The organism is Agrobacterium sp. 22-209-1 (genome assembly GCF_053522485.1).
Genome location: NZ_JBNWCH010000010.1, coordinates 1 through 57,160, shown reverse-complemented (window position 1 = coordinate 57,160; position 57,160 = coordinate 1). Strand labels below are relative to the sequence as shown.

Sequence of the window (57,160 nt, the reverse complement as noted above, 5' to 3'; positions counted from 1 at the left end):
CCGGAACGGTGCGGCAAGGGTGACGCGTGGAGAAGAGCATGGGCGAATATGACTATATCGTCATCGGAGCGGGGAGTGCCGGATGCGTTCTCGCCAACCGCCTTTCGAAAGATCCGAACAACCGCGTTTTGCTTCTGGAAGCGGGCGGCAACGATAATTACCACTGGATCCACATTCCGGTCGGTTATCTCTATTGCATCAACAATCCGCGCACCGACTGGTGTTTCAAAACGGTGGAAGAGCCGGGGCTTAACGGCCGCTCGCTGATCTATCCGCGCGGCAAGGTGCTTGGCGGCTGCTCCTCCATCAATGGCATGATCTATATGCGCGGCCAGGCGCGCGACTACGATATGTGGCGGCAGCTCGGCTGCGAGGGCTGGGGGTGGAACGATATCCTTCCCTATTTCCTGAAGTCGGAAGACTTCTATCGCGGCAAGAGCGATCTGCATGCCGCCGGCGGCGAATGGCGCGTGGAAAAGGCGCGGGTGCGCTGGGATGTGCTGGACGCGTTCCAGAAGGCAGCGGGCGAAGCGGGCATTCCAGCGACCGATGATTTCAACCGGGGCGACAATGAAGGCGCCGGTTATTTCGATGTCAACCAGCGGGCCGGCTGGCGCTGGAACACGGCGAAAGCCTTTCTGAAGCCGGTGCTTGGTCGCAAGAACCTGACGGTGCTGACCAAGGCGCATGTTAAGCGTCTCATCATCGAAGAGGGCCGGGTGACCGGCGTCGAGTTTCACCATGACGGCGTCTTGAAAACGATGCGGGCGCGGCGCGAGACGGTGCTGTCCGCCGGCGCGATCGGTTCGCCGCATGTTCTGGAGCTTTCCGGCGTCGGCCGCGGCGATGTGCTGCAGGCGGCCGGTATCGACACCGTGGCCGAGGTTCAGGGTGTGGGCGAGAACCTGCAGGACCATCTGCAATTGCGCATGGTCTACAAGGTCTCCGGCGTCCTGACGCTGAATGAAAGGGCCTCCACCCTGTTCGGCAAGGCGAGGATCGGGCTGGAATATGCGCTGACGCGCTCCGGGCCGATGTCGATGGCACCCAGCCAGCTCGGCGTCTTCACCCGCTCCTCGCCAGAAAAGGAAACCGCCGATCTGGAATATCATGTCCAGCCGGTTTCACTCGACAAGTTCGGCGATCCGGTTCACAATTTTCCGGCCATTACCGCAAGTGTCTGCAATCTGCGGCCGGAAAGCCGGGGTTCAGTGCATGTGAAAGGACCGGATTTCGCCATGCAGCCGGAAATCCGCCCGAACTATCTTTCCACCGAAGGCGACCGCCAGGTGGCCATCGACGCCATGCGGCTGACGCGCCGCATCGTGGCCCAGCCGTCCTTCGCGCGCTTCAAGCCGGAAGAATACAAGCCGGGTCCCTCCTTTGAAAACGACAATGATCTTGCCAAAGCGGCGGGCGATATCGGCACCACCATCTTCCACCCTGTCGGCACGCTGCGCATGGGGTCGGATATGGAAAGCGTTGTCGATGCGCGGCTGAAATTCCGCCGGCTCGCCGGGCTGCGCGTCGCCGACGCATCGGTGATGCCGCGCATTACATCCGGAAACACCAATTCGCCGACGATCATGATTGCCGAAAAGGCTGCCGACATGATCCTTGCGGATAATCGCTGAAAGGAGCGCACCTATGAAGACCGTCGCTTTTCTCGGGCTGGGACATATGGGCCTGCCGATGGCCGCCAATCTCGTCAAGGCAGGTTATGCCGTCAGGGGATATGATCTTGCCGACGCCTGCCGCGCGGCGGCGAAAGAGGCGGGCGTTCCCGTCGCCTCGGATTCGGCCGAGGCCATCGAAGCCGCTGAAGTAATCATCACCATGCTGCCGAAGGGCGAACACGTCGTGTCGGTCTATGGCGATCTGGTTCGGAAAATCCCTGCTGGAACGCTTCTCATCGATTGCTCGACGGTGGATATGGAAAGCGCCCTGAAGGCGCATGAACTCGCCGCTTCCGCCGCTTGCTCCTCGGTTGACGCGCCCGTATCGGGCGGAACAGGCGGAGCTGCCGCCGGCACGCTCACCTTCATGTGCGGCGGTGAGGCTGCGGCCTTCTCTGCGGCAAAGCCGGTGCTTGAGGCAATGGGCAAGAAGATCGTGCACTGCGGCAAGGGCGGTAACGGCCAGGCGGCGAAGATTTGCAACAACATGATCCTCGGCATCTCCATGATCGCAGTCTCGGAAGCCTTCGTGCTGGGTGAAAAACTCGGACTTTCGCATCAGGCGCTGTTCGATGTCGCCGCCACTTCTTCCGGGCAATGCTGGTCGCTCACCACCTATTGCCCGGTACCGGGACCAGTGCCGACATCGCCCGCCAACAAGGATTACCAGCCCGGTTTTGCGGCGGCCCTGATGTTGAAGGATCTGAAGCTTTCGCAGGAGGCAGCGAATGGAGCCGGGGCTTCCACCCCGCTCGGCGCGGCGGCGGCGGCGCTTTATGAAAACTTCGTCGATGCGGGAAGCGGCGGGCGCGATTTTTCCGCCATCGTTGAGATGCTGCGTGGGGGCGATGCATGATGGACGCCACGCCTTCCGATATTCTGTGGGTGCCGCCGCGTGAAAGGCTGGAGCATTCGTCGCTTTTTTCCTTCGCGACGAAAACGGCAAAGCTGCACGGGCAGGCCGCCGATGACTATGCCGGCCTGCTGCGCTGGTCCATCGACGCGCCGGATGAATTTTACGATGCTCTGTGGGACGAACTCGGCATTATCGGCACGCGAGGCGACGTGGCGTTCAAACCGGGCGCGACGATCCGGGAGGCCGAGTTCTATCCGGGCACGAGGCTCAATTATGCCGAAAACCTGCTGCGCGATGCGGATGAGCGGCTGGCCATCATCGCCTATCGCGACGATGGAACAAGGCGCGAGATTACTCGCAAAGAGCTTTACGCCGAAGTGTCCCGCATGGTGCAGGCGCTTGCCCAAGCCGGTGTGAGGGAAGGCGATCGTGTCGGCGCCATCGTCACCCACGATATCGAGACGATCGTCAGCTATCTGGCTGTCAGCGCCATCGGGGCGATCTGGTCGTCCTGCTCCCCCGATTTCGGCCCCGCCGGGGCCTCGGACCGCCTTTCCCAGATCGACCCGAAAGTCCTCATCGCCGTGCCGGAATATGGTTATGCTGGTAAGCGCATCGATGTAGCCCCGACCATCCGTGCGGTGGCGGAAAGTGCAAGTCCCGAAAAGATCGTGCTGATCGGCGATGCCGTTCCCAAAAGCCTTGCCGATCTCGGCGGCGTGACGCTTACGGATTTCGTCGCGCCTTATGCGGGGGGTGAGATTGCCTTCAACCGTCTGCCCGTCAAGGCGCCGCTGGCGATCCTTTATTCTTCGGGCACGACCGGCAAACCGAAATGCATCACCCATTCCGGCGGCGGTTTGCTTCTTCAGCACATGAAGGAGCAGAAGCTGCAATGCGACATTCAGGAAGGCGAGCGTTTCTTCTATTTCACCACCTGCGGCTGGATGATGTGGAATTGGCAAGTATCCGGTTTGGCGCTCGGCGCAACGCTTGTCACCTATGACGGCAATCCCGGTTATCCAACCTCCGCGCGGCTGATCGATCTCATCGACGCCGAACGGATCGCCACTTTCGGCACATCGGCGAAGTTCATCGACGCTTGCCTGAAGGCTGGGCTGAAGCCGCGTGAAAGCCATGACCTTTCATCGCTCAGGACGATCCTTTCGACAGGCTCGCCGCTCATCCCGCAATCCTTCGATTATATCTATTGCGACTGGAAGGCCGACGTGCACCTCGCCTCCATTTCCGGCGGTACGGATATCTGCGCCTGTTTCCTCGGCGGCAACCCTTTGCAGCCGGTGCATCGCGGCGAATTGCAGGGCGCGATGCTCGGCATGGATATCGATACGCTTGACGACGAGGGCCGTTCCGTTCGCGGCGTCGCCGGTGAACTTGTCTGCCGCAACGCTCATCTGTCCATGCCGGTCAAATTCTGGGGCGATGAGGACGGCTCGCGCTATCAGGCCGCCTATTTCAATCGTTTTCCCGGCATATGGGCGCATGGCGATTTTGCCGAACTGCGCCCCTCCGGCGGATACGTCATCCATGGCCGCTCGGACACCACGCTCAATCCCGGCGGGGTACGGATCGGTACGGCGGAAATCTACCGGCAGGTGGAAACCGTGCCCGAAGTCGAGGAGGCCATTGCCGTCGGACAGGATATCGATGGCGACCAGCGGGTCATCCTTTTCATACGCATGAAAGAAGGCGCGGCGCTGACGGAAGAGCTGGAAAAGACCATCCGCAACCGCATCCGTTCAGGCGCCACACCGCGGCATGTGCCGGCACGGATCATCGCCGTCAGCGCCATTCCCCGCACCCGTTCGGGCAAGATTTCCGAAATCGCGGTGCGCGACACCATTCATGGCCGGCCGGTTAAAAATACCGATGCGCTCGCCAATCCGGAATCGCTCGACCTTTTCCGCAACCTGCCGCAGCTGAAGGACTAGGCCTATGGAGGATCAACCGAAAACCGCGCTTGTCACGGGCTCCACCAGCGGCATTGGGCTTGCCATCGCCAAGCGTTTCGCCGAAGCGGGATTTCGGGTCGCGTTGCATGGCATAGAGACGGCTGAGGAGGCGACGCCGGCGCTGGAGACCGTGGCGAAGGCGGCGCGGCACAGGCCGGTCTATTTTGCCGCCAACCTCGCCCATTATGACGAGAGCGCGCATCTGCCGGAAACCGTCATCGCCGAGTTCGGCCATATCGACGTCCTGGTCAACAATGCCGGCATTCAGAAGGTCGCGCCGATCGACGAGTTCGATTTCGCCGATTTCTCCCGCATCGTCGCCATCTCGCTCGACAGCGCGTTTCACACCATCCATGCGGCCTTGCCCGGCATGAAGGAAAGGGGCTGGGGCCGCATCGTCAATATCGCCTCCGCCCATGGTTTGCGTGCCTCGCCCTTCAAGGGGCCTTATGTGGCGACCAAACACGCGGTGGTTGGCCTGACGAAAAGCGTGGCGCTGGAGGTGGCCGAACTTGGCATTACCTGCAACGCCATCTGCCCCGGTTATGTCTGGACACCGCTTGTCGCCGCCCAGGTCGCCGATCAGGCGCGCGTGCATGGCATGAGCGAGGAGGACGTGGTGAAAAAGGTAATGCTTGCGCCGCAGCCGACCAGACGGTTTGTACAACCGGAAGAAGTGGCGGAAATGGCGCTCTATCTCGCGGGCGATATGGCCCGCTCCATCACCGGTGCCACCATCTCCATCGATGGCGGCTGGACCGCGAAATAATTTTCGCATACCCGCTTTAAGCGAACCGTCTCGTCGACTTCCGTCATTGTTGAACGGTTTCAATCCTGTATAATTTTCGTGGACGGCGGGGTTCAGCGCCGTATTCACGGAAAAGCGGGATGACGAACACAGGGTCTTTTGAGGCGCCGCTGGCGCGCTCACGCTTTGATACGCGCCAAGTACTGAAACGCGACGCCATGGCGCTGTGGCGGGATTCGATCAATGTGTTGTTCGATGCCCGCCTGCGGCGATCGCAGGATGACGGTTTCTTCGCCAGCGTCGATGCCGCTTTCATCGGCAATGTCGCGCTTGGCCGCACCCAGTCGTTCGCGCAGGATTTCGACCGTTCGCGCCATAAGATCGCCCGCGACGGCATGGATGGTTTTCTCCTGCAGTTCTACGTCAGCGGACAAAGCATGTCGCGGCGCGGATCGGGCGAGACAGCAGGCCCCGGCGACCTCTATCTCATCGATATGGCGCAGCCGCTGGCCACTACCACGTCGGATCACGATCATCTCAGCCTCGTCGTGCCGCGCCGGCTGCTGGAAGGCAGGCTTTGCGGTTCCGGCAATCATCATGAACGCGTGCTGCCGGCCGGTCTGCCGCTGGTATCGCTGCTGCGCGAAACGATGACGAGCATCTATCGCCATTTCGACGTCATGAACGCCAGTGAAGGCGCAGCCACGGTCTCTCCGCTTCTGGAACTTGCTGCGGCCGCCATCAACAATCATGTCGGGCACGGCAATGCGCAGGGCGTGCAGCGGGCGCTCAGGGCATCCATCCGGCGTTATATCGACAATCATCTGCTCGATCCGGCGCTGTCAGTGGAAAAGGTCGTGGGCGAATTCGGCGTGTCGCGACGCACCGTCTACCGGCTCTTCGAGCCGCTGGGTGGGTTTTCGGCCTTCATCACCCACCGGCGTCTCGAGCGCGCGATGGATTTCCTGCGGGCGCCGCAATCGGCGCATATGACGATTGCCGAGGTGGCTGCGTCCTATGGTTTCACCAATCCGGAAAATTTCAGCCGCGTCTTCAAGAAGACCTTCGGCCTTTCGCCGCGCCAGATGCGGCATTTCGCGTTGGAAAGCCATGATATTGCACCGGATATTCTGAAGCCGGATAGCGCCGAGTGGACACGCTGGATCGTACGGCTCGGCCGCTGATCACGCCTGGTCGGGCGTTAATCTGGCACTCAATGGCGGCTTGTTGGCACAATTCGACCATTCGCCGCAGTTGCGGCGCAACGGGGATGCGCATGGCCGCCAGACGTGCCAAAAAGGCGAGGTTATTTTTTTAGATATATTGCCTGACAATCATGATGCTGAAAATTCTTGCTTTTCTGGACCTGTGGCGCGGATGGCGCCCTGCGGTGAAAAAATACTTTTCTTTTTCGGACGCCGAATTTCTCAAGGCGCCATCGCCCTCGCTATTGGCGGATTTGGACGGCCTGCCAGACGAGTTATGGGAAATGGATGATGACGGAGCGCACTTGCCGGTCTCCTGGCTTGGGCTCGGGCAAAGCTTCAGCGCGGTGGATGTGACAGGCTGCGACGGCTCAGAGAGGTCTCGTATACCGGTCGAGTGCGGTTAGGCGCTCCGGTGATCTGGAACAAAACCCTGACCCCGGGGATTAGATCAGCAGGGTTACAGGGAGTGAAAGACATGGCCAGAGATAATGCCAGCTATCTTCGCGGTCGGGATGCGCCGAAAAGCGAAACGGCAACACGTGCGCGGCAGGGATCGCGCGGGCGTCCCGTCCTTGTCATTCTGATCGTCAGCGTGTTTCTTGCACTGGTGGTGTGGGCCGTTGTCGAATATTCGGTTTTCGAACCAGACGAAAACCGGCCGCAGAATTCGCAGACAGAAACAGCGCCCGTGCCGCAGCAGCCGTCCGGGTCCGGAACCTTCGACAACAATCCGGCAAATGGCCGTGCCCAGCCGCCATCGTCGACAGAGACAAATCCCGTACCGCAGGATTCGACCGGAGCCCCACAAAACCCGTGACCACCATGGCGTGAAGTTTTTTCGCGACGACGATGATTTTCATGGAACCATATCGCGCCCGATTTCATTTCACGCAAAGTGACAGGAATCGGGGGTTTCATTCATGGCAGTCACCGTCACTGCAGTTTTTCTCACGCTGATCGGCCTCGCGCTGTTCGGTTTCGGCTCTCAGCTCGTCATGCTGGGCGGGAGCTTTTATTACGTTCTTTCCGGGCTTGCCTTTCTGCTGACGGCCTTTCTGCTGTTCAAGCGCAATCGCGCAGCCCTCCATGTCTACGCCGTCTTCATTGTCGCGACGCTTGCCTGGGCCATCTGGGAAGTCGGCTTCGACTGGTGGCAACTTGGCCCGCGCGGCGGCGTCATCATTCTCATCGGTCTCTGGCTTCTGGTTCCATGGGTCAGAAAGCCGCTCGGTTTTGCAAGCCCGACCGGACATAGCTATGGGCCGAATGCCTGGCCGCTTGCCCTTTCCGTCCTCGCCTCCATCGTCGTGGCCGGATATTCCATGGCGCAGGATCCGCACGATACGGCAGGTTCCCTGCCGCAGGAAACGGCCTCGGCCACGCCCGTTTATGGTGGCGATGTCCCTGACGGTGACTGGCATCAATATGGCCGCACGCCCTATGGCCAGCGTTATTCACCGCTCACCCAGGTCAATGTCGACAACGTCTCGCAGCTCAAGGAAGCCTGGCGTTACCAGACGGGCGATGTGAAGCTGCCAGATGACGTGGGTGAAACCACCTATCAGGTGACGCCGCTCAAGATAGGCAATATGCTTTATATCTGCACGCCGCATAATTGGGCGATCGCCATCGACGCCGCCACCGGTAAGGAAAAGTGGAAATACGACCCCAATGTCGGTCTCAATCCGGACCGCCAGCACCAGACCTGCCGCGGCGTTTCCTATTATGCCGAGCCGAATGCCGCTGAAAGCACGGCCTGCGCACAACGCGTCTACCTGCCGACCTCGGACGCGCGGCTGATTGCTCTTGACGCTGCCACCGGTCAGGTCTGCACGTCCTTTGCCGATCAGGGTGTGCTGCATCTTGAGCAGGGCATGAAATACAATCCTGCCGGTTATTATTATTCAACCTCGCCACCCGTCATCGCCGCGGGCAAGATCATTATTGGCGGTGCGGTGAACGACAACTATTCCACACAGGAACAGTCCGGCGTCATCCGCGCTTTCGATGTGAACAGCGGCGCGCTCGTCTGGAACTGGGATTCCGGCAATCCGGCGAAAACCGAACCGATTGCGGCGGGTGAGACCTACACCACCAATTCGCCCAACAGCTGGTCGGTCTTCAGTTACGATGAAGGCCTCGGTCTCGTTTATATCCCGCTCGGCAATCAGGTGCCGGATCAGCTCGGCATGGGTCGCAGCGAGAATGTGGAGAAATATTCCTCCTCCATCGTCGCGCTGGATATCAATACCGGTAAGGATCGCTGGGTGCGCCAGACGGTTCATCACGATCTCTGGGACATGGACGTGCCGGCTCAGCCGGTGCTGCTCGACATCACCAAGGACGGCCAGACCGTGCCGGCCCTCGTCGGCCCGACCAAGCAGGGGGATATCTACGTTCTCGACCGGCGCACCGGCGAGCCGCTGCTGCCGATCACCGAAGAGCCTGCACCGGGCGGGGCAATCCCCGAGGATTTCACCTCTCCGACGCAGCCGACGACGGCGCTGTCCTTCAAGCCGGAGCCGTTGCAGGAAAAGGACATGTGGGGCGTTTCCATGTTCGACCAGCTCGCCTGCCGCATCCGCTTCCATCAGTTGAACTACAAGGGCCGCTATACGCCGCCCTCGCTGAACGGCTCGATCATCTATCCCGGCAATTTCGGCACCTTCAACTGGGGCAGCGTGGCGGTCGATCCCGAACGCCAGGTGATGTTCGGCATGCCGACCTATCTGGCCTTCACCTCGCAACTCGTGCCGCGCGCCGACATTCCGCCGAAGGGTCAGGACGAAAAAGGCAGCGAACAGGGCCTGAACCGCAACGACGGTGCGCCCTATGGCGTGTTCATGGGCCCGTTCCTCGGTCCGCTGCAGATTCCCTGCCAGGCCCCGCCATGGGGTTATGTCGCGGGCGCTGACCTGCGCACCGGCGATATCGCCTACAAGCACAAGAACGGCACGGTCCATGACATGACGCCGCTGCCGCTGCCCTTCAAATTGGGCGTGCCGGGCATTGGCGGGCCGATGATCACCAAGGGCGGCGTCGCCTTCCTCGGTGCTGCCGTCGACAACTATCTGCGCGCCTATGACCTGACGACCGGCAAGCAGCTCTGGGAAGCGCGTCTGCCGGCCGGCGGTCAGGCAACGCCCATGACCTATTCGCTGGAAAACGGAAAGCAATATGTTGTGATGGTAGCGGGCGGCCACGGTTCGGTTGGAACCAAGCCCGGCGATTACGTCATCGCCTATACGCTGCCATAGGGTCTACGGGTCTTCAGGCACAAAAAAACCGGAATGGGTGACCATTCCGGTTTTTGTTTTGGATGAGAGCGCCTTACGCCGCCTTTTTCTCTGCGGCGGCATTAACAGAGGTCTTGGCAAGCGCTGTCAGGGCCTCGTCGGTCTTGGACTCTTCCTTGAGCGTGGCATCCAGCAGTGCGACGGCCTTTGTGTGGCCAAGCTTTTCCGCCCATGCCTTCAGAGTGCCATAGCGGGCGATCTCGTAGTGCTCGACCGCCTGTGCCGAGGAGACAAGGCCGGCATCAAGAGCGGGCGTTCCCTTGAAATCCTCAATGATCTCTTCGCCTTCGGCGATGATGCCCTGAATGGCTTCGCAGGTCTTGCCCTGAGCCCGCTTGCCAATGATTTCGAACACTTCCTGCAGGCGTTCGATTTGGCCCTGGGTTTCTTCTTTGTGCTTTTCAAAAGCCTGTTTCAGCTTCGGGTCGGTGGCCGCCCGGGCCATTTTCGGCAGGGCTTTCAGTATCTGCCTCTCGGCGTAATAAATATCCTTCAGCGTGTCATAAAACAGGTCGTCGAGTTTCTTCTCGGCCATTGGTCCTTCTCCCATGTGTGAAAATATGTGACGTGCGCCCATGCGCACGGGAGGCAAACCCTTTGCCTCGGCCATAGTTCCGGCTCTGTTGCGCGCAACGTTTATATTGCCGAGTGGAACCAACACGGCCTCCTTAAACTTAGTGTGAAGAAATTGCCGGAGGAGATGCGACCTTGCCCCAAAGCCTAGCAGAAGAATTTTCGATGAATATTTCCATCCCCTTCGAGGTGCTGCTGGTGCGTGTGTTCGGCGCGGTCATCCTGTGCGGCCTGATCGGTCTGGAACGGGAGTTTCACAAGAACACCGCTGGACTGCGCACCAACATGCTGATCGGCCTCGCCGCCGTCACCTTTTGCGTCATCACCGTTCATATGATGGAGACAATGGCGGAAGGTCATGAAGCCGCACGGCTCGATCCCATCCGGTTGGTGGAGGCGGTGACGGCCGGCATCGCCTTTCTCGCGGCGGGTGTGGTCGTTTATACCAGAGGCGATGTCAAAGGCTTGACGACGGGCGCCAGCATGTGGCTTTCGGCGGCAATCGGCCTTTCGGCCGGCCTTGGCATGTGGCCGCTTGCCCTTCTTGCTTCGGGGATGGGTATTGTCGTCCTGTGGACGCTGCGCCGCATGCAGGTGGCGGCGGGCATCAAGGAGGACTAAACGACATCAGCCGAAGCGGAAAAGATCGGCATCTGGGTCCTTGCCGCCATTGACGGCGGCGGCCACGATTTCAGCGGCGATCTGGCTGAAGGTAATGCCGTTGCCGCCAAAACCCATCACTGCATAAACGTTGTTCATTCCGGGCACCGGGCCAATCAGCGGCAGACCGGTGGTGGTCGTGCCGAAGGCCGCCGCCCAGCGATATTCCGGTTCTCCCACATCGATGTCGAGAAGCTTTTCGATCTTGCGACGGATCGTTTCCGCCTTGGCGGCGAGCTGGCGCTCCGACTGGTAGGCGGTGGGGTTTTCCTCGTCCTCGCCTCCGGCGATCATCCGCCCCTCCCGGTCGGTGCGCAGGTAGAGATAGGGATCGGAGGCCTCCCAGACGATGTGGTTCTCCAGCCAGTCGGGCAGGTCAAGCCCCTTTCTGCTAGCCAGCGCCCAGGTGGAAATGATCTGGTGCTTCGGGCTTTCGAGCATTTTCAGAAATTCATAGCCGGTGCAGAAAACGACATTGCGTGCGGAAAGGATTTTGCCACCGGCGGTGGCGAGGACAACCGCGTCGCCGAGGTTTCTGAGATCGGTGATCTCAAGCTGCGAGACGATTTCGGCACCGGCACCCGCCGTGTGGCGCAAAAGGCCGGCCGTCAGCTGTGCGGGATTGGCGGAGGCCGAGATATCGCTGAGGATGGCGGCGGTCCGATCCAGCCCATATTGCTCTCTCAGTTCCGCAGCGGTGAGGAAACGGGCCTCGATGCCCGCTTCTTTGCGGGCATCCGCTTCGGCTTTCAACGCGCGCGATCCCATGTCGTCTCCGGCGAGATAAAGCGCCTGTTTGCGCTTCATGCTGCAGGAAATGCCGAGCGAGGAGACGATTTCCTCCAGCCGCAGGACGGCGCGGGCGGAACGCTGCCATGCCCTGTCAGCCGCGTGCCTGCCGATCATCTTTCGAAGCTGCGTCAGCGGCGTATCGATCTCGTGCTGGATCATCGCGGTGCTGGCGACGCTGCTGCCCATGACCGGCTCACGCCGGTCAACGATCAACATGGATTGACCTGGCCGTTGCAAGGCGTGGGATACGAGTGCGCCGCTGATGCCGGCGCCGACGACAATCGTATCGTAATGGTCGGCCTCCGGCATGCGCCTGCTGCGGACTCCGATACGCGGGCTATCCGCCCACACGGGTTTTGAGTCCCTGAGGTCACGTTCTCTTGTCAGTTCCGATGTCGGCATGAAATCATCCTGAAAGGTGTCACGGCTCGGTATAGCCGGCGACATTGATGGTGAGCGTTACGCTGCGGGGATCGTTGCGGAAGAAAAGCGTGCCGGTGTCGCGAGACTCCGAGGCGACGTAATCGAATGTCACATCGGCGCTCTCCAGCGTCGCGTCGTTTTGCTGCAGGTCGCCGCGCACCTGCACCTGCGCCGCCGTCGTCATGGAAAGGTTGCGGATGTCGAATTTCACCCGGTATTGCCCGGCTTGCCCCTCTACGCCGGTAACGGCGATGTCGAAGCGGGCATCCTCCGGCCTGTAGCGATATATGTCATAACCGATCGAGCCCAGCATGGCGGCGACCAGAAGCGTGCAGATGGTTCCCGTCACCCATTCGATCCAATGCGGATCGGCGCTTTCCATCTGTTTTCCGTTTTTGGATATCGTCATCTTGTCCTCACAGGATCAGCCGGGCCGACGCCGCGCCGATCGAGGCGGGCACGCCGAGAATGACGGCGGCATTCATGATCTGCGATAGCGAGGTGTGGTCGAGGCGCTCGAAGGTCCAAAGCGTATAGATGCTGATGGCGATGGCGACGACATAGCCGGGCAGGGTGAAGCGGATGAAGGATTGCCACCACTTCTGCCCTTCGTGCAGCTGGTGCGAGCCCTTGAAGTGAAGCGCGTAGACAAAGCCATGCATGATGGCGATCGACAGCAGGCAAAGCGCCAGAATGTGATAGGGCGTCACCTTATAGGCGATCAGGATCATTTCTTCCGTCGGGGCGACATTGAGGCCGAGGAAAAGCGCGCCGACCATCATCATGAACAGTTCGTGCAGATAACCCGTCTCGCCCGAATATTCGCCCTCCTCCTCATCCTTCGTATCAGAATGCTGACCGAGCTGGCTGCGCCCAAGAAGCGCGCCGATGCTGGCTGGAACGGATTGCAACGCAATCTTGGCGATGAAGTTGGAGGCGGTGATCTGGTCGTTCAGAATGCCGAACAGCAGGAGTACGGCGGCGCTGACGGCGATGCCCAGCCCATAGGCCGTTATCGCGTCGCGCAGCGCCTGACTCCAGGAGTTAACATTCTCGAAACCGATGCGGCGGGCGAGAAGCAGCAGCAGCGGCAGGTTGAGGATGCAAAGCAGGAAAAGCCGCCATGAATTGATGTAAAGGCCGAGAAACCACATTTCCATGGTCATCAGCATGGGCAGGGCAAACAGCAATGCACCCGCCGTGCCGCGTGCGAGACCGATCAGAAATTGCCCGACCTCGTCATCATCCGCATCTCTTTGATTGATCGCCGCCACCATGCTGCCCCCTGTCCAGAGCGATAACGCAATGGTGTTTTTCCGGTTCCGTGGGTTTATTTCGCGGGATCGATGAGAGCGATGCCGAATTCCCGGCGATAACTGCGCCGCAACTCCGCAGGTGTTTCGCGGATGACGACTTCCAGCGTTGGCCGCACCACTCCTTTGAGAAAATGGCCGCCCTTCGTGGAGCCGTCGGCAAAGCCCAGAACCACATGCAGGTGCGGATTGGGTGTGTCGTTCTCGTCAAGGGTGATATCTCCGAGCAGGCTCAGAACCTCGCCCTGGTCGGTGATCGGTATTTCATTGTAGTCACGCGTCGAAAGGTCGAAAAAGGCGAGGGTCGCCGTGGCGAAAGCCCCGATCGCGCTCACCGAGGCGGCGTTGATGTTCTCGGCCTTGGCAAAGCGCCTGATGGCCTCGAATGCTTCTTCTTCGGGATCAATGACGAGGATGAAGGTACGCTCCGCGCCGCTTGCCAGCAATCTGCTTTTCATGTCTTCCTCCCAAATAGAAGTGCCGCCGGAAAACCGGCGGCACGGGAATAAAGGTGCGTGTCTTAAGCGGCGCGGCGTTCGTGGCGGCCTTCCTCGACCTCTTCCACGATCTTGGCGACAAAGGCGTCGAGATCGTCAGGGCTGCGGGAGGTAACGATCCCCTTGTCCGTTACCACCTTTTCATCCTTCCAGTTGGCGCCGGCATTCTTGAGGTCGGTCTTGATCGACCAATAGGAGGTGGCGTCGCGGCCACGCAGGGCGTCGGCTTCGACAAGCAGCCACGGTGCATGGCAGATGGCGGCGACCACCTTGCCGGATTTGACGAAATCGCGGACCACCCGCATCGCATCCTCGTCGTGACGCAGAATATCTGGGTTGATCTGGCCGCCGGGAAGAACCAGCGCGTCAAAATCTTCCGCTTTGACGGCTTTCGCCAAGAGATCGACGGCGATGCTGTCGCCCCAGTTCTTCTTGTCCCAGCTCTTGATCTCGCCCTCTTCGATGGAGGCGATCTTCACGTCTGCACCTTTGGCCTTCAGCTGGTCATAGGGCACGCGCAATTCGGAACGCTCATAGCCGTCCGTTGCGAGAATGAGGATTTTTGCGGCGTTGATAGCAGTCATGTCTTTCTCCTTGTAGGTTTAGTCGTCCTTGTCGGAATTGATAGATGGCAGGAAAAACTCCACGTCCTTGCGGCGCTCCGCATCGAGATTTTCGATATGCGTTTGCCAGAACCGTTCGGCCTCCGCCGGTTCGTGCTCCCATTGGCGCACGAAGGTCTTGTTATCGTCGATCATCACCTGACGCGTGCCGCCGAGACGCAGATATTCTTCCGCAAGTTTGCGTGTTTCGGTCTTTTCCATGTCGCGGCTCCTTGTGCGTCGAAAGCGGGAACGGAGGGGCGCCGGATGGGTAAGAAGCTCGGCTGCCGTTTCGTTGGCCATCGGGAGAAAACGGAAAAATCCCGATGTTCTTCAGCACCATCGCGTCCGTTTGACACGGCGGCCCCTCCAGTTGGAACAACGTGATCTTTCCGGTAAGGTTCCGTAGTTTTCCGGCGGCGTCATTGCCGAGCGGAATGTATCGCGCGCAATTTTTCACCGGAACAAACGGGCATGTCCGGCTGTTTTATCCCCGATGCAGGGGAGGCGGCATGGCAGCCAGACAGAGCGACGGTGAATACCGGAATAACCACGAAAACAAAGGCTTCTGGTCGATCGATTTCGGCGGCTCGCCCGTTATCGGCACGGCCATCCATGACGGCCATCGCATTAGACCTGACGTGTCGCGGCTCATGGCCCTTTCCCCGGAACAGAGGCTGAGGGAGGAAGACCCTTTCACCGGTGAGATGATCGCCGGGCTGACGAACCGTATCGTCGTTCACCATTCACGTTTCGAAATCGATCTCAACCGAGCGGCCGATCAGGCGATCTATCTGAAGCCGGAACAATCCTGGGGGCTTGAGGTCTGGAAAGAAGAGCCGGCGCAGGAAGCCGTCCGGCAGTCGCTCGACTTTCACGCCGACTATTACACGATGCTGGAGACTATGCTCTCCGCAATCGAAAGGCGGCATGGGGCTTTCGTGGTGCTTGATATACACAGCTATAATCATCGCCGGCAGGGTGCGGCCGCGCCACCGACGGCGCAGGCGGAAGCGCCCGATATCAATATAGGCACCTTCTCCATGGATCGCAGCCGCTGGGGCGATATCGTGAGCGCGGTCGGGCGCCATTTCGCGTCAGCGACCATCGGCGAACGCCACCTCGATGTTCGCGAGAACGTGGCGTTTCAGGGCAAGGGAGAGCAGACCCGTTTCATCCACGAAAGGTTCGCAGAAAATGGCTGCGCCATCGCAATCGAGTTCAAGAAATTTTTCATGGACGAGTGGACGGGAAAGCCGGATGAGCGTGTGGTGGCGGATATTCGCCAAGCGATCGCGGCACTCCAGCCAGTAATCGAAGAATGTCTGAGGTCGCGGCGATGAACCCTTCATCCGCCCCCAGCGCGCCCTCTCCCATCGCCGATCTGGTCGATGACGTCGTGTCCTGCCTTGAGGCCGGCAAGGCCATCCGCCGCGATGTCGGCAAAGACGGTCGTCTGCATATCGACCGGCCGCTGCCGTTCCTGTGCCTGCATCTGACCGGCGGCACGAAAAATCTCGCCGCCCGCGATATCGCCGCCGCCCATGCCTCCTATCTGATCGTGCCGACCATTCAGGAGGCGGCGCCGCTGATCGAGGCTATTGGCACGGTCGTGCGGCAGCGTTTCGGCGCCTTCATCGTGCTCGATATCGGCGAACTGGAGCATGACATCCTGCTGGCCGACGATTCACCTTTCCTGCCGCATTTTGAGGTTTCGGTCTCCGCCACGTCAGAACCGGAAACCCAGAAAGCGCGTCGGGTCTTCATAAAGGCAGTCTGCGATGCCGAGGTACGCTTTCGTACGCCGCGCATCACCCGGCCGGAACCGGAAGCCGATCCGATCCTCCGGTTTCAGAATGCCGGGCTGGATTTTCCCTGCATCAGCGTGCGTTTTGCGCCGATCTATCGCCAGCCGGAATCCGGTGCCGATTATCCCGGTTTGCGGGAGACGATGATCGCCGATCTTTTCGATGCGGGTTTGCAGGCCTTTTCGTCTTTTTCCTCCGATATGGATGCGTTAAACGTCGCCAGTCACAGGGCGCTGGGTCGCAAGGCCTTTGTGGATGCGGTGAAACGCGCCGACCGATCTATCGACGACATCGTCTCGTCGTTCGATTTTCTACTCTCGGTCACGCCCATCAATGCGCGACGGGCCTTCGAGGAGTTTCGCGACGGCGGCTTCCAATACGCGCCGCGCCTGCTTTACCGACCGCTGGGCGTGGATGTGGAAGAGCAGAAGCGCAAGCTTTATTCCGTCGCCTTCGATCACCTCGAAGACCCTGTGCTCTATCATCTTTATCGGGAGAAACAGCGGGAGATCGATCTGCAGCTGACGATGCTGGCCAGCCTGCATCATCGTACCTTCACCGATTTCTCCCGCGCGCTCTACGGTGCCGTCGAACCCGCGCTTCTGACGCTGGCGCTTCATGTGCTCAAGGATTGCCCGCGCGGGCAGGAAAGTGGCGAAATCGCCATGGTCGATTGTTATGCTGTCGCGAACAAGTCGCGCGAGATGGTCGAGACCTATCTGGCGGAAGAACCGGAGTTCAAGGCGCGCGTCGAAATCCGCGACGACCTGCCGCCGGGCATGATGGTGACGGGCGAGAAGCTTTTGATCTCCCGCCATACCGTCATGGAACAGCGCCGTGTCGAGGCGCTGCTGTCGCATGAGATCGGGGTGCATCTTCTCACCTATTTCAATGGCTCGTTTCAGGGGTTGCGGCTCTTCCGCACCGGCCTTTCCGGTTACGAAGGCGTGCAGGAGGGGCTGGCAGTGCTGGCGGAATATCTGGCTGGCGGTATGACGCGTGAGCGCCTGCGGCTGATCGCTGGCCGCGTTGTCGGATGCGCCGCCATGCTGGATGGTGCAAGCTTCGTGGAGACCTTCCGTATCATGACCCGCGATCACGGGTTCGATGAGGCCGGCGCCTTCAACATGGTGCTGCGCATCTATCGCGGCGGCGGTCTCTCCAAGGATGCGATTTATCTGCGCGGGCTGGCCGAGGTGATGGACCATCTACGAAAGGGCGGGGCGCTCGATCCGTTCTGGATGGGTAAGATCGCCGCTCAGCATTTTCCTGTCATGCAGGAGCTGGCCTTGCGCGGCCTGTTACGTCCCCCTGGGATAAGGCCTGCATTTTTATTGCCCGCCAAGGCCAATGAGCGCCTGGAGAAAATCCGGGCGGGATTATCCATCGCCGAACTGGCGACTTTATAGGAGGGGCTTCATGCGTATCGCATTTTTCGTCAATTCCATCGAAACCGAGGGGCCGACCTTCGCCACGGGCCTGCTGGCCATGGCCGCGCTCAATCGCGGCCATGATGTGGTCTATCTGACACCGGGGGATTTTACCCTGCGCTCCGATGACACGCTGGCGGTTCATGCCACTGTTGTCCGTAAGGGAAAATACAAAAAGCCAGAGGCTTTCCATGTGGCACTCCAGGACAAGGCGCTTGAGCGCATGACCATGGACGTGGAGGAAATCGACGCGCTGATGCTGCGCAACGATCCGTCGCTCGACCAGACCACCCGGCCATGGGCCGTTCATGCCGGTATTCTGTTCGGCAGGCTTGCCGAGCAGCGCGGCGTGGTGGTGCTGAACGACCCCGAAGGTCTGGCGCTTGCGCAGAACAAGCTCTATTTTCAGAGCTTCCCGGAAATCGTTCGCCCAACGACGCTGATTTCCCGCAACGTCGAGGAAATCCGAGCCTTTGCCGATGCGCACCCGAAGGGCGTCATCGTCAAGCCGCTGCAGGGCTCCGGCGGCAAGAATGTTTTCAAGATCGGGTCGAGCAAGGAGACCAATCTCAATCAGATTTTCGAGGCGGTGAGCCTTGAGGGTTATCTGATTGCGCAGGCCTATCTGCCGGCCGCGAAAGAGGGCGATGTGCGGTTCTTCATGATGAATGGCAGGCCGTTGATGCGCGATGGCCAATATGCCGCGCTTCGCCGGGTGCCGGCCAAGGGAGACCTGCGCTCCAACATCCACGCCAACGGCACCGCCGAGGCGGTGAAGGTGACGGATGAGATTGTCGAACTGGCTGAAATGATGCGTCCGAAGCTCGTGGAGGATGGCATGTTCCTTGTCGGCCTCGATATCGTCGGCGACAAGATATTGGAGGTGAACGTGTTTTCGCCGGGCGGGCTGTCGAATATCCTTGAACTCACCAATGTGGACTTCAGCGATACAATCATCGAGGCGGTGGAAACCAAGGTGTCGATGCAGGCGGCATCCGGTGGTGCCCTGTCGAACAGGCTGCTGGCGACACTCTGATTATTATTATTCTTTCAGTTTGCCGTTCATGTCGCGATACCAGGCGACGAGGGCCTTGATGCCCTCCTCGACCGGGGTCTGCGGCACATAACCGGTCAATGCCCTCAGGAGATCGGGCGAGGCGAAGGTGCGGGGAACATCGCCCTGCTGCATCGGCAGCATGTTGCGGATCGCCGGCTTGCCAACGGCCTTTTCGATCGTTTCGACAAAATGCATCAGTTCCACCGGCTGGCCGCCACCGATATTGACGACGCGGAAAGGTGCGTGGTGCGAAAGCGTGTCGGTCACGCCTTCCTGCGTCACACGGTTTTCCTCGGAGGGGATGATCTGGCTCAACCGGACAATGCCCTCCACGAGATCGTCGATATAGGTGAAATCACGGCTCATATTGCCTTGCCCGTAAATATCGATGGGCCGGCCGTTGGAAACGGCATCGACGAATTTGATCGGTGCCATGTCCGGCCGTCCCCACGGGCCGTAGACCGTGAAGAAGCGGAAGGCGGTGGTGGGCAGCTTGTGCAGATGCGCATAGCTGTGCGCCATCAGTTCCATGGATTTTTTGGTGGCGGCGTAAAGCGTCATCGGCTCGTCGGCCTTGTCGCTTTCCGCAAACGGGATTTTCTCGTTGGCGCCGTAGATGGAAGAGGTAGACGCCAGCATCAGGTGCTTGACCTCAAGGCTTCTGGCAAGTTCCAGCATGTTGAACGAGCCGATGAGATTGGAATCGATATAGGCGCGCGGATTTTCAAGGCTGTAACGAACCCCGGCCTGTGCGGCGAGGTGGATGATGATTTCCGGTTCTGCTGCTTCTGCCGCCCGCTTCAGCGCATCGGTATCTTCCAACATGCCGATCTCGGCCCGGAAGCCGTTGGAGCGGGCAAGGATGGCGTGGCGTTTTTCCTTGAGGCTGACATCGTAATATTTCGTCATGCCATCGAAGCCGGTGACAAAATGGCCGGCATCCAGCAGCCGTTTCGCAACGTAAAAGCCGATGAATCCTGCCGTGCCGGTAACCAGATAACGCATGATGACTAAGTCCCGAATCCGTTGGTGCGTTTGCGGTTAGACCGAAGCGCGGAAAATCTTTTGATGAAATTGCGAAAGCGCAGCCTTCAGGTGCCGTTGCCCGGGCTGCCTTCATGCGGGCGGCCGACGGCGGCATAGATGAAGCCATGCGCGGCAACTTCATCCGTTCGGTAGATATTGCGCAGGTCCACGAGCACAGGGCTTTTCATGATGGCTTTGAGGCGCGGCAGGTCGAGCGCGCGGAACTGGTTCCATTCCGTCACGATCACGACGGCGTCGGCGTTTTCCGCGGCTTCGTAAGGGCCGGCCGCATAGTCGATGTCTTCCATCAGGTGCCGGGCATTCGCCATGCCTTCCGGATCGTAGCCCACCACTTTTGCGCCACCATCCTGCAAAGTCTGGATGATGGCGATTGCCGGGCTGTCGCGCATGTCGTCGGTATTCGGCTTGAAGGTGAGGCCAAGCACGGCGATCTTCTTGCCGCGCACATCGCCGCCCACAGCGTTGATGACCTTGCGGCCCATGGCGCGCTTGCGGTTGTCGTTGATGGCGATGGTGGTTTCGATCAGCCGCACCGGCGCATCATAATCCTGCGCGGTCTTGGCGAGCGCCAGCGTGTCCTTCGGGAAACAGGAGCCGCCATAACCGGGGCCGGCATGCAGGAATTTCGGGCCTATGCGGCCATCGAGACCGATGCCGCGCGAGACGTCCTGCACATTGGCGCCGACCTTTTCGCAGAGATCAGCCATTTCGTTGATAAAGGTGATCTTCATCGCCAGAAAGGCGTTGGCGGCATATTTGATGAGTTCGGAAGCGCGTCTTGTAGTGAAGAGCAGCGGTGACTGGTTGAGGTAAAGCGGGCGGTAAACCTCGGTCATGACGGGGCGGGCGCGCTCATCCGAAAGGCCGACGACGATGCGGTCCGGCCGCTTGAAATCCTCGATGGCGGCCCCTTCGCGCAGGAATTCCGGGTTGGAGACCACGGCGAAATCGGCCGAGGGGTTTTCTTCGCGAATGATGCGCTCCACCTCGTCGCCGGTGCCGACGGGAACAGTAGATTTGGTGACGATGACGGTGAACCCGTCAAGCGCATGGGCGATCTCCTTCGCCGCCGCATAGACATAACCGAGATCGGCATGGCCGTCGCCGCGCCGCGAGGGCGTGCCGACTGCGATGAAGACGACATCGGCATTGGCGACAGCTGCGGAAAGATCGGTCGTGAAACTCAGCCGGCCAGCCTTGGCGTTGTTGGCGACGATGGTTTCCAGACCAGGCTCGAAGATGGGGATATGGCCGCTTTTCAGGGCTTCGATCTTCTCCGGCATCTTGTCGACGCAGACCACGTCATGGCCGAAATCGGCAAAACACGCGCCGGACACGAGGCCGACATAACCCGAACCGATCATCACAATCCGCATTCTTTTTCCTTTCGGTTAGCGAGGCCATGTTAACGCAGCAGCACCGGCCGGGGAAATCGGCGGGTGAAAAATCGCATGATGATGTTTAGCCGCCTTCATGTCCGTCGCCAAGCGCCACGATCAACACCGGCTAACCTCTTTCCATGACGGTGATGTGATGGCCGTGGCGGGACAAATTTGCCGCACCTTGCAGCCGATTGCATCGATGCTGTGAGATCGCCCATTTTTGCCTGTTTTGCGGCTTGCACTCATAGGTAGCCGGGTCTAGCCATAGGGTCGAGGATCAAATCTGCCAGACCGTCTGTCCCTTGGTTGGGGCGTCCAGGTCGCGTCACGCGGCCGGGGGATGCTTTGCATTGCGGTCGATGTTGGGGAAGTCAAATGCAAAAGGGTTTTCTGCTCGGTCTGTTCGCTTATGCGACCTTTTCCATGGGCGATGCCACAATCAAGTCGCTGGGATCGCAGATCAGCGTCTTCGAAATAGGCTTCTTCAGCATTCTTTTCTCCGGCATCTTCATCTTCTTCAGCAAGCCGCGCGAAGAAAGGTGGCGCGAATTCTGGCGCATGAGCCGGCCCTTCGCCGTGCATGGCCGTGCCATCTCCGGGCTTTTCGCCGGTATTTTCGGAATCTATGCCTTCACCACCATTCCGCTGGCGGAAGCGTATGCGCTGATCTTCCTGTCGCCGCTCTTCGTGACCGTCCTTTCCGCCGCCGTGCTGAAGGAGAATATCGGCCCGTGGCGCTGGGCGGCGGTTCTGGCCGGCATCGTCGGTGTCATTCTCGTCGTGCGGCCTGGTTTCAAGACACTGGAGCTCGGGCATATTGCCGCCATCGGCGTGGCATTCCTTGCGGCCATGACCATCGTTCTTTTGCGCTCGCTGGCGGGCAAGGAAAAGCGCACCTCGATCATGGGCGTGCTGTTGATCTATGGTTTGACCTTTAATGGCATCGCGTCGATCCCCGATTTCGTCATGCCCAATCTGCACCAGTTGCTCGCCTTCGCTTTCATCGGGCTTTGCACGGCAACGGGCCAGATCACCCTTCTGGTCGCAACCCGCATCGCGCCGGCAAGCCAGATCGCGCCCTCGCATTATTCGCAAATCCTCTGGGCCGTGGCGATCGGCATTGCTTTCTTCCACGAATATCCTGACGCCACTGCTGTGCTTGGGCTCGCCGTCATCGCCGCATCGGGACTGCTGACGATGATCCGTGAGAAGGTAAGGCTCGGCACCGTGCGCTGGAACCCGTTTTTCCGCAATCGTCTTTGAACTCACCCTTGATCGGAAACAGTGCGTCAACCGAAGCGCGGCTTGTGAAGCGGCGGCGACCCGGCCCATAAGGCTTTCATCTTTAGATGAACGGGGAGCCGCAAATGCTCGTGGATGGAAAATGGACCGCCGACTGGCATCCGGTGCAGGCGACGGACAAGAAAGGCGGCTTTGTCCGCCAGACCTCCGGCTTCCGCAACTGGGTGACACCTGACGGTTCGGCGGGGCCGACGGGCGAGGGCGGTTTTGCGGCCGAAAGTGGCCGCTATCATCTTTATGTCGCGCTGATCTGCCCCTGGGCATCGCGCACGCTGATTGGCCGAAAGCTGAAGAAGCTGGAAGAGGTGATTTCCGTTTCCGTGGTCGAGCCGGCGCTTTCCGATGAGGGCTGGAAATTCGGCGACTATCCGGGTTCGGGCCGCGATACGCTCAACGGCTTTACCTATATGCACGAGGCCTACACCAGGGCGGATCCGCATTATACCGGTCGCGCCACCGTGCCCGTGCTTTGGGACAAAAAGACAAAAACCATCGTCAACAACGAATCCGCCGATATTCTGCGCATGTTGAATTCCGGTTTCGGCGCTCTGGCCGATGATGGCGTGGACCTGTATCCGGAAGGTCTGCGCGATGAAATCGATGCTCTCAATGACCACATCTATCCGCGCCTCAACAACGGCGTTTACAGAACCGGTTTCGCCACCACGCAGGTGGCCTATGAAGAGGCCTTCGCCGACGTCTTCGCAACGCTTCAGGAGCTTGAAAACCGTCTTGTTTCAGGCGGGCCTTTCCTTTTCGGCGATCTTCTGACCGAAACGGATGTCCGGCTTTTTGTGACGCTGGTGCGTTTCGACGCCGCCTATTACGGCCTGTTTAAATGCAATCTTCGCCGCATTGCCGATTATTCCGCGCTGCACGCCTATATGATGCGCGTGCTGAACGTTCCGGGCGTGCGCGACACGGTCAATATCGATCACATCAAGCGTGGTTATTATTCCATCAAGGCGCTCAATCCGACCCGTATCGTGCCTGTCGGCCCCGATCTTCCAGGACTTGACGGTGTTTCCCTTCGCCCTTTTCATCTGAGCAGATGATGGATTACACCGGCTTGCCGACCTGATCGAGCAGCCAGGCCTGAAAGGCGCGGGCCAGCGCATTGTCCTGCCGTCCTTCCGGCAGGGCGATGTAATAACTCTTGTCGGTCCGCAGGGGAATGTCGAAGACGATTTCGAGGCGGCCGGAGGCGATCTCCGCCTCGATGAGATATTTCGGCAGAAGGGCAAAGCCGATGCCGCTCGCGGCTGCCTCGATGATCATCGAAAACTGGTCGAAACGGCTACCCTGATAAGCGTTAGCCGCCGTCACACCGTTCATCTCCAGCCATTCCGTCCATAGTTTCGGCCGCGTCGTCACATGCAGGAGCGGTTGTCCGGTCAGGTCCTGCGGCACGCTCACGCTGGCGCGGCGCAGGAGGGTGGGGCTCGCAACCGGCACGATCACCTCGTTGCATAAAAATGTGCAGGTGCCATGCGCCCAGACCGGCTGGCCGTAATGAATGGCGAGATCGAAACCTTCCTCATCGAAATCGAAGGGGTGGGAGCGCGAGCCGATAGTGATTGCCACATCAGGATTGTTGTCGATGAAGCGGCGGAGGCGCGGCATCAGCCAGCGGCTGCCGAATGTCGGCAATGTCGCGACGGAAAGCGATGCGTGCGATGTTCCGGCTGAAACCGCGCGCACCATCAGCTGTTCGGACTGCTGCAACAGGCGTCGCACGTCCGGCAGGAATTTGCGGCCCGCCTCCGAGAGCACGACCCGCCTGCGGATGCGCTCGAAAAGCTGCATTCCCGTCTGCGCTTCGAGTTCACCGATCTGCCGGCTCACCGCGCTCTGCGTGAGGTTGAGTTCTTCCGCCGCACGCGTAAAATTGCCGTGCCGCGCCGCGCATTCGAACGCTTGCAGGGTAACGATGTCAGGGACCAGTCTTCTGCGTGGATCCATTCCATTCTCGCATCAACTTACCCGCTTTCCTCATTAGAAAGCGTTATTGTAGCCATATATGATTACGGGAAAGAATGGAACGGTGCAAAACGCCAGTTCCAGAGAACGGATGACAAATTCGGGGAAAGAAAAGTGACGGGAGTTGAAAGCGCCGCGTCAAAACGGCCTTTCCTCCCTTTTTTAGCCAAAAGGACGACGGATATGGATGCGACCACGAAGCTCGATGTGAAACAGGAAGCGGCGGCCCTGCTCGACAGGATGGGCGTTGCCCGCGAACTTTATACCAGCGGCGATATGGCGTCCTTCAGCCCGGTGACGGGTGAGCAGGTCGCGAGCCTGAAGACCGTTTCGGTCGAAGGTGTCGCAGCCGTGATCGACCGGGCCGACGCCGCTTTCAAGGCATGGCGCAATGTGCCGGCTCCCCGTCGTGGTGAGTTGATCCGGCTGCTCGGTGAGGAACTGCGCGCCTTCAAGAGCGATCTCGGCCGTCTCGTGTCGCTGGAAGCAGGCAAGATTCCGTCCGAAGGTCTCGGCGAAGTGCAGGAAATGATCGACATCTGCGATTTCGCCGTCGGTCTTTCCCGCCAGCTTTATGGTCTCACGATCGCCACCGAACGTCCAGGCCACCGCATGATGGAAACCTGGCATCCGCTTGGCGTTGTCGGCGTCATCTCCGCCTTCAATTTCCCGGTCGCGGTATGGTCGTGGAATGCGGCGCTCGCCATCGTCTGCGGCAATTCGGTGGTCTGGAAGCCTTCGGAGAAGACCCCGCTGACGGCACTTGCCGTTCAGGGCATCTTTGAGCGCGCCGCCGCCCGCTTCGGCGATGCGCCGGAAGGTCTCTCGCAGCTTCTGATCGGCGACCGCGCCGTTGGCGAGGCATTGGTGGATAATCCCAAGGTGCCGCTCGTCTCGGCCACCGGTTCCACCCGCATGGGCCGTGATGTCGGCCCGCGTCTGGCGAAACGCTTCGCCCGCGCCATTCTGGAACTCGGCGGCAACAATGCCGGTATCGTCTGCCCTTCCGCCGATCTCGACATGGCGCTGCGCGCCATCGCCTTCGGCGCCATGGGCACGGCCGGTCAGCGCTGCACCACACTTCGCCGTCTCTTCGTGCATGACAGTGTCTATGACCAGCTCGTGCCGCGCCTGAAAAAGGCCTATGCGTCCGTTTCCGTCGGCAACCCGCTGGAAACCTCCGCACTCGTCGGTCCGCTGGTCGACAAGGCGGCTTTTGACGGCATGCAGAAGGCCCTCGAAGCGGCGAAAGCGCATGATGGCGTGGTGAATGGCGGCGGCCGCGTGGATACGGGTGCGCCTGATGCCTATTACGTCCAGCCGGCGCTTGTCGAAATGCCGAAGCAGGCGGGGCCTGTGCTGGAAGAGACTTTCGCGCCGATCCTCTACGTCATGAAATACAGCGATCTCGATCAGGCGATCGACGACCACAACGCCGTTGCCGCCGGTCTTTCGTCATCGATCTTCACCCGCGACATGCAGGAATCGGAACGGTTCCTGTCGTCGGAAGGCTCCGATTGCGGCATTGCCAACGTCAATATCGGCACTTCGGGTGCGGAAATCGGCGGCGCCTTCGGTGGCGAGAAGGAAACCGGCGGCGGCCGTGAATCCGGCTCCGACGCCTGGAAGGCCTATATGCGCCGCGCCACCAACACCATCAACTACTCCAAGGCGCTGCCGCTGGCACAGGGTGTTTCGTTCGATATCGAATAATCGCCTCTTCCAGAGAGAAATTGATCCACCATGCCGGCGCGGCTTCATCCACGCCGGCATTTCTATTCGCCGTGGCGGCACCAAGGGACAAGGCATGAACCGGCAGGGCCGAGACCCGCCGGACAATATCGTCAGCCAATGCTCATCAGGCTGGCGTTGCCGCCGGCGGCCGTGGTGTTGGCGCTGACGGAGACTTCTTCGACCAGCCAGTCGAGATTATAGGGCTGGCTTTCCCCGCAAAGCGCTTCCGTCGCCGCGGCCTGAACGAGAGTGAGCGGGCCGGGCAGGGCGGCGATCTTTTTATTGACCGTCACGATACGATCCGCGTCTCCCTCAACCAGCGCGCCGGCGAAGGGACCGGATTTTTCCCAATCATCCGCCCAGACGATGCGCGAGGTTACAGTGGCCGGCAAGCCATAGATCGACTTCTCCAGTCCAGAAGCATTGTCGATGACAACCGCGTTTCCGGTCGCAAGCGCTGCCGCTAGCTGGCGGTAAAGCCCCTGTTCGGTTGCCGGAACCAGCAGAACCTTTCCACGCGGATGCAGCGCATAGACATTGCGCTCGCCGACAGGCCCCGCCAGCTCGGTTTCAAAGCCGAGGCCGGAAAGCGCTGCCGCCTGACGTGCGGCTTCGGCCGCGACGGTTTCGCCGTTTTCGTCCAGCCAGCGGGCGAGATCGACGGCTGCCTGATCCTGCTGGCTGGCGATGCGGTCGATCTTTGGCGCCTTTTGCGTCATGCGGCCGAGATAAAGCGGGCCGCCCGCCTTGGGGCCGGTGCCGGAGAGGCCGCGTCCGCCAAAGGGCTGCACGCCGACAACCGCGCCGATGATGTTGCGGTTCACATAAAGATTGCCGGCCGCGACGCGGGACAGAACGTGCTGGATCGTATCGTCGAGCCGGGTGTGCAGGCCGAAGGTGAGGCCGTAACCGGTGGCGTTGATCTCGTCGATCAGCCGGTCGAGATTGTCGCGCTTGAAGCGGATGACGTGCAGCACCGGGCCAAAGACTTCGCGTTTCAGATCGGCAAGCGATTTCATCTCGATGATCGTTGGCGGCACGAAGGTGCCCCTGCCGGTCTCACCCGCAAGCGAAATCTGTTCGATGCGGTGGCCGAGCCCGCGCATGCCCTCGATATGCTTTTCGATGATGCCCTTCGCCTCCGCGGTGATGACGGGGCCGACATCGACGGAAAGCTTGTCGGTGCGGCCGATCCGCAATTCATGCAGTGCGCCTTTCAGCATGGTCAGCGTGCGGTCCGCCACATCTTCCTGCAGGCAGAGGATGCGCAATGCCGAGCAGCGCTGGCCGGCGCTATCGAAGGCGGACGCGATGACATCGGCGACGACCTGCTCGGCAAGCGCGGAGGAATCGACGATCATGGCATTCTGTCCGCCGGTTTCTGCAATCAGCGGCACCGGCTGGCCATTGGCCAGAACCCGACCGGCAAGCTGGCCCTGAATGAGCCGCGCCACTTCCGTTGAACCCGTAAACATTACACCTGCCGTCGATGGTGAACCGACGAGTGCTGCACCTGTTTTACCGTCGCCCGGCAGAAGCTGCACGGCGTCTTCCGGAACGCCTGCCTCATGCAGCAGGCGTATGCCCTGAGCCGCGATCAGCGGCGTTTCTTCGGCGGGCTTTGCCAGAACCGGATTGCCGGCGACCAGCGCCGCCGCTACCTGACCGATGAAGATCGCAAGCGGAAAGTTCCACGGGCTGATACAGACGACCGGGCCGAGCGGCGTTTCGCCGGCCTTGAAGTTTCTGCGGGCTTCCGCCGCATAATAACGCAGGAAGTCGATCGCCTCGCGCACCTCGGCAATCGCGTTCGGCATGGATTTTCCCGCTTCGCGCATGATGAGGCCGAGCAGGGCGGGCATCTCGGCCTGCATCGCGTCGGCGGCGCGCTCCAGGCAGGCGGCGCGTTCATCCACCGGGGTGGAAGGCCAGTTCGAGGCCGCCGCCCGCTGCATGGCCGCTTCGGCATCGGCTTCAGTCGGTTCGGTCACATGGCCGACGATATCATTGTGGTCGCCGGGATTGAGAACCGGGCGCGCGTTACCGCCTGCCTGCGGCGCGGCGGCTTTCCATTCCGTTGCTGTACCTGCCTTGAGGGTTCCGTCTAGTGCGGCGAGCGTCGTTTCGTTGGAAAGATCGAGGCCGGCGGAATTTTTGCGTTCAGGGCCGAACAGACCTTCAGGGGCGGCGATGCGGTCGTGACGCGCGCCGGGAACGGGGTAGGTTTTAACCACCGTGACCGGGTCTTCCAGCAGGGAATCCACCGGCACGGCGGGGTCGGCAATGCGGTTGACGAAGGAAGAGTTCGCACCGTTTTCCAGCAGGCGGCGCACGAGATATGCCAGCAGCGTCTCATGCGTGCCGACGGGGGCGTAGAAACGGCAGGGACGGTCGAGCTTCTTTTTGCCGACGACTTCGCTGTAGAGCGGTTCGCCCATGCCATGCAGGCACTGGAACTCGTAGTCGCCGAGTTTGAAGTCTGGACCGGCAAGATGGTAGATCGTCGCCATGGATTGCGCATTGTGGGTGGCAAACTGCGGAAAGACCAGATCGCGCGCGGCGAGCAGCTTGCGGGCGCAGGCGATGTAGGAGACATCCGTGTGCACCTTGCGGGTGAAGACCGGGAAATCCTCCAGCCCCTCCACCTGTGCGCGCTTGATTTCCGCGTCCCAATAAGCGCCCTTGACGAGGCGCACCATGATGCGGCGGCCCGCACGGCGGGCGAGATCGATGATGTAATCGAGAACGAAGGGGCAACGGCGGCCATAGGCCTGCACCACAAAGCCGAGGCCGTTCCAGCCAGCGAGATCCCTGTCGAGCGCCAGTTCTTCGAGAAGATCGAGCGACAGTTCCAGCCGGTCGGCTTCCTCGGCATCGATATTGAGGCCGATATCGTATGTCTTGCTGAGCAGCATCAGCGATTTGACGCGCGGAAGAAGCTCAGCCATCACCCGCTCAGCCTGGGCGCGGGCATAACGTGGATGCAGCGCCGAAAGCTTGATGGAAATGCCCGGCCCGCCATAGATGCCACGGCCGGCCGACGCCTTGCCGATGGCGTGGATGGCGTTTTCATAGTCCTTGTAATAACGCTCCGCATCCTTGGCGGTGGTCGCGGCTTCGCCGAGCATATCGTAGGAATATTGGAAGCCCTGTTCCTCCAGCGGCTTCGAACGCTTGATCGCTTCGCCGATGGTTTCGCCGGTGACGAATTGCTCACCCATCATGCGCATGGCCATGTCGACGCCACGGCGGATGACGGGTTCGCCGGCGCGGGCGATGAGCTTGGTCAGCGCCGACGAAAGGCCGCTATCGTTTACCGTCGACGTCAGCTTGCCGGTGATGACGAGGCCCCAGGTGGCGGCATTGACGAAGAGCGAGCGCCCTCCGCCAATATGGGACTTCCAGTCGCCGCGTGCGATCTTGTCGCGGATAAGCGCGTCGCGGGTGGCTGTGTCGGGAATGCGCAGCAGCGCTTCGGCAAGGCACATCAGCGCCACGCCCTCGTGGCTGGAGAGCGAATATTCCTGCACCAGCCCCTCGACGCCGGTGCCCCTGGTCTTGGCGCGCAATGCCTCGATCAGTTTGCGGGCGGTGTCGCGAATGGCTTTCGCCTCTTCAGCCGTCACCGTTGCCGCCTCGATAAGCGGCGCCAGGCATTCTTCTTCCGGGCGACGATAGGCGGCGGTGATCGCCTTGCGCAACAAGCTTTGCTCGCGCACCGGCGGCGCAAAATTCTGGAAAATATCGTTCGCCACTACACCGGCGTTGCTTGCACCATCGGCCATTCTGAAAAACCCTGAAAACGCTGTTGAAGACAGACCTACGGCGGCCGCGTGTCCTCCGCCCGCCGCTTTTCATCTCTGGCACAGACAATATCATCATCGCAAAAATTGCTATGGCCCTATTGTCGGGATAAAACAGGCTATATGAACTTTTATTTTTTAGATAAGGCGTAAAATCGCGTGGCAAATAGTCAAAAAACAGACGGTCTGGACCACTTCGATCTCAAGATCCTCGAGGCGCTCAGCGAGGACGGGCGGATGTCCGTTCTGCAATTGTCAAAACGGGTCGGTCTTTCCAAGACGCCCTGCCAGACGCGGCTGAAGCGGCTGGTGGATGAAGGCTATATTCTCGGCTTCCGCGCCATGCTCAATCCGCAGAAGCTCGGCGTCGATCACATCGCTTTCGCCGAGGTAAAACTCTCCGATACGCGTGAAAAGGCGCTGGAGGAGTTCAACGCGGCGGTGCGCAAGATCAAGGAAGTGGAGGAGTGCCACATGATCGCCGGCGCCTTCGATTATCTTCTGAAGGTGCGCACCAGCGATATTCGCAAGTATCGAAGGGTACTCGGCGAAAAAATCTCGAGCCTGCCATCCGTGGCCAACACTTCGACCTTCGTGGTCATGCAATCGGTCAAGGAAACCGGCATCTGAAAAGCGGCCATGAAAAAACGGGCAGACGTTTGCCTGCCCGTTTCTGTCGTTCAATTTCCTCAGCGCGCCGTGGCAGCGGCGGTCACCGCGCTCATCTGCGCATCCGGGCCGAACTCGTTTTCGTTCTCGATGCCGAGCAATTCCTGCAGGCGCAGTCTCGCACGGCTCACGCGGCTCTTGATTGTGCCGACAGGGCAACCGCAAATCTCGGCGGCTTCCTCGTAGGCAAAACCCGAAGCCCCGATCAGCAGGATGGCTTCACGCTGGTCGTCCGGCAGCTTTGCGAGTGCTGCACGGAAATCCTGAAGGTCTACCGAACCATGCTGTTCCGGCGGCACCGACAGGCGCGAGGTATAGACGCCGTCCGTATCCTGCACCTCACGGCCGGATTTGCGAATCTGGCTGTAGAACTCGTTGCGCAGGATCGTCACCAGCCATGCCCGCATGTTGGTGCCAGGCTGGTAGCTGTCCTGTTTGGCCCAGGCCTTCATGATCGTGTCCTGCACGAGGTCGTCGGCACGGTCCCTCGAGCGGATGAGCGAAATCGCGAAGGCGCGCAGGTTCGGCAGCGCCGCCAGCATTTCCCGCTTGAAATTGTATTCTGTCTGTTCCGGCTCTTTCGCCATCATTCCTCCGAAGCCTTCGTCTTGGCTCTGCTTTCGGCTTCATCGAGTTTTTCGAGAAGGTCGAGGAATTTGTCAGGGATGCCTTCATCCTGAACGGCATCATAAAGCTCCCTGAGCTTGCGGGAAATCACCGCCCGTCCCGAGTGTGGAACCTGGGGGGCGGCCGGATTGTCCGGCTGGTCTTGGTCCGATTGAAATATTCTCATAACGTCCGGTATTCCTTCTGCGTCGTGGCAAAGAATGCGCGGTGAAAAAAATAGTTCCGGCGATCCGGAACTATTTTTGACATGCGCACGTTGCTATCGTGGGTTTGCGTTGCAGACCGCATGAAAGGGGAGAATTCCATGTCAGTTTCTACACGCATCGCACCGCACCTGCCATATCTGCGCAGGTTCGCGCGTGCCGTTTGCGGCTCACAATCGACGGGCGATGCCTATGTTGCGGCAACACTCGAAGCTCTGATCGCCGATATCAGCATTTTTCCGCAGACAAGCAGCGATCGCGTTTCGCTCTATCAATTGTTCGTATCGATCTTTAGTTCCGTCACGATCAATATTAAGACCGACGAAAACCTGTCGGGATGGGAAAAACGCGCCTCGGCCAACCTCTCCGCCGTGCCGGCGCTGGCCCGTCAGGCTTTCCTCTTGACGACGGTCGAAGAATTCACGCCATCGGAAACCGCAGAAGTCCTGAAAGTCTCCGAGGATCAGGTCGGCAAGCTGATCGACGAGGCAGCCTCTGAGATCGCCCGGCAGGTGGCGACCGATATCATGATCATCGAGGACGAACCTCTGATCGCGATGGATATCGAGCAGATGGTCACCGATCTCGGTCACCGTGTCACTGGCATCGCCCGCACGCATACGGAAGCGCTCGATCTCTTCCATCGCACCCAACCGAAGATGATCCTTGCCGATATTCAGCTTGCCGACGGCAGTTCCGGTCTCGATGCGATGAAGGACATTCTTGAGATGACCACCCTCCCGGTTATCTTCATCACGGCTTTCCCCGAGCGTCTTCTGACGGGCGAACGGCCGGAGCCGACCTTCCTCGTGACGAAGCCGTTTAATCCGGACATGGTGAAGGCGCTTATCAGCCAGGCCCTGTTTTTCAACGAAAGCTCACGCGCCGCGGCGTGAATTTTGCCGAAGCCGCAGGCTGACCGGGAACCAGTCTGGCGCCCGGGCGTTGGCGGTTACAGTCGTGGGGCTAACCTGCGGCGTTCTGCAAGGAGATGAATTTGCATCGGCTGGCATGGCACAACGCGGAGAGGAACGAAAGCGAACTTCACGACTCGCTCGTTCTCGCCTTGCTCGATTCGGGTGAAACAGTCATGCTGCAGGACTGGAACCGCGACTATATATTCGTGGCCAATCTGCCGGATGTCTGGAAACTTCCGGCCGATTCCCACCCGACCGACGAAAATCTGTTCGGCAAAGATCTCTCCGCGCGGCTTGCCGAACTTAAAAAGGACATGAAGACGGCGGGCAGCCGCGGTATGCTGGAAGTCAACGCCGGCAACGATCGTGTCTTTCAGTTTCAGGTCCACTCCACCTTCAACCAGTCGAACCAGGTGGTGATGAAAACCACCATTCGCGAGGTGACGGCGGAAAGGCGGCGCGAGCAGCTTCTGCGCTCGTTGCTGCGCGAGGTCAGCCACCGTTCCAAGAATCTCCTGGCGATCATCCAGAGCCTTGCAGGCCAGACGGCCCGCTTCAGCCTGACCAAGGACGATTTTCTGAGAAAGTTTCGAGGACGGCTACATGCTCTTGCGCAAAGTCAGGATCTCATCACGGATTCGGACTGGCGGGGCGCGCGAATATTCGAGCTGCTGCGCCAGCAATTCGATCTTTATGTGCCGGAATATCCGAACCTCATCCATATGGAAGGCGAAAACCTGCTGCTAAATCCGAACGGCGCGCTTTATATCGGGCTCGCCTTCCATGAACTGGTCGTGAACACCGTCAGCCATAGCGGCAATCTTGCCTATCACCCCCCCATATCCCTGCAATGTCGTCAGGAGGGTGAGTTTTATATGGTTGAATGGAATGAGCCGATGATGCAGTCGAAAGAGCCGGTCGAAACCCGGCGTGGCAGCTTCGGCAGCGTGGTGCTCGAAAAGGTGGTTCCCTCCGCGCTGGGTGGAAGCGCCGAATACGAGTTGACGGCTAAGCGAATCGTCTACCGGCTGAAATTTCCTTCCGGCGACAGCGTGGACGCCGCCTGAAATCGCGATATCGGGCGCGACGCCGGGTTTAACGCTCATGTCCTGGAAATCAAAAACAAATAGCACGGCTCATGAAAAGAGCCGTGCTATTTTATGACAGGTTTTCAGGGGTGAAACCTGTTTATTTTCAGCCAAGCTTCAGGCGGGGACGGGGGAATTGCTTGGCCTGCAGTAAGAATGCACCTGCCGGGAATAGGTTCCCGCAAAATGCATTTTTTAACAATCGACAAATGAGCTGCTTTTGAACCCGCTTGCCAGCATCAGTGCTGGCCTGTCTGTTCCGATCTTTTGGGCGTGAAATAACGCATCGGCGCCTCCAGCGTCCACTCGAAGCCGGCTTCACGATATTCCGTCAGCACCTGCCCACCGAAGGCGCCTTCCGCATGCCTTTTTATGACCGTGGTGCCGAAACCCTTGCGGCTCGGTTCGCTCGCCGGAGGGCCACCGGTTTCGGTCCAGACGAGGTGGATCATCTGGCGCCCGTCTTTTTCAAACGGCTGCCAGCGCACGGTGATTTTTCCTGTTGGAACCGACAATGCGCCATATTTGATGGAATTCGTCGTCAGCTCATGGATCACCAGGCCGAAATTCTGTGCTGCTTCCGGGGAGAGCATGAAATCATCTCCGATCAGCAGGACGCGATGCGCCACGGTGCCGAAAACTTCGAGATGGGTCTCGATCAGCTTGCGGATCGGCAGGCCTTGCCATTGAACCTCCGCTAAGGCCCGGATCGACATTCCAAGGCCGCGCAGGCGGTGATCCACCTCCTTTTGAAATTCCGGAATACTTTTATTTTCGCGTCCCAATTGCCGTATCATCGCCTGAACCAGCGTCAGAATGTTCTTGGAACGGTGTACAAGTTCGTGCAGCAGCAATTGCAGCCGCTCTTCTGACTGGCTTCTGTCGAAGGACGCGTTGGAGAGTGCTATGGCGACCTGGTTGGCTTCCTTTATCTTGGTATCGATGGGTGCGACGATCTCGCCCTCACCGATGCGCTCGGCCATCAGGGTCAGATCACGAATGGAGCTGCGCAATTGCCGGCCGACCAGATAGGCGCCGCCAATGGCGATAAGCACCAGCACCAGGCTGCCGATCATCATCTGTCGCCAGGTATCTATCAGCGCCGCCTGGCTTGCGGCGAGCGGACCCCACATCACCGTCTTCCATTGCCAGCCCGGTAATTGGGCATAGGCATAGAGATTGCCCTTGCCGTCAAAAAAATTGCCGCTGAATGCCTGCATCTCCGAAAGGACGTCCGGGGTGACAAACGGCTTGCCCATTTCCGCCTCATCGGGCGCGCTTGAGACGACAACGCGGTTGTTGCCGTCAATGATGGCGACCGCCCAGTTGCGTGGCAGGGTTTCCGTGGGAATGAGCCGGCTCAGGTCGCTGGTATTCTGCGTTAGGATCAGGGCGTCTCCGGCGGCGTCCAAATCCGGGCCGAGCGGCAAGGTGACGTTGAACACCCATTCCTTGCTGGTCTGGCCGAAAAACATGTTCGAGACGGTGATGCGGCCAGAGTCGATCGCTTTGGCCAGGTTGGCTTCCGCCGGCACCTTGCCGAGCGGCTGGCCATAGGGCATGCGTGTATTGAGACGCTGCTGGCCATCTTTGGTCGTGAGAATGGCGTAGAGGCCCTCCCGCTTCAGGCTGTCGGCGACGCGTCCCTGAAACGCGGCGAGATTGCCGCTTTCAAGTTCCGGGAATTGCGACAGGAGATTGAGAGACGTGGCGATTTCCTGCAGGCGGCGGTCGATATTGCGCGAGGCCACCCGCACGTCCTCGATGGTTTCCCGTTGCAGGTCGTCGCGTTTTTCCGCTTCCAGGCGCAGCATCAGATAGCCGCCAAAGAGAATGAGCGGCAGGGTGATGACGGTAGCCATCACCACCAGATAGGTGCCGATGGAAGCCGTTGGGAAAAAATTCGCGCTGCGCCGACGCAAAGCCGAAATCATGTCTTTCAGTCTGTTGCCGGGTAGAGGCATACAAAACTCCGGCAGTTATGGCATTGTTACGGCACGGATAATACCGTGCCGTCCCTCATTAGCAATGCCTGATTTTTTACCTTCGGTCGTTGTGGCAGGCCACAATTGCATCGGTATGATTGAAAAAATCGGAACTATTTCAACGACCAACCCGTTTGCCTGACGAACCGGTCGAGCAGCGGGTATGAAATTCATCACCGCCGGCCAGTTGAGAACGATGAAAGGAAGGTACGAAATGGCAAAGAAAATTACTATCCTCGTCACAGCTGCTTTGATGGGCACCACGGCTTTCGCGCCGCTGGCCATCGCTCAGGGTACGACCCAGCCCGCACCGGCAAATCCGAGTGCGCAGACAGAGCCGGCAAACCCGCCTGCCACCCCGATGACGCCTGCCGCCCCTTCTGCCAATGACAGCGCGGCCACAACGATGGGTGGCGCCTATTTGACCGAGCAGGGCGAAACGCAGGTCAGCGCGAACGATTATATCGGCAAGTCGGTCTATACGGCGGCCGATGAAAGCATCGGTAACGTCACCAACCTGATTATGGAAGAAGATGGCGGTCTGGTTGCTGCGGTGATCGGCGTCGGCGGCTTCCTGGGCATCGGCGCAAAGGATGTTGCGGTTCCGATGGATAAGGTAACGATGACGCGCAACGCGCAAGACGGTACAATCCGCCTGACAACGACGGAAACGGCGGAAACGCTGAAGGCCGCTCCCGAATTCAAGACGCTGGAACAGCAGGCGAGCGAAAAGAACGCGACAACGCCGGCGGCCCCTGACGGCACGACGACGTCCGCCACCAAGCCCTAATTCCCGTCCCTGGGAGGCAGGAGCGGGACCGGCTTCAATCACCTGTCCCGCGAGAGGCACCGGCCAACAGGCCGGTGTCTTTTTTCTATCTGATCGCCGGCTGTTCAATCGCCCGCATTGCGGGAGGAGTGCCAGGCCCAGGCGGATTTGATGATGTCGGAGAGGGAATAACGCGGCTCCCAGCCGAGAACCTCCTTCGCCTTGTCGTTATTGGCGACGAGTGTCGTGGAATCGCCGTCGCGCCGCCCGGTATATTCGACGGGGAAGGGGCGGCCGGAAACCTCCGAAATCGCCGCCAGCAGTTCCTTCACAGTCGTTCCGGTGCCGGTGCCGAGGTTGAGTTCGACGGTCTCCCCGCCGGCAAGCAGATAATCCACGGCCCGCACATGCGCATCGGCGAGATCGAGAATGTGGATATAGTCGCGCACGCAGGTGCCGTCGCGCGTGTCGTAATCCGTGCCGAACACCTTGAAGCCTTGACGCCGGCCGAGTGCGGCTTCGATGGCCAGCGGGATCGCGTGGGTCTCCGGCTTGTGCCATTCACCGATGCGGCCTTCGAAATCCGCGCCAGCGGCGTTGAAGTAGCGCAGCATGACCGAACGCAGCCCCTTATAGGTGCTGTAATCCTTCAGCGCCTGCTCCACCACCCATTTGGTGCGGCCATAGGGGTTGATCGGCGCCTGCCGGTGCGTCTCGTCGATCGGTACCTGTTCGGGCAATCCGTAAGTTGCGCAGGTGGACGAAAAAACGAAAGCCGTGACGCCGGCATCGATGGCGGCGGAAAGCAGGTTGAGCGAGCCGATGACGTTGTTGTCATAGAAAGCCACGGGCTGCTTGACCGATTCACCGACTTCGATCAGCGCAGCGAAGTGAAGAACGGCCTCTGGCTGGTGCTTGGCGAAGACCTCGTCCAGCCGCGCCCGGTCGCGAATATCACCCTGTTCGAAAGGCCCCCAGCGGACAAACTCCTCATGCCCGTTGGACAGATTGTCGAAAACGACCGGTTCATACCCTCGCTCAGACAGGAGAAGGCAGGTGTGCGAACCGATATAGCCGGCACCGCCGACGACAAGGACTTTCTTCTTCATCAATTGCCTTTCAGAAAATTACGGACGCGCAGAGACTGCCCGAGACTGTATGTCACTTTGTTCAAATAAGGGCGGCGTGGCGGGCAACGCCAACAACCAGTCTATCCTTCGCGGGTAACATAAAAAAAACCGCGCATCCATCGTCTGGATGCGCGGTTGGTCTTGCAAGGCTGCCAAGAAGTTACTTGGTCTTTTTTGTACCCGCCCTCGTCGCGAGAAATCCGGCCGCAACAGCGACGGCAAGTGTCGCGTAAGGGCGTGCCTGGATTGCAAGCGAAAGCAGCGATTGCAGCGCGAGCGGCGCAGCCGTTAAAGGTGCTGCGGCAGCAAATGGTGACATCGGTCTGGTCGCGTAGACCCTCGGGCGTTTGAGGATGGCGAGCGCCACCAGCATGATAACACCGAGCAGAAAGGCAGAGCCCGCAACGACGAGCGCTGCAGGTCCAGCCCCCACGTGACGCGCCAGATAGATTGATCCCGCCACGACCGCTGCGACAAAGGCTATCAGGAAAAATATCCCCGCCAGCACCGACAATATGATGACGGAGCGCAATCGTCTCGTGACGACACGCCCTTCACGCTGGGTCTCCCCCAGATAGACCAGCAATGCCTCAAGCATGAGCTTATCGACGCGTCAGGAGGGCAAGAACGAAGCCGACGCCGACGGCGATGCCGAGCGACTGCAGCGGGTTCTTCTGGACCTGATCGGTGAGGTTGTCGTTCAGCGTGGAAATCTCGTTACGGACAGTGTCCGCCATGTCACTCGACGCGGAAATTGCATCGTCTGCGACCCGCGCGGCCTGTGCCTTCAGCTCGTAAGATGCGCCGACGCCAAGCGCTTTCACACTCTTGGCAAGATTTGCCAGATCTTCGCGAAGCTGGGCGAGCTGTGCGGCCACATCGGCTGCGTCACCGCTTTCGAGGGATTGCTGGATCTTGTCGTTAACGCTGCTGCGCACGCTTGCCATTGGTCAGGTCCTTCTTGAACATCGTTGATGGAAATGGCGACATGTCAATGACTGACACCGCTTAACTCTCGTTGCGGCGGCAGAAACAACCCGCCTGTCCGGGAGTAAAACGCGCCGACCCGGCCTTGGTTCCGTAACGTCATGTGATTATTTGCCCTTCTTGAATGGTCAGGCATTTTTCAGGAATTCGCCCCCGGACATTTGTTTTCCTGTCACAAGCATCCTATAAGGCCCATCATCGAGACGTACCTTGACTTCAATCAATATGTGAAACGACATGCTGCAGACGCCCTATTACCTCATCGACAAGACAAAACTTCTTCGCAACATGGAGAAGATTGCCTATGTGCGGGAAAAATCCGGCGCCAAGGCGCTCTTGGCGCTGAAGTGCTTCGCCACATGGTCGGTTTTCGATTTCATGTCGCAATATATGGACGGCACCACCTCGTCGTCGCTTTATGAAGTCCGTCTCGGCCGCGAGAAATTCGGTGGTGAAACCCATGCCTATTCCGTCGCCTATGCCGATTACGAAATCAACGAGGTGATCTCGAATGCGGACAAGATCATCTTCAATTCCATCAGCCAGCTCGAGCGTTTTGCGGACAAGGCCTCCGGTATCACCCGTGGTCTGCGCCTCAACCCGCAGGTCAGCTCTTCGAGCTTCGACCTTGCCGATCCCGCGCGTCCCTTCAGCCGTCTCGGCGAATGGGATGTGGCCAAGGTCGACAAGGTCATGGACCGCATTTCCGGTTTCATGATCCACAATAATTGCGAAAACGGCGATTTCTCTCTGTTTGACCGCATGTTGACCCAGATTGAGGAAAAGTTCGGATCGCTGCTGTCGCGTGCCGAATGGGTGAGCCTTGGCGGCGGTATCCACTTTACCGGCGATAATTATCCGCTCGACCAGTTCTGCGACCGTCTGCGGGCCTTCTCTGAAAAATATGGCGTTCAGGTCTATCTGGAGCCGGGCGAAGCCTCGATCACGAAGAGCACGACGCTCGAAGTGACGGTTCTCGACACGCTGTTCAACGGCAAGAACCTTGCTATCGTCGACAGCTCCATCGAAGCGCACATGCTCGATCTGCTGATCTATCGTGAAACCGCCAAGGTTTTGCCGAACGAAGGCGAGCATCCCTATATGGTCTGCGGCAAGTCCTGCCTCGCCGGCGATATTTTCGGCGATTTTCGCTTCGACAAGGAGTTGAAGGTCGGCGACCGCATCTCCTTCCAGGATGCGGCCGGCTACACCATGGTCAAGAAGAACTGGTTCAACGGCGTGAGGATGCCGACCATCGCCATCAAGGAACTGGACGGCACCGTTCGCGCCGTTCGTGAATTCGACTTTGCCGATTTCGAGCAAAGCCTGTCTTAAACCCTGTTTTTAACATGAAACGAAGCTCATCCCTGCGGGGAAAAGGAGGCATCACCTGAAATGAAGAAGAACGTTCTGATCATCGGCGCCGGTGGCGTAGCACAGGTCGTGGCGCATAAGTGCGCCCAGAACAGCGATGTATTGGGAGACATTCATATTGCGTCACGGACCGTGGAAAAGTGCCGCAAGATTGTCGAGTCCGTACGCGAAAAGAAGAGCCTCAAGACAGATGTGAAACTTGAGGCCCATGCGCTTGACGCGATGGATATCGAGGCGACGAAAGCCTTGATCAAGAAAACCGGCGTGGAAATCGTCATCAATGTCGGTTCGGCTTTCGTCAATATGTCCGTTCTTCGTGCCTGCATGGACACGGGTGTTGCCTATATGGACACGGCGATCCACGAGGATCCGACCAAGATTTGCGAGACGCCGCCGTGGTATGGAAACTACGAGTGGAAGCGCGCGGAAGAGTGCAAGGAAAAGGGCGTTACCGCCATTCTCGGCGTCGGTTTCGACCCAGGCGTGGTCAACGCCTATGCGCGTCTCGCCAAGGATGAGTATTTCGACAAGGTCACCTCGGTCGATATCGTCGATATCAATGCCGGCAGCCACGGCCGCTGGTTTTCCACCAACTTCGATCCGGAAATCAACTTCCGCGAATTCACCGGCGTCGTTTACTCCTGGCAGAATGGCCAGTGGCAGACGAACCAGATGTTCGAAGTCGGACAGGAATTCGACCTGCCTGTCGTCGGCAAGCAGAAGGCCTATATGACTGGCCATGACGAAGTGCATTCGCTGTCCAAGAACATGGACGGCGCCGATGTGCGCTTCTGGATGGGCTTCGGCGATCACTATATCAACGTCTTCACCGTGCTAAAGAACCTTGGCCTCCTGTCCGAGAAGCCGGTCAAGACGGCCGAAGGCCTGGAAGTCGTGCCGCTCAAGGTGGTCAAGGCCGTGCTGCCCGATCCGTCTTCGCTGGCGCCTGATTATGTCGGCAAGACCTGCATTGGCGATATCGTCAAGGGTATCAAGGACGGCAAGGAGCGCGAAGTCTTCATCTACAACGTGGCTGACCATAAGGAAGCCTATGAAGAAGTCGGCTCGCAGGGGATTTCCTACACCGCCGGCGTTCCGCCGGTCGCAGCCGCCATGCTCATCGCGACTGGCGAATGGGACGTGAAGCAGATGGCGAATGTTGAAGAACTGCCGCCGAAACCGTTCCTGAACCTTCTGAACAAGATCGGTCTTCCGAACCGCATCAAGGACGAAAACGGCGATCGCGCGCTGGATTTCTGATTGCCGGTGTTTTGATTGATAGAATGGAAGCCCCGCGAAAGCGGGGCTTTTCTTTTGGCGGCTATCCCTTGGGGAACTGCCCTATGAACAGATGCAGTGCTTTATGCATCGCTTCCGAAGGGGGCTCTGCAACATGCCACTCCGGAAAATGCCCATCGATTGCCATGCGGGCAAGGCCATAGACCAGTGCGCGGGAGCTTAGCACGAGTTGGTCGAGGTCGAGGACCTTTGCGAGCTGGCCGTTTTCACGCGCCTGCGCGAGCAGGTTGACCATCAGGCGACGTATGGCGTCATTCTGCTCGCGTAGAATATCGGACGAATTGAAATCGATCAGCGTTCTCGAGCTGATGATTTCGAAATGCGTCGGATTGGCCAGTGCCCAGCGCAGATAGCCGTGGCCGATGGCTTCAAAGGCGACGAGGGGATCGTCACTGCCGGCCTGTCGTCTTGTGGCTTCGACGGATTCGGTCAGTCGGCTCATCGCCTGTTCCGCGACAGCAGTCATCAGAGCTGTTTTCGAACGGAAATGCCTGAACGGCGCTCCAGGCGAAACGCCAGCGCGCTTGGCGGCTTCGCGGACTGAAATGTTCTCTACACCTCGCTCCTCGATGATTGCGATCGTTGCCGCGACAAGTTCATCGACGAGATTGCCATGGTGGTAGGGCTTGTCCCCATTCGCTTTCGTGTTCGTACTCATGGCTGTCCCTAGCATGGAACGCGGATGTAATCACTGATTATTTTTCTCTTGCGTAAAGCCGCTCCCTTGATGTAAGCATCGATTACATTTTGTCAGGAGGGTTCAATGCTGCGTTTATTGTTAAAGTTCAGTCTCGCATTTACCTTACTTCCAATCGCCGTCGCATATGCCGGGGACAGCCCAACCCTCGAAATCGTCTGGCCGAAAGCCGGCGATGTCATAGAGCTGGGGAATGACCCGGAACGCGCAATCGGCGTCGTCGTCAAAAGCAACTTCATGCTGCTTGCCGCCGGGCAATGTGGAGACAACGGCCAATGCGGCCACGTGCATATGAAAATCGACCCTTCAGGCGATACGTGCAATATTCCCGGCCGCACCTATAACAGCATGAACAGCGACTTCGGTGGGGATTTGATCAAGGCCCGTTTTGGCCATTGCCCCAGCCCGGCCGGACGGCATGTCATCGGCATTCTACTGGCGAACGATCACCATCAACCCGTTCTGGTTGACGGTAAGCCGGTCACGGCCCTTGTCGAAGTGACGACCAAATAGGGATGCCCGTTACGGACATTCTGTAAATGTCGCAATAAAAAGGCCCCGTGCAAAAACGGGGCCTTTGACTTTCAGATGTCGAAGAGCGAAAGGCAATCAGCCCTTTGTCGGCTTCGGACCACGCTTCTCGAACGGCTTGTCCTTCTTGCCCTCGTATTTCGGCTTGTCGCCGAAGGGCTTTTTCTTTTTCCAGGGCTTGTCGTCGCCCTTGCGGTCATCGCGGGGAGCGGCAGCATTGTCCGATTTGCTGAACTTGCGCTGGGCCTTCGCCGGGCGGGTGTCTTCGCGGAAGCTGCCGGTTATTTCCGGCTTGCCTTCCAGCGCCTTCAGACGGATGCCCTTTTCGAGCGTCATATCCTTGCCGATGGCGGAGGTGAAACGGTCGACGGCATCAGCCGCCAGTTCCACGAAGGTCTCCGTCTGCTGCATGCGGATCGCGCCGATATCCTGGCGGGTGATCTTGCCGAAACGGCAGAGCATGGGGATGAGCCAGCGCGGTTCGGCGCTCTGTTTGCGGCCAACGGAGAGCGAAAACCAGGCGCTGTCGGAGAAATCGGACCTGTCGCGGCGCGGCGCATTGTTTTCGGGTGTTTCGAAACTGTCGCGGCGCGGCTTGCGGGTGTTGTCAAGCGCGACCTCGAAAATGTCCTCCGGCGCCGAACGTCCGGCATGATAAAGACGCACGAAGGCAGCGGCGACTTTTTCCGCGCCATGCTGTTCCAGCAGTTTGGTGACGAAATCGCGTTCGTCATCCGCCACTGCTTCGCTTAGCGTAGGATCGGCCAGAAGCCGGGCGCCGTCGCGCTCGACGATCTCTTCAACGGAGGGTGGGTGAACCCATGCGGCACTGACCTTGGCGCCTTCGAGCAGACGCTCGGCCTTGCGGCGCTGGCTGACAGGCACCACGACGGCGCTGACGCCCTTCTGACCGGCGCGGCCAGTACGGCCGGAACGGTGCAGAAGCGTTTCGGAATTGGTCGGCAGGTCGGCATGGATGACGAGTTCGAGGCCGGGCAAATCGATGCCGCGGGCGGCAACGTCGGTCGCCACGCAAACGCGGGCGCGGCCGTCACGCATGGCCTGCAGGGCATGTGTGCGTTCGTTCTGCGTTAGTTCACCGGAGAGAGCCACGACCGAAAAGCCGCGATTGTTCAGGCGTGCCGTCAGATGGTTCACCGCGGCCCGGGTGGAGCAGAAGACGATGGCGTTGCGGGCTTCATAAAAGCGCAGCGCATTGATGATGGCGTTCTCGCGATCGGAAGGCGACACCAGAAGCGCGCGATATTCGATATCCACATGCTGCTTCTGTTCGGAAGCGGTGGCGATGCGCACGGCGTTCTTCTGGTAGCTTTCGGCCAGCTTGGCGATGCTGCGCGGCACGGTGGCCGAGAACATCAGCGTGCGGCGATCGTCCGGCGATTCTTCCAGAATGAATTCCAGATCTTCGCGGAAGCCGAGATCGAGCATCTCGTCGGCTTCGTCGAGCACGACGGCGCGGATCGACGAAAGATCGAGTGCGTTGCGCTTGATGTGGTCGCAGAGACGGCCGGGCGTGCCGACGACGATATGCGCACCGCGCTCCAGCGCCCGGCGCTCATTGCGGATATCCATGCCGCCGACGCAGGAGGCAATGGAGACACCGGCAAACTCATAAAGCCATTCCAGTTCGCGCTTGACCTGCATGGCCAGTTCGCGCGTGGGGGCAATGGCAAGCGCCAGAGGGGCAGCGGCCTGGCCGAAACGGGTATTGTCACGCAGCAGCGTGGTCGCAAGCGCGATGCCGAAGGCAACGGTCTTGCCGGAACCGGTCTGCGCGGAAACCAGCGCGTCCTTGTCGGCGAGTTCGGGCGCAAGCATGGCCTGCTGCACGGGGGTCAAGTCTTTGTAGCCGCGTTTTTCCAACGCCTGCGCGATCGCCGGGGCGATACCCTGGGTGTCTGTCATCTACCGTCTTTCGGATATGAAGCTGCCCGCATCCGCCCGAAACCAATAGATCCTAATGTCTCCGGGGCAGCCGATGCAGGCCATTTCGGCCATCTGGCCGGTTGCATTGCCGCGCTCATACTGCGAATGGGCCCATTTGTACAGTGCACTGCGGTACGCTCTTTTACGGGTGCTTTATCTCGTTAACGGTTCGATGCTGTCTTCGTCCGTTTTATCGGCCCAGAAAGAAGGCGTACCGCATGGTTCATAAACGGCATTGCGTGCCCCCCACCTTTTCGCTAAGAGACCCGCAACTTGAGGCTCTTTTCAGGAAGGGCCGACTGGGTTTGTTCTTGTCCGTCCGCTTCCTGAAGGAGCCGGCGGGAAAATGGGATGGTACTGGTCAAGGCTATGGCTCGCATTGTCATGAAATTCGGCGGCACGTCCGTCGCGAACCTCGAACGCATTCACAATGTCGCACGGCATGTGAAACGCGAAGTGGATGCCGGCCATGAAGTGGCCGTGGTCGTTTCTGCCATGTCCGGTAAAACCAACGAGCTGGTGGACTGGGTGCAGAACGCCGCGAAGGTGGCTGGCGCCAACGCCGCCTCCTTTTTCGACGCGCGCGAATATGATGCGGTTGTTGCATCCGGCGAACAGGTGACGTCAGGTCTTCTGGCGATCACGCTGCAATCCATGGGCATCAATGCTCGCTCCTGGCAGGGCTGGCAGATCCCGATCCGCACCGACAATGCGCACGGCGCCGCCCGGATTCTGGAAATCGACGGTTCCGATATCGTCAAGCGCATGGGCGAAGGCCAGGTTGCCGTTGTTGCCGGTTTCCAGGGCATCGGTCCTGACAACCGCATCGCGACGCTCGGCCGCGGCGGTTCGGACACCTCGGCTGTCGCCATTGCCGCCGCCGTCAAGGCGGACCGGTGCGACATCTATACGGATGTCGACGGCGTCTACACGACCGACCCGCGCATCGAGCCGAAGGCTCGCCGCATGAAGAAGATCGCCTTCGAGGAAATGCTCGAAATGGCGTCTCTCGGCGCGAAGGTTCTGCAGGTTCGCTCGGTCGAGCTTGCCATGGTACACAAGGTGCGCACCTTCGTTCGCTCCAGTTTCGAGGATCCCGATGCGCCGGGCATGGGCGACCTCATCAACCCGCCCGGTACTTTGATTTGTGACGAGGATGAAATCGTGGAACAGGAAGTCGTAACCGGCATCGCCTATGCCAAGGATGAAGCACAGATCTCGCTGCGCCGCGTGGCCGACCGTCCGGGCGTCTCCGCCGCGATCTTCGGGCCGCTCGCCGAAGCGCATATCAATGTCGACATGATCGTGCAGAACATCTCCGAAGACGGTTCGCGCACCGACATGACCTTCACCGTTCCTTCGGGCGACGTCGCCAAGGCGATCAAGCTTCTGGAAGACAACAAGGCCCAGATCGGCTTCGACGTCGCGCAGAACGAGACGGGCCTCGCCAAGGTGTCGGTCATCGGTATCGGCATGCGCAGCCACGCCGGCGTGGCCGCCAGTGCCTTCAAGGCGCTTGCCGAGAAGAACATCAACATCAAGGCGATCACCACCTCCGAGATCAAGATTTCGATCCTGATCGACGGCGCCTATGCCGAACTTGCCGTTCGCACTTTGCATTCCGCTTACGGCCTCGATAAAGCTTGAACCCGAGACATCGGTTCCGGATGCTCCGATTCTTCGGAGTTGCGTTCTTCCGATGCGGCGTTTCATGAAAGCGTGTCCCTTGCGGGACGCGCTTCTCGCGCTATAAATTTTTAAATGACCTTTTGATTCCCGAATATTATGACATTCGGATCGGAAGCGTCGGGGAGCAAACGCGATGAGAGACCTTTCCGCAGGTCCGCGTGTCCTGCTCAAGCGGCTGCGCGAAATGATGGCGGAGCACCTTGAACCGCAGGAGCGTCTGGACCAGATCGTCCGTCAGATTGCCAGCAACATGGTGGCGGAGGTTTGCTCGGTCTACGTGCTGCGTTCCGACAGCGTGCTGGAACTTTATGCGACCGAAGGTCTCAATAAGGATGCCGTGCATCTTGCCCAGCTGAAAATGGGGCAAGGTCTTGTCGGCACCATCGCCGCGTCCGCCCAACCTCTCAATCTTTCCGATGCGCAGGCGCATCCCGCTTTCCGCTATCTTCCTGAAACCGGTGAGGAAATTTATCATTCCTTCCTCGGCGTGCCGATTTTGCGCTCCGGTCGCACTCTTGGCGTTCTTGTGGTCCAGAACAAGGCCAGCCGAACGTATCGGGAGGATGAAGTTGAAGCGCTCGAGACAACCGCGATGCTTATCGCTGAAATAGTGGCGAGCGGTGAATTGAAGAAGATCACCCGCCCCGGCGTGGAGCTGGACCTGACGCGCGCGGTTTCCATCGATGGCGATGGTTATGGCGAAGGAATCGGCCTTGGCCACGTCGTGCTGCACGATCCGCGCATCGTCGTGACCAACCTGCTCAATGAAGATGCCGATACGGAAATCCGCCGTCTTGCCGACGCCATCGGCTCGCTGCGCCTGTCGATCGACGACATGTTGCAGCGCCGTGACGTGCCGACCGAGGGCGAACACCGCGAGGTTCTCGAGACCTACCGCATGTTCGCCCACGATCAGGGCTGGGTGCGGCGCATGGAAGAGGCCATCCGCAACGGCCTGACGGCGGAAGCGGCGGTCGAGAAGGTGCAGAGCGACACCAAGGCGCGCATGATGCGGCTCACTGACCCCTATCTGCGTGAGCGCATGCATGATTTCGACGACCTCGCCAACCGGCTGCTGCGCCAGCTGATCGGTTTTGGCGGGCGTGGGCCGGAGCAGGATTTCCCGCTCGACGCCATCGTTCTGGCGCGCGCCATGGGCGCTGCCGAGCTGCTGGATTATCCGCGTGAAAAACTGCGTGGACTGGTGCTCGAAGACGGCGCGGTGACCAGCCATGTCGTCATCGTCGCGCGGGCCATGGGCATTCCGATCATCGGGCAGGCGACCGGGATCGTCGCGCTGGCGGAAAATAACGATCCCATCATTATCGATGGCGATGATGGTCAGGTGCATCTGCGCCCGATGTCGGATCTGCAGCGTGCTTATGAAGAAAAGGTGCGCCTGCGCGCCAAGCGACAGGAGCAGTTCCGCGCGCTGCGCAATGTCGAGCCGATCACCAAGGATGGCCAGAAGGTCAATCTGAAGATGAATGCCGGCCTTTTGGTGGACCTGCCGCAACTGGAAGAATCCGGCGCCGATGGCATCGGCCTGTTCCGCACCGAGCTGCAATTCATGATCGCCTCCAACATGCCGAAGGGCGAGGAGCAGGAGGCGTTCTACCGCTCCGTTCTGCGGCAGGCCAAGGGCAAGAGCGTTACCTTCCGCACGCTGGATATCGGCGGCGACAAGGTCGTTTCCTATATGCGCGGCCAGGAAGAGGAAAATCCGGCGCTGGGCTGGCGGGCGATCCGCCTGTCGCTCGACCGTCCGGGCCTGATGCGCACGCAGATGCGTGCACTGTTGCGCGCCGCATCCGGTGCTGAATTGCGCATGATGTTGCCGATGGTGACGGAAGTGTCAGAAATTCGCGCCGCCCGCGACCTGTTACAGAAGGAAGTGCAGCATCTCTCCAAATTCAGCCATGCGCTGCCGAAAAAGCTGCAATTCGGCGCCATGCTGGAAGTGCCCTCCCTGATGTGGCAGCTCGATGAGCTGATGCAGGAGGTGGATTTCGTGTCCGTCGGTTCGAACGACCTGTTCCAGTTCTCGATGGCGGTCGACCGCGGCAATGCGCGTGTTTCGGATCGTTTCGACAATCTCGGCAAGCCGTTCCTGCGCATTCTGCGCGATATCGTCCGCGCTGGCGAAAGGCATCACACATCGGTCACGCTGTGCGGCGAAATGGCGGGCAAGCCGCTTTCGGCCATGGCGTTGATCGGCCTCGGCTTCCGTTCGGTCTCCATGTCACCGACGGCAATCGGTCCGGTCAAGGCAATGCTGCTCGGGCTCGATGCCGCGCGCCTTGCCGAAGAGCTGAACGCGGCGCTGGACGATCACAATTCGCTGGAAAGCGCGCGCGAGGTGTTGTTACGCTTCGCTGCGACGCATTCCATTCCCGTTTAGAGCATTTCCAGGAAGAGTGGACCCCGGTTTTCCGTCCGGAAATGCGTTAAAGCAAAAAGTTAGAGCGTTTTCGCGTTTCGAAGAAAAGCGAAAGCGCTCTAAAAGACCTGTTTCATTATTGGAGTGACTGGTGGCGAAGCTTCCCGTCGAAAAAATGCGTGAGTTGGAAAGACGTTTCGGCGAGATCGAAGCGCGCATGTCGGCAGGCCCGGCAGCGGATGTCTATGTGAAACTGGCTTCGGAATATTCCGAACTCGAGCCGGTAGTGAAGAAAATCCGCGACTACGAGAAGGCTGTTTCCGAGGCCAACGATCTAGAAGCGCTTTTGGCCGACAAGACGACCGACAAGGATATGCGCGAGCTCGCGGAAATGGAGCTGCCAGAGGTCGAGACCCGTATCGGCGAGCTTGAAAAGGATATGCAGGTCCTGCTGTTGCCAAAGGATGCGGCGGACGAAAAAAGCGCGATCCTCGAAATTCGAGCCGGAACCGGCGGTTCCGAGGCGGCACTGTTCGCCGGCGATCTTTTTCGCATGTATGAGCGCTTCGCATCGACCAAGGGCTGGAAGGTGGAAGTTCTTTCTGCAAGCGAAGGTGAAGCGGGCGGTTACAAGGAAATCATCGCCACGATCAGCGGGCGAGGGGTGTTCTCCAAGCTGAAATTCGAATCCGGCGTGCACCGTGTGCAACGTGTGCCGGAAACGGAAGCGAGTGGTCGCATTCACACATCTGCCGCCACTGTTGCCGTGCTGCCGGAGGCGGAAGACATCGACGTCGAAATCCGTCCGGAAGACATCCGTATCGACACGATGCGCGCGTCGGGAGCCGGCGGCCAGCACGTCAACACCACAGACTCCGCCGTTCGCATCACCCATCTTCCGACGGGCCTGATCGTTACCAGCTCGGAGAAATCGCAGCACCAGAACCGCGCCAAGGCCATGCAGGTTCTGCGCTCCCGGCTTTACGATATCGAACGCCAGAAGGTGGAGAGCGAGCGCTCTGCCGACCGCAAGAGCCAGGTGGGTTCGGGTGATCGCTCCGAGCGCATCCGCACCTATAACTTCCCGCAGGGTCGCGTTACCGATCACCGCATCAATCTCACGCTCTACAAGCTGGATCGGATGATCGAAGGCGAGATCGATGAACTTGTGGATGCGCTGATCGCCGATTATCAGGCGGGACAACTCGCCCAGCTCGGCGAACAGCTTTGAGCACGGCGGCTGAAGCGAGTATCGCGAGCGCGCTTGCCGCCGCCCGCAAAAGGCTGCAGACAGCCGGGATCGATGATCCGCTTCTCGATGCGCGGCTTTTGATTGCGGAAGTCGTCGGTTTCTCATTGACCGATTTCGTGATGAAGCCAGACCGCCCGGTCACCGCGGAAGAAAACGCGCGTATCACCGCCATGATCGAGCGGCGGGCCTTGGGCGAACCGGTGCATCGCATTCTCGGCCACCGCGAGTTTCACGGCCTTGATCTTCTTCTATCGAAGGAAACACTCGAACCCCGCCCGGATACAGAGGTTCTCGTCGATACGCTGTTGCCGGCGTTAAAGGAGACGGTTTCCCGAACGGGTAGCGTCCGCATTCTGGATTTAGGCACCGGAACGGGTGCAATCTGTCTGGCACTGCTAAAGGAATGTACGCAGGCGTCCGGTATTGGCAGTGATATTTCGGCCGATGCGCTGGAAACGGCCGCCAGAAATGCCGCTCGAAATGGCCTCAGTTCACGCTTCGAAACCATTCGCAGTGACTGGTTTGAAAAAATCTCTGGCCGCTTTGACATAATTGTGTCGAATCCGCCCTATATAAGAACTGATATCGTCGCAACGCTCGACCGGGAGGTTCGTAACCACGACCCGATGGCGGCGCTGGATGGAGGTCAGGACGGCCTTGCACCGTACCGCCTCATCGCTGCCGATGCAGGCCGCTTTCTTGTGGAAAACGGGATTGTCGGTGTGGAGATCGGTTTCGATCAAAGGCTTGATGTTTCCGCTATATTTGCTTCCCACGGCTTCTCTCTTCTGGACGCCGTCAAGGATTATGGCGGTAACGACAGAGTTTTGACCTTCCGGAGATAGTTGTTCGCGATATGTCTGCGGATTTTTTGCAAGGATATTTTGCACAGCAAAAGAAAAGGCTTGGATTTCCGCGGGAAGCGGGATAGTTTGCGGCCACATGCCGGGTGGCTGAGGACGAACTGAGATTCGTCAGGGTATGGGTCAGTCCCGAAGCGGGTTCTTTAAGGAGCCCTGAAAGGCTGGGCGTTTCCGGCATGTGAATCAGTAAACTTTGTTCGCAGGCGGCTCGGGCAGCATTTGCGCAGCCGGTCGTCATACGCGAGGTCTTGCCCGGGAGTTATCTTCGGCAAGGCGCGTGATGGAGCAATTTCAGGAAAAAATTTCCAGCGGTTTTCCGCCCGGAATTGCATGAAAACAACCAGATTGTCAGCAAAACAGAATTCAGGTGAGCAATTGATGAGGCCAGGACAGCAAAACAAGCGCGGCCGGGGGCGTGGAAACAACAACAATAACAATGGTGGCGGTAACAACAACTTCAACCGCAAGGGCGGCAACCCGCTCACCAGGACTTATGACAGTTCCGGCCCCGATGTTAAAATCCGTGGCACAGCCCAGCATATAGCGGAAAAATACGCGGCGCTGGCGCGCGACGCGCAGAGTTCCGGCGACCGCGTGATCGCTGAGAATTATCTGCAGCACGCTGAACATTATAACCGCATCATTGCGTCGGCTCAGGCCCAGATGCAGGAACGCTTCCAGCGCGACGACCGCGGCGAGTACAATGCCGCCGACGGTGACGATATGGAAGTGAACGACGGCGATGAAGGTGCCGTTGCGCCGCAGCAGCAGGCCGAACAGGCCGAGCGGGCGCAGCAGCCCGAACGCCAGGAGCGTAACGAGCGGAACGAACCGCGCCAGGAGCGTCGTGAGCGTCCGGATCGCCGCGAACGGCAGGAGCGTCAGCCGCGCCAGCCGCAGGTGACCGCCGAACAGCAGCCTCCGGTTTACGACGCCAGCCAGGCGCCGCAGCCCGTCATTGAAGGCACGCCCATGGAAGTGGCTGTCGAGGAAGAGCAGCAGCAGGCGGAAGCGCCAGCGGCTGAACGCGCCCCGAAGACCCGCCGTGCAGCTGCCCCCCGTCAGCGTCGCCCGCGCCGTACCGCCGCGGCGGAAGGCGCCGAAGGCGAAGAAACGCCTGCGGGTGAAGAGGTCGCGCCTCTCGAGAATGCTGCCGAATAAGCAGCGTCTGCAAATCACATGGCGATTGAAAAACTCCGGCTTGCCGGAGTTTTTTGTTTTCGGCGATAGTTCACCTTCTCCAGCTTCATCCGGCGAGGCGAATTGACACCTGTCAGATCGAACGAAAATTTCCCGATATGGCGGATTTGCTCCCCTTTAAACCGATGAAAACGGCTCCCATATTCGTGCAGGAAGGACAAACACCGCATCGTCGGTGCCGACCAGCGAGAGGCGACGGACGTGAAATCTCTTAAACACGGCTGTCGTAGCGGGGCTTGCCTTTTGAGGGAGCCTCAACCCTAACACCCGGTGCCGTGCCGAAAGCGGGCGGGCCGGTCTATGGAGGTTCGACTATGAATATTGAAAAATACTCCGAGCGCGTTCGCGGTTTCCTGCAGTCGGCGCAGACCTTTGCGCTTGCCGAAAACCATCAGCAATTTTCGCCCGAACACGTTCTGAAGGTACTGCTCGATGACGAGCAGGGCATGGCGGCATCGCTGATCGAGCGCGCCGGCGGCGACGCCAAGGAAGCGCGTCTTGCCAATGATGCGGCACTTGCGAAATTGCCCAAGGTTTCCGGCGGCAATGGCGGCCTTTCGCTCACCGCGCCGCTTGCCAAAGTGTTCTCGACTGCGGAAGATCTCGCCAAGAAGGCCGGCGACAGTTTCGTCACTGTCGAGCGTCTGCTGCAGGCACTTGCGATTGAAAGTTCCGCCACCACTTCGGCTTCCCTGAAGAAGGCCGGCGCAACGGCGCAGGCGCTTAATCAGGTCATCAACGATATCCGCAAGGGCCGCACGGCTGACAGCGCCAACGCCGAACAGGGCTTCGATGCGCTGAAGAAGTTCGCGCGCGACCTGACGGAAGAAGCCCGCGAAGGCAAGCTCGACCCTGTCATCGGTCGCGACGACGAGATTCGCCGCACCATCCAGGTCCTGTCGCGCCGTACCAAGAACAACCCCGTTCTGATCGGTGAACCCGGCGTCGGTAAAACGGCGATTGCGGAAGGCCTTGCGCTGCGCATCGTTAATGGCGACGTGCCCGAAAGCCTGAAGGACAAGAAGCTGATGGCGCTCGATATGGGCGCGCTGATCGCCGGTGCGAAATATCGCGGTGAGTTCGAGGAACGCCTGAAGGCGGTTCTGAACGAAGTGCAGGCCGAGAATGGCGGCATAATCCTGTTCATCGACGAGATGCACACGCTGGTCGGCGCCGGCAAGGCCGATGGCGCGATGGATGCGTCCAACCTCTTGAAGCCCGCGCTTGCCCGCGGTGAGCTGCACTGCGTCGGCGCCACCACGCTCGATGAATATCGCAAGCATGTGGAAAAGGATCCGGCCCTTGCACGCCGTTTCCAGCCCGTTCTGGTGGATGAGCCGACCGTTGAGGACACGATTTCGATCCTGCGCGGTCTGAAGGAAAAATACGAACAGCACCACAAGGTCCGCATCTCGGATTCGGCCCTGGTTGCGGCTGCGACGCTTTCCAACCGCTACATCACCGACCGCTTCCTGCCTGATAAGGCAATCGACCTGATGGACGAGGCCGCTTCGCGTCTTCGCATGCAGGTGGATTCCAAGCCGGAAGAACTGGACGAATTGGATCGCCGCATCATTCAGCTGAAGATCGAGCGCGAAGCCCTGAAGCAGGAAACGGATCAGTCGTCCGCCGACCGCCTCAAGAAGCTCGAGGACGAGTTGGCCGATACGGAAGAAAAGGCGGATGCGCTGACGGCCCGCTGGCAGGCGGAAAAGCAGAAGCTCGGCCATGCCGCCGACTTGAAGAAGCGGCTGGATGAAGCCCGCAACGAGCTGGCGATCGCCCAGCGCAACGGCCAGTTCCAACGAGCCGGCGAATTGACATATGGCATCATTCCGAGCCTTGAAAAGGAACTGGCTGCGGCGGAAGCCCGCGACAGCAGCGGCGCCGGCTCAATGGTTCAGGAAGTGGTGACGGCGGACAATATCGCCCATGTCGTTTCCCGCTGGACCGGCATTCCGGTCGACAAGATGCTGGAAGGCCAGCGCGAAAAGCTGTTGCGCATGGAAGACGAGCTTGCCAAGTCCGTTGTCGGGCAGGGCGAGGCCGTTCAGGCGGTTTCCAAGGCGGTTCGCCGTTCGCGCGCTGGCCTTCAGGATCCCAACCGGCCGATCGGTTCGTTCATCTTCCTCGGCCCAACGGGCGTGGGCAAGACCGAGCTGACCAAGTCGCTCGCTCGCTTCCTGTTCGACGACGAAACCGCGATGGTTCGCCTCGATATGTCGGAATATATGGAGAAACACTCCGTTGCCCGGCTGATCGGTGCACCTCCCGGTTATGTCGGTTACGAAGAAGGTGGCGCGCTGACGGAAGCGGTTCGCCGCCGGCCCTATCAGGTCGTGTTGTTCGACGAGATCGAAAAAGCGCATCCGGATGTGTTCAACGTCCTCTTGCAGGTGCTGGATGATGGCCGCCTGACGGATGGCCAGGGCCGCACCGTCGATTTCAAGAACACCATCATCATCATGACCTCGAACCTCGGTTCGGAATTCATGACGCAGATGGGCGACAATGACGATGTGGATTCGGTTCGTGAACTGGTCATGGAGCGGGTCCGGTCGCATTTCCGGCCGGAATTCCTCAATCGTATCGACGATATCATCCTGTTCCACCGCCTGCGGCGTGACGAAATGGGTGCGATCGTGGAAATCCAGCTGAAGCGTCTCGTCTCGCTCCTGGCAGATCGCAAGATCACGCTCGAACTGGATGAGGATGCCCGCAACTGGCTTGCCAATAAGGGTTACGATCCGGCTTACGGCGCACGTCCGCTGAAGCGGGTGATCCAGAAATCGGTTCAGGACAGGCTGGCGGAAATGATCCTCGGCGGTGAAATCCCCGATGGTTCGCGGGTCAAAGTGACCTCGGGCACGGACCGGTTGCTGTTCAAGGTCAAACCCGCCAAGGGTGAGGCTGAGACTGAAACGGCCGATGCGGCATAAAATGAAAGGGCTCCGGAAACGGAGCCCTTTTCACTTGACTACTTTTTAACCCGTAAAAGTCCGCCGAGTTACCGGCTCGCCACCTGATTAGGCTTGTCCGCGATGTTGAGCAGATTGTCGATGCGCTTTCTCTCATCGGAGAACCGCGCCAGCGCCTCGCCGGAAAGCGACTTGCCGCCCGGCAGGCGCACCTTCATGGCGTCCACTTTGGTGCCGTTGACGATCAGCTCGTAATGCAGATGCGCGCCGGTCGAAAGGCCAGTCGATCCCACATAACCGATCACCTGACCCTGCCGGACCTTGGAACCTTCGGTGACGCCCTTGGCGATGGCGCTCTGGTGGTTGTAGGAAGAGACATAGCCATTGGCGTGGCGGATCAGGGTCTGGTTGCCGTAACCGGATGCCCAGCCGGCCTTCTCCACAATGCCGTTACCGGTCGCGATGATCGGCGTTCCACGGGGCGCCGCCCAGTCGGTGCCGGTGTGCATGCGGCTGAATTTCAGAACCGGATGGCGGCGCATACCGAAACCGGATGTCATGCGGCCGTTCGGAACGGGGTTGCGCAACAGGAACTGCCGGATGCTTTTGCCGTTCTCGTCGAAATAATCGATGCTGTTGTCGTCCGGGTTCTGGAAACGGTAAAAACGTGTCTCGTTGTCGCCGAATTTGGCGTTCACGTAGAGCAGTTCCGACTTGTCCGTCGCCTTGCCGTCCGCGTCCTCCACGGAGAAAAAGGCCTCCAGCGTATCGGCCGGCTTGAGCTGCGCCTGAAAATCGACGCTGCTGGCCAGAAGCTTGATGAGCTGCGAAACCATGCTCTGGTTCATGCCGTAAGCCAGAGCCGCACGGTAGACTCCGTCATAAACGCTCGGCAGATCGCGACCGGCGGCAGGCGCTGGCGTACTGTCGAAGGCGGTCGCCACGGCGTCGAGCTTCGGCGGTTCGCTAGCCTTGACGAAACGCTTGCGATCATCGATGGCCATGGTGACCATGTGGCGTCCCTTGCGATAAAGGCTCACGCGCACGATGTCGCTCTTTTCGTCTTCCTGGATGATGCCGACGCGCAGAACGTCGCCGCTTTCGACATTGTTCGACTGGATTTGCGGCGAAAGCAGCCCGGCAATTTCGGAGGATTGCGCCTTCGAATAACCGGCGCCGAAGAGGGCAGCTTCGATTGTCTCCGTCTGGCGGGCAGGGATGACGTCGTCGGCATATTCCTTGGCGGGAACCGAGGGTGATTGCGGGGTCGAAACAGACATGTTTTGCTCGACAACGCGGGCAGCAAGGCCGGCGGTAATGTCGACATCGCCATCATCATTATCGAAGCGGCGTGGGTCGATGTAGTAGAGTGCCGCAACTTGCTCGTTACCGTCCGTCAGGATCGAGCCGTTTGAACGTACTGCTTCCTCGACCTCATCGAAGCTCAGGGAGCCCGCAAAAGCATATTTGGAGTGCTGGATGGGAAAGGCGACGGTTTTCAGGCTGACTTCGGATTCGACTTCGGAGCCGTAGATCGTGCCGGTGCGGCTCGCCGCCGGAGCGGGCGCATCCTTGTCGTCGTTGCTGGCAAATATGTTCAGCGGATCAAAGGCGGGGTAGTCATCCTGCTTCGCGTAATTGGACGCCAGCGGAATTTTGACGTGAGAGAAGGGGACTTTGCGGACCACTTCCTTGTCGCCTTCATTGATAACGGTGGAAACTTCCATGATCGAGCGATCGGAGGGGCGGGCCGCGATGTTCGGAGCAACGAGGCGAGTGCCGCGACGAGCTGCCTCCGTCACATTGTCGCCCATATCCGTCTTGGCGAAAGCTTCGGCGGGAATGGCAAGCTGCTGGCGACCGTCAAGAGCGGCAAACAGCGCAACCCCCATCAAGATCGAAGAGGTAATCCCCGTGAGGAACGTGCCCGAAAGCCAGCGCAACGAAATCTCACGGCGATCGGGTGCACGTCGTCCTTCCGCCAGAATTGGCGGTTCCGTACCTAGCGACCGGATCACATTGCGATCCGCAGTCATACCAGCTGTGCCCCGTCGGTCATGCGCTCTCCAGAAACTTCACGCGAAGATGTGCAACTTTCAAAGCCGTGAGTCAAATCGGTCGACGCACCGGAAGACATGTCGCAACCGTCTGTATAGGGACACGCGCCGGCATGTCTCGTGTTAACGCTTCGTTGGCAAAGCAATTAGCGAGGAAGGGGGCTAAAAGAAGGCGCGCGCCCCGCCTTCATGCGCGTGGGCGTACTCTCCTGTGCAAAACCACAAGCTCGGTGGCGTCTTATTATGTCGATACGCTCATGAAAACGAAATTTCCTTTTAGAATCATGTAGATATCACATTTCTTTATTTTTTCGAATTTGGTGTGTTGACTTGTTTGGTGAGGTTCTCTTATAAGTCCGCTCACTGAACGAGGGCGGCGGCGCTGCTGGCGACGAAGTCTTTCGTTCTAAGAAAATCA

At 59.5% G+C, this 57,160-nt stretch carries 48 protein-coding genes; 28 read left to right on the top strand and 20 right to left on the bottom strand.

Annotation, left to right across the window (positions count from 1 at the left end):
• The first annotated feature begins 38 nt into the window (after nt 1-38).
• The 8 genes from ACQZ48_RS19330 to ACQZ48_RS19295 all read left to right on the top strand — a co-directional run bounded on the left by ACQZ48_RS19330 (nt 39) and on the right by ACQZ48_RS19295 (nt 9,718).
• Nucleotides 39-1,634: a GMC family oxidoreductase gene (locus tag ACQZ48_RS19330; protein ID WP_142913444.1), complete on the top strand. Its 1,596-nt coding sequence runs from the start codon at nt 39-41 to the stop codon at nt 1,632-1,634.
• Nucleotides 1,635-1,647: 13 nt separating this feature from the next.
• The gene (gene mmsB / locus ACQZ48_RS19325; RefSeq protein ID WP_077984972.1) at nt 1,648-2,532 is read left to right on the top strand and encodes a 3-hydroxyisobutyrate dehydrogenase; all 885 of its coding nucleotides are present in this window, start codon (nt 1,648-1,650) and stop codon (nt 2,530-2,532) included.
• Nucleotides 2,529-4,484 carry an acetoacetate--CoA ligase gene (locus ACQZ48_RS19320; RefSeq protein WP_448729192.1) on the top strand — a complete coding sequence of 652 codons (1,956 nt, stop codon included), beginning with the start codon at nt 2,529-2,531 and terminating at the stop codon, nt 4,482-4,484. Before mmsB ends, ACQZ48_RS19320 begins: the two co-directional genes overlap by 4 nt.
• A 4-nt stretch (nt 4,485-4,488) precedes the next feature.
• A complete protein-coding gene (locus ACQZ48_RS19315) occupies nt 4,489-5,274 on the top strand; it encodes a 3-hydroxybutyrate dehydrogenase (protein ID WP_448729191.1) in 786 nt (261 codons plus the stop codon).
• A 119-nt stretch (nt 5,275-5,393) separates the two neighbouring features.
• A complete protein-coding gene (locus ACQZ48_RS19310; RefSeq protein WP_077984969.1) occupies nt 5,394-6,437 on the top strand; it encodes a helix-turn-helix domain-containing protein in 1,044 nt (347 codons plus the stop codon).
• A gap of 43 nt (nt 6,438-6,480) precedes the next feature.
• Complete coding sequence (locus ACQZ48_RS19305) at nt 6,481-6,750, top strand: hypothetical protein (RefSeq protein ID WP_165691331.1); 270 nt, start codon at nt 6,481-6,483, stop codon at nt 6,748-6,750.
• Between the two features lie 186 nt (nt 6,751-6,936).
• On the top strand, nt 6,937-7,278 hold the full coding sequence (locus ACQZ48_RS19300) for a flagellar basal body-associated FliL family protein (RefSeq protein ID WP_077984967.1): 342 nt from the start codon (nt 6,937-6,939) through the stop codon (nt 7,276-7,278).
• Nucleotides 7,279-7,381: 103 nt separating this feature from the next.
• Nucleotides 7,382-9,718 carry a glucose/quinate/shikimate family membrane-bound PQQ-dependent dehydrogenase gene (locus ACQZ48_RS19295; protein ID WP_077984966.1) on the top strand — a complete coding sequence of 779 codons (2,337 nt, stop codon included), beginning with the start codon at nt 7,382-7,384 and terminating at the stop codon, nt 9,716-9,718.
• Between the two features lie 73 nt (nt 9,719-9,791).
• Here the strand turns inward: ACQZ48_RS19295 and ACQZ48_RS19290 are convergent, their stop codons facing one another.
• On the bottom strand, nt 9,792-10,292 hold the full coding sequence (locus tag ACQZ48_RS19290; protein ID WP_137412461.1) for a YciE/YciF ferroxidase family protein: 501 nt from the start codon (nt 10,290-10,292) through the stop codon (nt 9,792-9,794).
• Between the two features lie 173 nt (nt 10,293-10,465).
• Here ACQZ48_RS19290 and ACQZ48_RS19285 point away from each other — a divergent pair, with 173 nt between their 5' ends.
• Nucleotides 10,466-10,951: an MgtC/SapB family protein gene (locus tag ACQZ48_RS19285; protein ID WP_137412460.1), complete on the top strand. Its 486-nt coding sequence runs from the start codon at nt 10,466-10,468 to the stop codon at nt 10,949-10,951.
• A 6-nt stretch (nt 10,952-10,957) separates the two neighbouring features.
• Here ACQZ48_RS19285 and ACQZ48_RS19280 read toward each other — a convergent pair whose 3' ends face one another.
• The 6 genes from ACQZ48_RS19280 to ACQZ48_RS19255 all read right to left on the bottom strand — a co-directional run bounded on the left by ACQZ48_RS19280 (nt 10,958) and on the right by ACQZ48_RS19255 (nt 14,839).
• Nucleotides 10,958-12,184 (bottom strand): NAD(P)/FAD-dependent oxidoreductase, encoded by a 1,227-nt coding sequence (locus ACQZ48_RS19280; RefSeq protein WP_448729190.1) that lies wholly within the window; start codon nt 12,182-12,184, stop codon nt 10,958-10,960.
• Nucleotides 12,185-12,203: 19 nt separating this feature from the next.
• Nucleotides 12,204-12,614, bottom strand: a complete 411-nt coding sequence (locus tag ACQZ48_RS19275) for a TIGR02588 family protein (protein WP_448729189.1) — start codon at nt 12,612-12,614, stop codon at nt 12,204-12,206.
• 7 nt (nt 12,615-12,621) lie between these two features.
• Complete coding sequence (locus tag ACQZ48_RS19270; protein WP_448729188.1) at nt 12,622-13,482, bottom strand: TIGR02587 family membrane protein; 861 nt, start codon at nt 13,480-13,482, stop codon at nt 12,622-12,624.
• A 53-nt stretch (nt 13,483-13,535) separates the two neighbouring features.
• Entirely contained in the window at nt 13,536-13,976 is a 441-nt protein-coding gene (locus ACQZ48_RS19265) for a PPC domain-containing DNA-binding protein (protein ID WP_448729187.1), read from the bottom strand.
• 62 nt (nt 13,977-14,038) lie between these two features.
• Complete coding sequence (locus tag ACQZ48_RS19260; protein WP_137412456.1) at nt 14,039-14,599, bottom strand: type 1 glutamine amidotransferase domain-containing protein; 561 nt, start codon at nt 14,597-14,599, stop codon at nt 14,039-14,041.
• 18 nt (nt 14,600-14,617) lie between these two features.
• The gene (locus ACQZ48_RS19255) at nt 14,618-14,839 is read right to left on the bottom strand and encodes a hypothetical protein (protein WP_077984959.1); all 222 of its coding nucleotides are present in this window, start codon (nt 14,837-14,839) and stop codon (nt 14,618-14,620) included.
• A 290-nt stretch (nt 14,840-15,129) separates the two neighbouring features.
• Between ACQZ48_RS19255 and ACQZ48_RS19250 the strand changes: the two genes are divergently transcribed.
• From ACQZ48_RS19250 to ACQZ48_RS19240, 3 genes are read left to right on the top strand one after another with little or no spacing between them, the layout of a single operon-like run.
• A complete protein-coding gene (locus ACQZ48_RS19250; RefSeq protein WP_137412455.1) occupies nt 15,130-15,960 on the top strand; it encodes an N-formylglutamate amidohydrolase in 831 nt (276 codons plus the stop codon).
• On the top strand, nt 15,957-17,834 hold the full coding sequence (locus ACQZ48_RS19245; RefSeq protein WP_448729186.1) for a flavohemoglobin expression-modulating QEGLA motif protein: 1,878 nt from the start codon (nt 15,957-15,959) through the stop codon (nt 17,832-17,834). The genes ACQZ48_RS19250 and ACQZ48_RS19245 overlap by 4 nt, the downstream gene beginning before the upstream one ends.
• Nucleotides 17,835-17,844: 10 nt before the next feature.
• Nucleotides 17,845-18,891: a glutathione synthase gene (locus tag ACQZ48_RS19240; protein WP_137412453.1), complete on the top strand. Its 1,047-nt coding sequence runs from the start codon at nt 17,845-17,847 to the stop codon at nt 18,889-18,891.
• A gap of 6 nt (nt 18,892-18,897) precedes the next feature.
• On the opposite strand, the gene ACQZ48_RS19235 is transcribed toward ACQZ48_RS19240, so the two are convergent.
• Nucleotides 18,898-19,917: an NAD-dependent epimerase gene (locus ACQZ48_RS19235; RefSeq protein ID WP_077984957.1), complete on the bottom strand. Its 1,020-nt coding sequence runs from the start codon at nt 19,915-19,917 to the stop codon at nt 18,898-18,900.
• A gap of 86 nt (nt 19,918-20,003) precedes the next feature.
• Nucleotides 20,004-21,335, bottom strand: a complete 1,332-nt coding sequence (locus ACQZ48_RS19230) for a UDP-glucose dehydrogenase family protein (RefSeq protein ID WP_448729185.1) — start codon at nt 21,333-21,335, stop codon at nt 20,004-20,006.
• A gap of 381 nt (nt 21,336-21,716) precedes the next feature.
• On the opposite strand from ACQZ48_RS19230, the gene ACQZ48_RS19225 reads away from it, so the two are divergent.
• Nucleotides 21,717-22,604, top strand: coding sequence for a DMT family transporter (locus ACQZ48_RS19225; protein ID WP_077984955.1), 888 nt, complete (start codon nt 21,717-21,719; stop codon nt 22,602-22,604).
• A gap of 104 nt (nt 22,605-22,708) precedes the next feature.
• The gene (locus tag ACQZ48_RS19220) at nt 22,709-23,698 is read left to right on the top strand and encodes a glutathione S-transferase family protein (protein ID WP_374638102.1); all 990 of its coding nucleotides are present in this window, start codon (nt 22,709-22,711) and stop codon (nt 23,696-23,698) included.
• Between the two features lie 4 nt (nt 23,699-23,702).
• Here the strand turns inward: ACQZ48_RS19220 and ACQZ48_RS19215 are convergent, their stop codons facing one another.
• The gene (locus tag ACQZ48_RS19215; RefSeq protein ID WP_269824552.1) at nt 23,703-24,605 is read right to left on the bottom strand and encodes a LysR family transcriptional regulator; all 903 of its coding nucleotides are present in this window, start codon (nt 24,603-24,605) and stop codon (nt 23,703-23,705) included.
• A gap of 201 nt (nt 24,606-24,806) precedes the next feature.
• On the opposite strand from ACQZ48_RS19215, the gene amaB reads away from it, so the two are divergent.
• Entirely contained in the window at nt 24,807-26,336 is a 1,530-nt protein-coding gene (gene amaB, locus ACQZ48_RS19210) for an L-piperidine-6-carboxylate dehydrogenase (protein ID WP_077984952.1), read from the top strand.
• Between the two features lie 131 nt (nt 26,337-26,467).
• On the opposite strand, the gene putA is transcribed toward amaB, so the two are convergent.
• Complete coding sequence (putA, locus tag ACQZ48_RS19205) at nt 26,468-30,142, bottom strand: trifunctional transcriptional regulator/proline dehydrogenase/L-glutamate gamma-semialdehyde dehydrogenase (protein WP_448729184.1); 3,675 nt, start codon at nt 30,140-30,142, stop codon at nt 26,468-26,470.
• 177 nt (nt 30,143-30,319) lie between these two features.
• Between putA and ACQZ48_RS19200 the strand changes: the two genes are divergently transcribed.
• Nucleotides 30,320-30,790 carry an Lrp/AsnC family transcriptional regulator gene (locus ACQZ48_RS19200; RefSeq protein WP_077984950.1) on the top strand — a complete coding sequence of 157 codons (471 nt, stop codon included), beginning with the start codon at nt 30,320-30,322 and terminating at the stop codon, nt 30,788-30,790.
• 59 nt (nt 30,791-30,849) lie between these two features.
• Here ACQZ48_RS19200 and ACQZ48_RS19195 read toward each other — a convergent pair whose 3' ends face one another.
• Complete coding sequence (locus ACQZ48_RS19195; protein WP_003508744.1) at nt 30,850-31,416, bottom strand: RNA polymerase sigma factor; 567 nt, start codon at nt 31,414-31,416, stop codon at nt 30,850-30,852.
• On the bottom strand, nt 31,416-31,622 hold the full coding sequence (locus tag ACQZ48_RS19190) for a NepR family anti-sigma factor (RefSeq protein ID WP_077984949.1): 207 nt from the start codon (nt 31,620-31,622) through the stop codon (nt 31,416-31,418). The genes ACQZ48_RS19195 and ACQZ48_RS19190 overlap by 1 nt, the downstream gene beginning before the upstream one ends.
• A gap of 138 nt (nt 31,623-31,760) precedes the next feature.
• On the opposite strand from ACQZ48_RS19190, the gene ACQZ48_RS19185 reads away from it, so the two are divergent.
• Both ACQZ48_RS19185 and ACQZ48_RS19180 read left to right on the top strand, forming a co-directional pair.
• The gene (locus ACQZ48_RS19185) at nt 31,761-32,555 is read left to right on the top strand and encodes a response regulator (RefSeq protein ID WP_080794289.1); all 795 of its coding nucleotides are present in this window, start codon (nt 31,761-31,763) and stop codon (nt 32,553-32,555) included.
• A gap of 95 nt (nt 32,556-32,650) precedes the next feature.
• A complete protein-coding gene (locus ACQZ48_RS19180) occupies nt 32,651-33,643 on the top strand; it encodes a sensor histidine kinase (RefSeq protein ID WP_448729183.1) in 993 nt (330 codons plus the stop codon).
• Nucleotides 33,644-33,903: 260 nt separating this feature from the next.
• Here ACQZ48_RS19180 and ACQZ48_RS19175 read toward each other — a convergent pair whose 3' ends face one another.
• Nucleotides 33,904-35,628: a sensor histidine kinase gene (locus tag ACQZ48_RS19175; protein ID WP_077984947.1), complete on the bottom strand. Its 1,725-nt coding sequence runs from the start codon at nt 35,626-35,628 to the stop codon at nt 33,904-33,906.
• Nucleotides 35,629-35,863: 235 nt separating this feature from the next.
• Here ACQZ48_RS19175 and ACQZ48_RS19170 point away from each other — a divergent pair, with 235 nt between their 5' ends.
• Nucleotides 35,864-36,439, top strand: a complete 576-nt coding sequence (locus ACQZ48_RS19170) for a PRC-barrel domain-containing protein (RefSeq protein ID WP_374638098.1) — start codon at nt 35,864-35,866, stop codon at nt 36,437-36,439.
• A gap of 104 nt (nt 36,440-36,543) precedes the next feature.
• Here ACQZ48_RS19170 and galE read toward each other — a convergent pair whose 3' ends face one another.
• The 3 genes from galE to ACQZ48_RS19155 all read right to left on the bottom strand — a co-directional run bounded on the left by galE (nt 36,544) and on the right by ACQZ48_RS19155 (nt 38,495).
• Entirely contained in the window at nt 36,544-37,527 is a 984-nt protein-coding gene (galE, locus tag ACQZ48_RS19165; protein WP_045015763.1) for a UDP-glucose 4-epimerase GalE, read from the bottom strand.
• 181 nt (nt 37,528-37,708) lie between these two features.
• Nucleotides 37,709-38,146 (bottom strand): hypothetical protein, encoded by a 438-nt coding sequence (locus ACQZ48_RS19160; protein ID WP_443389046.1) that lies wholly within the window; start codon nt 38,144-38,146, stop codon nt 37,709-37,711.
• Nucleotides 38,147-38,150: 4 nt separating this feature from the next.
• On the bottom strand, nt 38,151-38,495 hold the full coding sequence (locus tag ACQZ48_RS19155) for a DUF883 family protein (protein ID WP_149148979.1): 345 nt from the start codon (nt 38,493-38,495) through the stop codon (nt 38,151-38,153).
• A gap of 277 nt (nt 38,496-38,772) precedes the next feature.
• Here ACQZ48_RS19155 and nspC point away from each other — a divergent pair, with 277 nt between their 5' ends.
• Together nspC and ACQZ48_RS19145 are read left to right on the top strand one after the other, a co-directional pair.
• Entirely contained in the window at nt 38,773-39,870 is a 1,098-nt protein-coding gene (gene nspC, locus ACQZ48_RS19150; protein ID WP_443389044.1) for a carboxynorspermidine decarboxylase, read from the top strand.
• A gap of 60 nt (nt 39,871-39,930) precedes the next feature.
• Nucleotides 39,931-41,169 (top strand): saccharopine dehydrogenase family protein, encoded by a 1,239-nt coding sequence (locus ACQZ48_RS19145; RefSeq protein WP_448729182.1) that lies wholly within the window; start codon nt 39,931-39,933, stop codon nt 41,167-41,169.
• A gap of 61 nt (nt 41,170-41,230) precedes the next feature.
• Here the strand turns inward: ACQZ48_RS19145 and ACQZ48_RS19140 are convergent, their stop codons facing one another.
• A complete protein-coding gene (locus ACQZ48_RS19140) occupies nt 41,231-41,866 on the bottom strand; it encodes a TetR/AcrR family transcriptional regulator (protein WP_448729181.1) in 636 nt (211 codons plus the stop codon).
• 105 nt (nt 41,867-41,971) lie between these two features.
• On the opposite strand from ACQZ48_RS19140, the gene ACQZ48_RS19135 reads away from it, so the two are divergent.
• A complete protein-coding gene (locus tag ACQZ48_RS19135; protein WP_173991413.1) occupies nt 41,972-42,418 on the top strand; it encodes a hypothetical protein in 447 nt (148 codons plus the stop codon).
• A gap of 96 nt (nt 42,419-42,514) precedes the next feature.
• Here the strand turns inward: ACQZ48_RS19135 and ACQZ48_RS19130 are convergent, their stop codons facing one another.
• Nucleotides 42,515-44,362, bottom strand: coding sequence for a DEAD/DEAH box helicase (locus ACQZ48_RS19130; protein WP_137412444.1), 1,848 nt, complete (start codon nt 44,360-44,362; stop codon nt 42,515-42,517).
• Between the two features lie 390 nt (nt 44,363-44,752).
• Here ACQZ48_RS19130 and ACQZ48_RS19125 point away from each other — a divergent pair, with 390 nt between their 5' ends.
• The 6 genes from ACQZ48_RS19125 (at nt 44,753) to clpB (ending at nt 54,706) form a co-directional block, all read left to right on the top strand.
• On the top strand, nt 44,753-46,030 hold the full coding sequence (locus ACQZ48_RS19125) for an aspartate kinase (protein WP_077984980.1): 1,278 nt from the start codon (nt 44,753-44,755) through the stop codon (nt 46,028-46,030).
• A 175-nt stretch (nt 46,031-46,205) separates the two neighbouring features.
• A complete protein-coding gene (ptsP, locus tag ACQZ48_RS19120) occupies nt 46,206-48,473 on the top strand; it encodes a phosphoenolpyruvate--protein phosphotransferase (RefSeq protein ID WP_077984940.1) in 2,268 nt (755 codons plus the stop codon).
• A 130-nt stretch (nt 48,474-48,603) separates the two neighbouring features.
• The gene (gene prfA / locus ACQZ48_RS19115) at nt 48,604-49,683 is read left to right on the top strand and encodes a peptide chain release factor 1 (RefSeq protein ID WP_077984939.1); all 1,080 of its coding nucleotides are present in this window, start codon (nt 48,604-48,606) and stop codon (nt 49,681-49,683) included.
• Nucleotides 49,680-50,549, top strand: coding sequence for a peptide chain release factor N(5)-glutamine methyltransferase (gene prmC / locus ACQZ48_RS19110; protein ID WP_374638094.1), 870 nt, complete (start codon nt 49,680-49,682; stop codon nt 50,547-50,549). Before prfA ends, prmC begins: the two co-directional genes overlap by 4 nt.
• 396 nt (nt 50,550-50,945) lie before the next feature.
• A complete protein-coding gene (locus tag ACQZ48_RS19105; protein ID WP_077984937.1) occupies nt 50,946-51,728 on the top strand; it encodes a DUF4167 domain-containing protein in 783 nt (260 codons plus the stop codon).
• A 353-nt stretch (nt 51,729-52,081) separates the two neighbouring features.
• Nucleotides 52,082-54,706, top strand: a complete 2,625-nt coding sequence (gene clpB, locus ACQZ48_RS19100; protein WP_142913466.1) for an ATP-dependent chaperone ClpB — start codon at nt 52,082-52,084, stop codon at nt 54,704-54,706.
• Between the two features lie 68 nt (nt 54,707-54,774).
• Here clpB and ACQZ48_RS19095 read toward each other — a convergent pair whose 3' ends face one another.
• Nucleotides 54,775-56,721 (bottom strand): M23 family metallopeptidase, encoded by a 1,947-nt coding sequence (locus tag ACQZ48_RS19095; RefSeq protein WP_173991416.1) that lies wholly within the window; start codon nt 56,719-56,721, stop codon nt 54,775-54,777.
• Between the last annotated feature and the right edge of the window lie 439 nt (nt 56,722-57,160).

What these genes read in the sequence shown, in the direction of transcription:
- ACQZ48_RS19330 (WP_142913444.1), top strand. Translation starts at nt 39, where the DNA reads ATGGGCGAATATGACTATATCGTCATCGGAGCGGGGAGTGCCGGATGC.
- mmsB (WP_077984972.1), top strand. Translation starts at nt 1,648, where the DNA reads ATGAAGACCGTCGCTTTTCTCGGGCTGGGACATATGGGCCTGCCGATG.
- ACQZ48_RS19320 (WP_448729192.1), top strand. Translation starts at nt 2,529, where the DNA reads ATGATGGACGCCACGCCTTCCGATATTCTGTGGGTGCCGCCGCGTGAA.
- ACQZ48_RS19315 (WP_448729191.1), top strand. Translation starts at nt 4,489, where the DNA reads ATGGAGGATCAACCGAAAACCGCGCTTGTCACGGGCTCCACCAGCGGC.
- ACQZ48_RS19310 (WP_077984969.1), top strand. Translation starts at nt 5,394, where the DNA reads ATGACGAACACAGGGTCTTTTGAGGCGCCGCTGGCGCGCTCACGCTTT.
- ACQZ48_RS19300 (WP_077984967.1), top strand. Translation starts at nt 6,937, where the DNA reads ATGGCCAGAGATAATGCCAGCTATCTTCGCGGTCGGGATGCGCCGAAA.
- ACQZ48_RS19295 (WP_077984966.1), top strand. Translation starts at nt 7,382, where the DNA reads ATGGCAGTCACCGTCACTGCAGTTTTTCTCACGCTGATCGGCCTCGCG.
- ACQZ48_RS19290 (WP_137412461.1), bottom strand. Translation starts at nt 10,292, where the DNA reads ATGGCCGAGAAGAAACTCGACGACCTGTTTTATGACACGCTGAAGGAT.
- ACQZ48_RS19280 (WP_448729190.1), bottom strand. Translation starts at nt 12,184, where the DNA reads ATGCCGACATCGGAACTGACAAGAGAACGTGACCTCAGGGACTCAAAA.
- ACQZ48_RS19275 (WP_448729189.1), bottom strand. Translation starts at nt 12,614, where the DNA reads ATGACGATATCCAAAAACGGAAAACAGATGGAAAGCGCCGATCCGCAT.
- ACQZ48_RS19270 (WP_448729188.1), bottom strand. Translation starts at nt 13,482, where the DNA reads ATGGTGGCGGCGATCAATCAAAGAGATGCGGATGATGACGAGGTCGGG.
- ACQZ48_RS19265 (WP_448729187.1), bottom strand. Translation starts at nt 13,976, where the DNA reads ATGAAAAGCAGATTGCTGGCAAGCGGCGCGGAGCGTACCTTCATCCTC.
- ACQZ48_RS19260 (WP_137412456.1), bottom strand. Translation starts at nt 14,599, where the DNA reads ATGACTGCTATCAACGCCGCAAAAATCCTCATTCTCGCAACGGACGGC.
- ACQZ48_RS19255 (WP_077984959.1), bottom strand. Translation starts at nt 14,839, where the DNA reads ATGGAAAAGACCGAAACACGCAAACTTGCGGAAGAATATCTGCGTCTC.
- ACQZ48_RS19250 (WP_137412455.1), top strand. Translation starts at nt 15,130, where the DNA reads ATGGCAGCCAGACAGAGCGACGGTGAATACCGGAATAACCACGAAAAC.
- ACQZ48_RS19245 (WP_448729186.1), top strand. Translation starts at nt 15,957, where the DNA reads ATGAACCCTTCATCCGCCCCCAGCGCGCCCTCTCCCATCGCCGATCTG.
- ACQZ48_RS19240 (WP_137412453.1), top strand. Translation starts at nt 17,845, where the DNA reads ATGCGTATCGCATTTTTCGTCAATTCCATCGAAACCGAGGGGCCGACC.
- ACQZ48_RS19235 (WP_077984957.1), bottom strand. Translation starts at nt 19,917, where the DNA reads ATGCGTTATCTGGTTACCGGCACGGCAGGATTCATCGGCTTTTACGTT.
- ACQZ48_RS19230 (WP_448729185.1), bottom strand. Translation starts at nt 21,335, where the DNA reads ATGCGGATTGTGATGATCGGTTCGGGTTATGTCGGCCTCGTGTCCGGC.
- ACQZ48_RS19225 (WP_077984955.1), top strand. Translation starts at nt 21,717, where the DNA reads ATGCAAAAGGGTTTTCTGCTCGGTCTGTTCGCTTATGCGACCTTTTCC.
- ACQZ48_RS19220 (WP_374638102.1), top strand. Translation starts at nt 22,709, where the DNA reads ATGCTCGTGGATGGAAAATGGACCGCCGACTGGCATCCGGTGCAGGCG.
- ACQZ48_RS19215 (WP_269824552.1), bottom strand. Translation starts at nt 24,605, where the DNA reads ATGGATCCACGCAGAAGACTGGTCCCTGACATCGTTACCCTGCAAGCG.
- amaB (WP_077984952.1), top strand. Translation starts at nt 24,807, where the DNA reads ATGGATGCGACCACGAAGCTCGATGTGAAACAGGAAGCGGCGGCCCTG.
- putA (WP_448729184.1), bottom strand. Translation starts at nt 30,142, where the DNA reads ATGGCCGATGGTGCAAGCAACGCCGGTGTAGTGGCGAACGATATTTTC.
- ACQZ48_RS19195 (WP_003508744.1), bottom strand. Translation starts at nt 31,416, where the DNA reads ATGGCGAAAGAGCCGGAACAGACAGAATACAATTTCAAGCGGGAAATG.
- ACQZ48_RS19190 (WP_077984949.1), bottom strand. Translation starts at nt 31,622, where the DNA reads ATGAGAATATTTCAATCGGACCAAGACCAGCCGGACAATCCGGCCGCC.
- ACQZ48_RS19185 (WP_080794289.1), top strand. Translation starts at nt 31,761, where the DNA reads ATGTCAGTTTCTACACGCATCGCACCGCACCTGCCATATCTGCGCAGG.
- ACQZ48_RS19180 (WP_448729183.1), top strand. Translation starts at nt 32,651, where the DNA reads ATGAATTTGCATCGGCTGGCATGGCACAACGCGGAGAGGAACGAAAGC.
- ACQZ48_RS19175 (WP_077984947.1), bottom strand. Translation starts at nt 35,628, where the DNA reads ATGCCTCTACCCGGCAACAGACTGAAAGACATGATTTCGGCTTTGCGT.
- ACQZ48_RS19170 (WP_374638098.1), top strand. Translation starts at nt 35,864, where the DNA reads ATGGCAAAGAAAATTACTATCCTCGTCACAGCTGCTTTGATGGGCACC.
- galE (WP_045015763.1), bottom strand. Translation starts at nt 37,527, where the DNA reads ATGAAGAAGAAAGTCCTTGTCGTCGGCGGTGCCGGCTATATCGGTTCG.
- ACQZ48_RS19160 (WP_443389046.1), bottom strand. Translation starts at nt 38,146, where the DNA reads ATGCTTGAGGCATTGCTGGTCTATCTGGGGGAGACCCAGCGTGAAGGG.
- ACQZ48_RS19155 (WP_149148979.1), bottom strand. Translation starts at nt 38,495, where the DNA reads ATGGCAAGCGTGCGCAGCAGCGTTAACGACAAGATCCAGCAATCCCTC.
- nspC (WP_443389044.1), top strand. Translation starts at nt 38,773, where the DNA reads ATGCTGCAGACGCCCTATTACCTCATCGACAAGACAAAACTTCTTCGC.
- ACQZ48_RS19145 (WP_448729182.1), top strand. Translation starts at nt 39,931, where the DNA reads ATGAAGAAGAACGTTCTGATCATCGGCGCCGGTGGCGTAGCACAGGTC.
- ACQZ48_RS19140 (WP_448729181.1), bottom strand. Translation starts at nt 41,866, where the DNA reads ATGAGTACGAACACGAAAGCGAATGGGGACAAGCCCTACCACCATGGC.
- ACQZ48_RS19135 (WP_173991413.1), top strand. Translation starts at nt 41,972, where the DNA reads ATGCTGCGTTTATTGTTAAAGTTCAGTCTCGCATTTACCTTACTTCCA.
- ACQZ48_RS19130 (WP_137412444.1), bottom strand. Translation starts at nt 44,362, where the DNA reads ATGACAGACACCCAGGGTATCGCCCCGGCGATCGCGCAGGCGTTGGAA.
- ACQZ48_RS19125 (WP_077984980.1), top strand. Translation starts at nt 44,753, where the DNA reads ATGGCTCGCATTGTCATGAAATTCGGCGGCACGTCCGTCGCGAACCTC.
- ptsP (WP_077984940.1), top strand. Translation starts at nt 46,206, where the DNA reads ATGAGAGACCTTTCCGCAGGTCCGCGTGTCCTGCTCAAGCGGCTGCGC.
- ACQZ48_RS19105 (WP_077984937.1), top strand. Translation starts at nt 50,946, where the DNA reads ATGAGGCCAGGACAGCAAAACAAGCGCGGCCGGGGGCGTGGAAACAAC.
- clpB (WP_142913466.1), top strand. Translation starts at nt 52,082, where the DNA reads ATGAATATTGAAAAATACTCCGAGCGCGTTCGCGGTTTCCTGCAGTCG.
- ACQZ48_RS19095 (WP_173991416.1), bottom strand. Translation starts at nt 56,721, where the DNA reads ATGACTGCGGATCGCAATGTGATCCGGTCGCTAGGTACGGAACCGCCA.